This window comes from Tenacibaculum xiamenense, assembly GCF_964513065.1.
Lineage (GTDB): Bacteria > Bacteroidota > Bacteroidia > Flavobacteriales > Flavobacteriaceae > Polaribacter > Polaribacter xiamenense.
In genome coordinates, this window is the sequence record NZ_CAZEQU010000030.1 from 173,015 (window position 1) to 226,076 (window position 53,062).

The 53,062-nt window shown below is 33.0% G+C and carries 49 protein-coding genes and 9 tRNA genes (2 of these 58 cut by a window edge); 26 read left to right on the plus strand and 32 right to left on the minus strand.

The window, feature by feature from the left end; all coding sequences use genetic code 11:
• Nucleotides 1–125: 125 nt before the first annotated feature.
• The 16 genes from ACKTTV_RS10855 to ACKTTV_RS10930 all read right to left on the minus strand — a co-directional run bounded on the left by ACKTTV_RS10855 (nt 126) and on the right by ACKTTV_RS10930 (nt 8,664).
• Nucleotides 126–208 (minus strand) — tRNA-Tyr (locus tag ACKTTV_RS10855).
• Nucleotides 209–331: 123 nt separating this feature from the next.
• Nucleotides 332–405: transfer RNA gene (locus tag ACKTTV_RS10860), tRNA-Leu, on the minus strand.
• A 7-nt stretch (nt 406–412) separates the two neighbouring features.
• Nucleotides 413–484 (minus strand) — tRNA-Gly (locus tag ACKTTV_RS10865).
• Between the two features lie 7 nt (nt 485–491).
• Nucleotides 492–628, minus strand: a tRNA-OTHER gene (locus ACKTTV_RS10870).
• A 7-nt stretch (nt 629–635) separates the two neighbouring features.
• Nucleotides 636–708: transfer RNA gene (locus ACKTTV_RS10875), tRNA-Lys, on the minus strand.
• Nucleotides 709–713: 5 nt separating this feature from the next.
• Nucleotides 714–785, minus strand: a tRNA-Glu gene (locus ACKTTV_RS10880).
• Nucleotides 786–836: 51 nt separating this feature from the next.
• Nucleotides 837–909 (minus strand) — tRNA-Cys (locus ACKTTV_RS10885).
• Between the two features lie 674 nt (nt 910–1,583).
• A complete protein-coding gene (locus ACKTTV_RS10890; protein WP_408030862.1) occupies nt 1,584–2,138 on the minus strand; it encodes an exonuclease domain-containing protein in 555 nt (184 codons plus the stop codon).
• Nucleotides 2,139–2,144: 6 nt separating this feature from the next.
• Nucleotides 2,145–3,941 carry a hypothetical protein gene (locus tag ACKTTV_RS10895; RefSeq protein ID WP_408030863.1) on the minus strand — a complete coding sequence of 599 codons (1,797 nt, stop codon included), beginning with the start codon at nt 3,939–3,941 and terminating at the stop codon, nt 2,145–2,147.
• Between the two features lie 201 nt (nt 3,942–4,142).
• Nucleotides 4,143–4,262, minus strand: a tRNA-Lys gene (locus ACKTTV_RS10900).
• A 68-nt stretch (nt 4,263–4,330) separates the two neighbouring features.
• A tRNA-OTHER gene (locus ACKTTV_RS10905) sits at nt 4,331–4,445 on the minus strand.
• Nucleotides 4,446–4,569: 124 nt separating this feature from the next.
• Nucleotides 4,570–5,097, minus strand: a complete 528-nt coding sequence (locus ACKTTV_RS10910; protein ID WP_408030864.1) for a tetratricopeptide repeat protein — start codon at nt 5,095–5,097, stop codon at nt 4,570–4,572.
• 156 nt (nt 5,098–5,253) lie between these two features.
• Nucleotides 5,254–5,946: a peptide chain release factor H gene (gene prfH / locus ACKTTV_RS10915; RefSeq protein WP_408030865.1), complete on the minus strand. Its 693-nt coding sequence runs from the start codon at nt 5,944–5,946 to the stop codon at nt 5,254–5,256.
• 20 nt (nt 5,947–5,966) lie between these two features.
• Nucleotides 5,967–6,509: a hypothetical protein gene (locus ACKTTV_RS10920; protein ID WP_408030866.1), complete on the minus strand. Its 543-nt coding sequence runs from the start codon at nt 6,507–6,509 to the stop codon at nt 5,967–5,969.
• 83 nt (nt 6,510–6,592) lie between these two features.
• A complete protein-coding gene (locus ACKTTV_RS10925; RefSeq protein ID WP_408030867.1) occupies nt 6,593–7,984 on the minus strand; it encodes an RtcB family protein in 1,392 nt (463 codons plus the stop codon).
• Nucleotides 7,969–8,664, minus strand: coding sequence for a hypothetical protein (locus ACKTTV_RS10930; protein ID WP_408030868.1), 696 nt, complete (start codon nt 8,662–8,664; stop codon nt 7,969–7,971). The genes ACKTTV_RS10925 and ACKTTV_RS10930 overlap by 16 nt, the downstream gene beginning before the upstream one ends.
• A gap of 743 nt (nt 8,665–9,407) precedes the next feature.
• On the opposite strand from ACKTTV_RS10930, the gene ACKTTV_RS10935 reads away from it, so the two are divergent.
• Complete coding sequence (locus tag ACKTTV_RS10935) at nt 9,408–9,965, plus strand: hypothetical protein (protein WP_408030869.1); 558 nt, start codon at nt 9,408–9,410, stop codon at nt 9,963–9,965.
• A 16-nt stretch (nt 9,966–9,981) separates the two neighbouring features.
• Nucleotides 9,982–11,475 (plus strand): hypothetical protein, encoded by a 1,494-nt coding sequence (locus ACKTTV_RS10940; RefSeq protein WP_408030870.1) that lies wholly within the window; start codon nt 9,982–9,984, stop codon nt 11,473–11,475.
• Between the two features lie 35 nt (nt 11,476–11,510).
• On the opposite strand, the gene ACKTTV_RS10945 is transcribed toward ACKTTV_RS10940, so the two are convergent.
• The 9 genes from ACKTTV_RS10945 to ACKTTV_RS10985 form a co-directional block, all read right to left on the minus strand.
• Nucleotides 11,511–12,044 (minus strand): hypothetical protein, encoded by a 534-nt coding sequence (locus ACKTTV_RS10945; protein WP_408030871.1) that lies wholly within the window; start codon nt 12,042–12,044, stop codon nt 11,511–11,513.
• Nucleotides 12,045–12,190: 146 nt separating this feature from the next.
• The gene (locus tag ACKTTV_RS10950; RefSeq protein WP_408030872.1) at nt 12,191–12,874 is read right to left on the minus strand and encodes a hypothetical protein; all 684 of its coding nucleotides are present in this window, start codon (nt 12,872–12,874) and stop codon (nt 12,191–12,193) included.
• Between the two features lie 10 nt (nt 12,875–12,884).
• A complete protein-coding gene (locus ACKTTV_RS10955) occupies nt 12,885–13,589 on the minus strand; it encodes a DUF434 domain-containing protein (RefSeq protein WP_408030873.1) in 705 nt (234 codons plus the stop codon).
• The gene (locus ACKTTV_RS10960) at nt 13,576–14,643 is read right to left on the minus strand and encodes a nucleotidyltransferase domain-containing protein (protein WP_408030874.1); all 1,068 of its coding nucleotides are present in this window, start codon (nt 14,641–14,643) and stop codon (nt 13,576–13,578) included. Before ACKTTV_RS10960 ends, ACKTTV_RS10955 begins: the two co-directional genes overlap by 14 nt.
• Nucleotides 14,621–15,385, minus strand: coding sequence for a nucleotidyltransferase domain-containing protein (locus ACKTTV_RS10965; RefSeq protein WP_408030875.1), 765 nt, complete (start codon nt 15,383–15,385; stop codon nt 14,621–14,623). Before ACKTTV_RS10965 ends, ACKTTV_RS10960 begins: the two co-directional genes overlap by 23 nt.
• A complete protein-coding gene (locus ACKTTV_RS10970) occupies nt 15,367–15,588 on the minus strand; it encodes a phosphate ABC transporter substrate-binding protein (RefSeq protein WP_408030876.1) in 222 nt (73 codons plus the stop codon). The genes ACKTTV_RS10965 and ACKTTV_RS10970 overlap by 19 nt, the downstream gene beginning before the upstream one ends.
• Before the next feature lie 95 nt (nt 15,589–15,683).
• Nucleotides 15,684–16,142, minus strand: coding sequence for a phosphatase domain-containing protein (locus ACKTTV_RS10975; protein WP_408030877.1), 459 nt, complete (start codon nt 16,140–16,142; stop codon nt 15,684–15,686).
• A 194-nt stretch (nt 16,143–16,336) separates the two neighbouring features.
• Nucleotides 16,337–16,633 (minus strand): hypothetical protein, encoded by a 297-nt coding sequence (locus ACKTTV_RS10980; protein WP_408030878.1) that lies wholly within the window; start codon nt 16,631–16,633, stop codon nt 16,337–16,339.
• A gap of 129 nt (nt 16,634–16,762) precedes the next feature.
• Nucleotides 16,763–17,683 carry a sterol desaturase family protein gene (locus tag ACKTTV_RS10985; protein WP_408030879.1) on the minus strand — a complete coding sequence of 307 codons (921 nt, stop codon included), beginning with the start codon at nt 17,681–17,683 and terminating at the stop codon, nt 16,763–16,765.
• 96 nt (nt 17,684–17,779) lie between these two features.
• Here ACKTTV_RS10985 and ACKTTV_RS10990 point away from each other — a divergent pair, with 96 nt between their 5' ends.
• Both ACKTTV_RS10990 and ACKTTV_RS10995 read left to right on the plus strand, forming a co-directional pair.
• On the plus strand, nt 17,780–18,394 hold the full coding sequence (locus tag ACKTTV_RS10990; protein WP_408030880.1) for an HD domain-containing protein: 615 nt from the start codon (nt 17,780–17,782) through the stop codon (nt 18,392–18,394).
• Nucleotide 18,395: 1 nt separating this feature from the next.
• Nucleotides 18,396–19,427 (plus strand): helix-turn-helix transcriptional regulator, encoded by a 1,032-nt coding sequence (locus tag ACKTTV_RS10995; RefSeq protein WP_408030881.1) that lies wholly within the window; start codon nt 18,396–18,398, stop codon nt 19,425–19,427.
• On the opposite strand, the gene ACKTTV_RS11000 is transcribed toward ACKTTV_RS10995, so the two are convergent.
• A complete protein-coding gene (locus ACKTTV_RS11000) occupies nt 19,428–20,660 on the minus strand; it encodes a hypothetical protein (RefSeq protein ID WP_408030882.1) in 1,233 nt (410 codons plus the stop codon).
• A 114-nt stretch (nt 20,661–20,774) separates the two neighbouring features.
• On the opposite strand from ACKTTV_RS11000, the gene ACKTTV_RS11005 reads away from it, so the two are divergent.
• The 19 genes from ACKTTV_RS11005 to ACKTTV_RS11095 all read left to right on the plus strand — a co-directional run bounded on the left by ACKTTV_RS11005 (nt 20,775) and on the right by ACKTTV_RS11095 (nt 43,959).
• On the plus strand, nt 20,775–23,123 hold the full coding sequence (locus ACKTTV_RS11005; protein ID WP_408030883.1) for a TonB-dependent receptor: 2,349 nt from the start codon (nt 20,775–20,777) through the stop codon (nt 23,121–23,123).
• A 107-nt stretch (nt 23,124–23,230) separates the two neighbouring features.
• Nucleotides 23,231–25,297: a hydantoinase/oxoprolinase family protein gene (locus tag ACKTTV_RS11010; protein ID WP_408030884.1), complete on the plus strand. Its 2,067-nt coding sequence runs from the start codon at nt 23,231–23,233 to the stop codon at nt 25,295–25,297.
• On the plus strand, nt 25,297–26,967 hold the full coding sequence (locus ACKTTV_RS11015; protein WP_408030885.1) for a hydantoinase B/oxoprolinase family protein: 1,671 nt from the start codon (nt 25,297–25,299) through the stop codon (nt 26,965–26,967). The genes ACKTTV_RS11010 and ACKTTV_RS11015 overlap by 1 nt, the downstream gene beginning before the upstream one ends.
• 11 nt (nt 26,968–26,978) lie before the next feature.
• Entirely contained in the window at nt 26,979–28,049 is a 1,071-nt protein-coding gene (locus ACKTTV_RS11020; protein ID WP_408030886.1) for a branched-chain amino acid aminotransferase, read from the plus strand.
• A gap of 6 nt (nt 28,050–28,055) precedes the next feature.
• Nucleotides 28,056–28,958 carry a DMT family transporter gene (locus ACKTTV_RS11025; RefSeq protein ID WP_408030887.1) on the plus strand — a complete coding sequence of 301 codons (903 nt, stop codon included), beginning with the start codon at nt 28,056–28,058 and terminating at the stop codon, nt 28,956–28,958.
• A complete protein-coding gene (locus tag ACKTTV_RS11030; protein WP_408030888.1) occupies nt 28,948–29,307 on the plus strand; it encodes a cupin domain-containing protein in 360 nt (119 codons plus the stop codon). Before ACKTTV_RS11025 ends, ACKTTV_RS11030 begins: the two co-directional genes overlap by 11 nt.
• 1 nt (nt 29,308) lies before the next feature.
• The gene (locus ACKTTV_RS11035; protein ID WP_408030889.1) at nt 29,309–30,070 is read left to right on the plus strand and encodes an SDR family oxidoreductase; all 762 of its coding nucleotides are present in this window, start codon (nt 29,309–29,311) and stop codon (nt 30,068–30,070) included.
• 10 nt (nt 30,071–30,080) lie between these two features.
• Nucleotides 30,081–30,881: an aspartate/glutamate racemase family protein gene (locus tag ACKTTV_RS11040; protein ID WP_408030890.1), complete on the plus strand. Its 801-nt coding sequence runs from the start codon at nt 30,081–30,083 to the stop codon at nt 30,879–30,881.
• Complete coding sequence (locus ACKTTV_RS11045) at nt 30,881–31,210, plus strand: hypothetical protein (protein WP_408030891.1); 330 nt, start codon at nt 30,881–30,883, stop codon at nt 31,208–31,210. The genes ACKTTV_RS11040 and ACKTTV_RS11045 overlap by 1 nt, the downstream gene beginning before the upstream one ends.
• A 3-nt stretch (nt 31,211–31,213) precedes the next feature.
• The gene (locus ACKTTV_RS11050; protein WP_408030892.1) at nt 31,214–32,200 is read left to right on the plus strand and encodes a zinc-dependent alcohol dehydrogenase family protein; all 987 of its coding nucleotides are present in this window, start codon (nt 31,214–31,216) and stop codon (nt 32,198–32,200) included.
• Between the two features lie 249 nt (nt 32,201–32,449).
• Nucleotides 32,450–33,451: a zinc-dependent alcohol dehydrogenase family protein gene (locus ACKTTV_RS11055; RefSeq protein WP_408030893.1), complete on the plus strand. Its 1,002-nt coding sequence runs from the start codon at nt 32,450–32,452 to the stop codon at nt 33,449–33,451.
• A 2-nt stretch (nt 33,452–33,453) separates the two neighbouring features.
• Nucleotides 33,454–34,410: a hypothetical protein gene (locus tag ACKTTV_RS11060; protein WP_408030894.1), complete on the plus strand. Its 957-nt coding sequence runs from the start codon at nt 33,454–33,456 to the stop codon at nt 34,408–34,410.
• Nucleotides 34,391–36,421, plus strand: coding sequence for a hydantoinase/oxoprolinase family protein (locus ACKTTV_RS11065; RefSeq protein ID WP_408030895.1), 2,031 nt, complete (start codon nt 34,391–34,393; stop codon nt 36,419–36,421). Before ACKTTV_RS11060 ends, ACKTTV_RS11065 begins: the two co-directional genes overlap by 20 nt.
• Before the next feature lies 1 nt (nt 36,422).
• Entirely contained in the window at nt 36,423–38,138 is a 1,716-nt protein-coding gene (locus ACKTTV_RS11070) for a hydantoinase B/oxoprolinase family protein (protein ID WP_408030896.1), read from the plus strand.
• Nucleotides 38,139–38,142: 4 nt separating this feature from the next.
• Nucleotides 38,143–39,381: a metal-dependent hydrolase family protein gene (locus tag ACKTTV_RS11075; RefSeq protein WP_408030897.1), complete on the plus strand. Its 1,239-nt coding sequence runs from the start codon at nt 38,143–38,145 to the stop codon at nt 39,379–39,381.
• Complete coding sequence (locus ACKTTV_RS11080) at nt 39,374–40,576, plus strand: cytosine permease (RefSeq protein WP_408030898.1); 1,203 nt, start codon at nt 39,374–39,376, stop codon at nt 40,574–40,576. Before ACKTTV_RS11075 ends, ACKTTV_RS11080 begins: the two co-directional genes overlap by 8 nt.
• Entirely contained in the window at nt 40,573–41,658 is a 1,086-nt protein-coding gene (locus tag ACKTTV_RS11085; RefSeq protein ID WP_408030899.1) for a DUF917 domain-containing protein, read from the plus strand. The genes ACKTTV_RS11080 and ACKTTV_RS11085 overlap by 4 nt, the downstream gene beginning before the upstream one ends.
• A gap of 1 nt (nt 41,659) precedes the next feature.
• On the plus strand, nt 41,660–43,243 hold the full coding sequence (locus ACKTTV_RS11090) for a hydantoinase/oxoprolinase N-terminal domain-containing protein (protein ID WP_408030900.1): 1,584 nt from the start codon (nt 41,660–41,662) through the stop codon (nt 43,241–43,243).
• 347 nt (nt 43,244–43,590) lie between these two features.
• Entirely contained in the window at nt 43,591–43,959 is a 369-nt protein-coding gene (locus tag ACKTTV_RS11095; protein ID WP_408030901.1) for a hypothetical protein, read from the plus strand.
• Nucleotides 43,960–43,992: 33 nt separating this feature from the next.
• On the opposite strand, the gene ACKTTV_RS11100 is transcribed toward ACKTTV_RS11095, so the two are convergent.
• The 3 genes from ACKTTV_RS11100 to ACKTTV_RS11110 form a co-directional block, all read right to left on the minus strand.
• Nucleotides 43,993–45,768: a ribonucleoside-diphosphate reductase subunit alpha gene (locus ACKTTV_RS11100; protein WP_408030902.1), complete on the minus strand. Its 1,776-nt coding sequence runs from the start codon at nt 45,766–45,768 to the stop codon at nt 43,993–43,995.
• Between the two features lie 2 nt (nt 45,769–45,770).
• Nucleotides 45,771–47,045, minus strand: a complete 1,275-nt coding sequence (locus tag ACKTTV_RS11105) for a ribonucleotide-diphosphate reductase subunit beta (protein WP_408030903.1) — start codon at nt 47,043–47,045, stop codon at nt 45,771–45,773.
• A gap of 167 nt (nt 47,046–47,212) precedes the next feature.
• Nucleotides 47,213–47,548: a single-stranded DNA-binding protein gene (locus ACKTTV_RS11110; RefSeq protein ID WP_408030904.1), complete on the minus strand. Its 336-nt coding sequence runs from the start codon at nt 47,546–47,548 to the stop codon at nt 47,213–47,215.
• A gap of 171 nt (nt 47,549–47,719) precedes the next feature.
• Here ACKTTV_RS11110 and ACKTTV_RS11115 point away from each other — a divergent pair, with 171 nt between their 5' ends.
• A complete protein-coding gene (locus ACKTTV_RS11115; protein WP_408030905.1) occupies nt 47,720–48,262 on the plus strand; it encodes a GNAT family N-acetyltransferase in 543 nt (180 codons plus the stop codon).
• On the plus strand, nt 48,252–48,602 hold the full coding sequence (locus ACKTTV_RS11120) for a hypothetical protein (RefSeq protein WP_408030906.1): 351 nt from the start codon (nt 48,252–48,254) through the stop codon (nt 48,600–48,602). Before ACKTTV_RS11115 ends, ACKTTV_RS11120 begins: the two co-directional genes overlap by 11 nt.
• 31 nt (nt 48,603–48,633) lie before the next feature.
• Here ACKTTV_RS11120 and ACKTTV_RS11125 read toward each other — a convergent pair whose 3' ends face one another.
• A complete protein-coding gene (locus ACKTTV_RS11125) occupies nt 48,634–49,101 on the minus strand; it encodes a CBS domain-containing protein (protein WP_408030907.1) in 468 nt (155 codons plus the stop codon).
• Nucleotides 49,102–49,210: 109 nt separating this feature from the next.
• On the opposite strand from ACKTTV_RS11125, the gene ACKTTV_RS11130 reads away from it, so the two are divergent.
• Nucleotides 49,211–51,511 carry a M28 family peptidase gene (locus tag ACKTTV_RS11130; RefSeq protein WP_408030908.1) on the plus strand — a complete coding sequence of 767 codons (2,301 nt, stop codon included), beginning with the start codon at nt 49,211–49,213 and terminating at the stop codon, nt 51,509–51,511.
• A gap of 75 nt (nt 51,512–51,586) precedes the next feature.
• Here ACKTTV_RS11130 and ACKTTV_RS11135 read toward each other — a convergent pair whose 3' ends face one another.
• Nucleotides 51,587–53,062, minus strand: partial view of an Ig-like domain-containing protein gene (locus ACKTTV_RS11135; protein ID WP_456243524.1) — the 3' portion only. It continues 78 nt past the right edge of the window; only the last 1,476 of its 1,554 coding nucleotides appear in the window; its start codon lies off the right edge, out of view; the stop codon is at nt 51,587–51,589.
• Nucleotides 53,022–53,062, minus strand: the 3' portion of a protein-coding gene (locus ACKTTV_RS11140; RefSeq protein WP_456243525.1) for a DUF4347 domain-containing protein. 4,435 nt of this gene lie beyond the right edge of the window; the window shows 41 of its 4,476 coding nt (coding positions 4,436–4,476); its start codon lies beyond the right edge, outside the window — the gene reads right to left on this strand; its stop codon occupies nt 53,022–53,024. The genes ACKTTV_RS11135 and ACKTTV_RS11140 overlap by 119 nt, the downstream gene beginning before the upstream one ends.

Below are 53,062 nucleotides of genomic sequence, written 5' to 3' on the forward strand. Positions count from 1 at the left end.
CTACTAAGAATCGAACTTAGACCTAGAGGGTCGAAATGCATGCATTCACGAACCCCTAACGGTATAATGAATAAATACGTGAGCTAAATCTCTTGTGCTATCCGTTACACCATAGATGTATATTGTGGAAGTGGTAGGACTCGAACCTACATGCTTCGAAAAGACCAGAGTTACAGTCTGGCGAGCCAACCATTTGCTCAACACTTCCTTATTTGTTAGCCCGATGGGACTTGAACCCACAACCTCGACGTTAAAAGCGCCTTGCTCTGCCAATTGAGCTACGGAACGTTTCAATTTTTCAATGATCAATGATCACTGATCATTGATTTTGTACTCCACCTTGGATTCGAACCAAGACTTAACGCGGCTTAAACGCGATGCCTCTGCCAATTGGGCTAGTGGAGCATTTTTGAGCATCTGTCGAGACTCGAACTCGAAACTGAAGATTGGAAGTCTACCATGTTACCAATTACACTACAGATGCTTTTTTGTGGAAGTGGTAGGACTCGAATCTACATGCTTCGAAAAGACCAGATTTTAACTCAATAAAATCGCTTTTACAAATAGGTTTCGTTGAATTCATAAATTCATTTCAGTCTGGCGAGCCAACCATTTGCTCAACACTTCCTTGCTTGTTGACCCGATGGGACTTGAACCCACAACCTCGACGTTAAAAGCGCCTTGCTCTACCAATTGAGCTACAAATCAGTTTGTACTCCGTAAGAGGATCGAACTCTTAATTTCACATAGAAAGTGTGACGTCTTAGCCATTTGACCAACGGAGCATTTCAATTATCAGTTATCAGTGTTCATTGATAATTGAATAATGATTATTGAGACAAGGATGAGGATCGAACTCATAAAAAACGGAGTTGCAGTCCGCTGCCTTAACCATTCAGCCACCTTGTCCTTTTTGTTCGTAAAAGAATCATCTCTTACAATTACGATTTAAATCAAGTGAGTTAGCAATCTTCCCAAAATGCTCTTAACTCATAGCATAAAAAAAGCATCTCTTGTAAGGAGATGCTTTGTATCTTTCATAAGAATATATATTAACTTATATTCTCATTATCTATCTCCTTTTTATTAATGAATTGCATACAATCTCCACAGAAAAGCAGCTCCTCTTTCGGCGAACGAAATTCTAAATGATATGCTATACTATGTTGTTTATACGATTTCATCATTTTACTATTTTAATAATTCTTTGTTTCTTTTTGACGATGCAAATATGAAACGTATTTTTTAATCACACAAGAAAAACTTTAATTTATTTTATTTATTATCAGTTAGTTAGTTTAAATATTAGGCAATAAACCCCCTGTCCGATATCTCACGGATTTAGTTCCTATTTACAAAAGTCTGTCTCTCAATTGCTTTCAGTTTTTATTGTTTTATTTCTAATTAACCTATACTAACATTTTTCTATTTTATTTAACTATCTCGATGTACGTATACCAACGAGTTATATCTTTTGAACAATCGCCGAGATTCATTATCTGGCCATCATTTTGCTATAAAAAAAGCGTCCTAAACAATTAGGACGCTCGTATTACTATCATTCATTTGATTATTTACATACGTTAGGCTTCCTTTTTATTTTTGAGGCTCCAATCTAAAATTTTCGCAATATTCCTTGCATCATCTATCCCACGATGGTGAGTTCCTTCTAATTCAAAATTTAGAATATGTAATGCTCCATTCATTCCTACTTTCCTAGAAAGTCCTTTTACTTCGGAAAAGAGTACTTTAACATTGATATGTTCTTGAGACATGGGATACTCAACATTCCTGATTTTACATTGCTTCTTTAGCATATTCAAGTCATAATACCCATAACTAGCCCATACATATTCCTTTGGATTATATTCATTTCTCAATTGATTACATGCTTCTAAAAAAGAAACTCCTTCTTTATCTAAAAGCTCGGGTGTTATTGTAGTAAGTTCTGTACAAAATGGACTTACTTCAGATCGTTCTGGTTTGATTAATATTCCTTTATTTTTAGATATTTCACCAGATTCCGTATTTAACACACAAATACCAATTTCTATGATTTCATTTACCTGTCCGGATGGAATTTTTCCATCCCAACAAGTAGCTTCTAAGTCTATAATTATTATTTTATTCTTATTCATTTTTTTCTATTCAAAAAGTTTAATAAAACTATCTTTTTCAAGTACATCTAAAGAAAAATCATGAGTAGCTTCTTCTTTATTTGTTACAATTTCAGCTCCCAGCATTTCAGTTATCATTTTAAATGATAATGGATTTTTCCATTGTTGATATAATGCTTTAGTAGCTAAATTTGACACCTCTGAATTTCCTGAAACTCGTGCATGTCCAGCTCCAAAATTCAACAATACAAACGATTGTTTTTCTTCTCCTTTCATTGAAATACCAAAAACCTTTTGTCGTTTGCTTTCTGGTAATAGCATTCCCAAAATAGTTTGATGCTGCACAGAACTACATTTTATTTCAGCAAATAACTCATTAGGATCCATCATGTAATTTTTATTGATGTTACTTCCTTTACCAATTACAATTTTATATTCACAATCTACCTTTCCTGAAAATACATTGTTATTCACAAGTGTTGGAGCGTTTAAACCATTGGCTGCATATAAATATTCCACTGCTCCTTTTGGTGCAGATGTGATATCACCAGAATATAATAGACTTCCATTATTTTGCTTGTAACTTGCATTCCAACCAACTTTTCCTCCAATGTTTAAACCAGATAAATCCAAATCGTTCGCTCCCCATTCGTTTTTCCAATAAATACCTACAGCTAACTTCTCTCCGAAAAACTTTGTTCCCGTTGGAATGTTTCCAACATACATTTTCTCAGAGGTAGGTAACGCGTACTCAACATCCGCTGGTATGTAAATCTTAGTATCCTCCAAATTGAATCTTGTTTTCATATAGCTCAAGATAAAATCGTAATTCATCTCACTTGCATACGAAATAACACCTGGCTTAACCCACGATTTTCCGTTTCTTACTCTATACAAAAAGGTATCTTGTCCATTCTTTCTAATATAGCAAGCACTCAACGCTTTGAATAAAGCAAAAGGAGTTGCGTTATTTAACCAATGAACATCATTTTCAGTCAATAAAGAAAATGTTACTTCATTTAATGGATTTGAAACCATTGGCTTATGAAACTTTTTCGACAGCTTACTAATTTTATTAACTGTTTTTGGTGCTCTATTTTTATAAGCTAAAAACAAAGGCTTAAATCGATTGAAAATTTCAGCTAGCTTTTCTAATCCATATTTATTGAATGCCATTGAAGGATTATACGAGCTATTTTTTATCGCTTCAATTAACTCTTCATTTTTAATAAGCAACGTTGAATCGGTTGTTCTATAAATAATGTATCGGAAAAACTCCACAACATTTTCTGGATATACATGATATAAGTCCGCTATTTTAACAACAGCTTCTTTATTTCTAATGTTTTCTTTACCCGTAAACTCATACTCCAATTCATCTACCAATATTGATAATAAATCATTTATTGTTTCTTCTTTTAAAGCAATTCCCGATTGAAGTAATGACATACATTTTTGAGTCATCTCTTCTTTGGTATATGCTTTAACAACTTTGTATACTAACTTTACTTCTGGAATATCAACAACTTCTGAAGGAATGTAAATTTCGCTTGTAAAATTACTTCCGTAAGTTGATATATAATGTTGAATTTGATCAACATACAATTCTACTCTAGAACTAGACTTAATTTTATTCCATGATTTATGGAAGGTTTTGTTTAAATCGTTTCCAGTTAATCGCTCTTTTTCGTAAAATGCTGTAATATTATCTTTAGCCCATAAAGCATTCTTTTCGATAATAAATCCATCTGTTGACAAATAAGGATTTTCATTTGATACTGTTTCTTTTGCTATTACCGCATTAAACAATTTTAATGTTCTCATTTTTCATATTTTTTAATAAGTGAGGCGTATTTTTTAATTATATAGGAACACCTTTTACCTATTTTTTTTTAAAAAAGACGAAGAGTAATAAACCAATTGTGATGGAATCGAACCATTATAGGAACTCTTTTTGTCTTTTCCTGACGGAAAGTAATTTCTGTGAATGAATTATAGGAACTTTCTTTGTCAGTATTTTTTTTGCGACTCAGACAGGACTCGAACCTGTAACCTCCGGATTAAAAATCTCTTTATAGGAACTATTGTTGCCTTTTCATAGCGAATAGTAGATAACGGCGCTCTATCCATTTGAGCTACTGAGTCTGGTTAAACCAATGGAAAGTATTTTAGTTAAAAGCTAATGGTTATAGGAACTTTCTTTATTGGTTTAGAAGTTCGGGCAGGAATCGAACCTGCGACACACAGTTTTAATTTTCATAGGAACTATTGTTGCTTTTTCATAGCGAATAGTGTTGTCTGATGCTCTACCCACTGAGCTACCGAACTTTTGAATTTCAATGAACTTTTTTAAGTGCCTCACCACAATCTTTGTTATGATGAGGCCTTCTTTTTCAATTACAATGCAAATATTTCATACTATTACGCAATCTTTTTGCGCAAATAAAAATATTTACTTCTTTTTTTTCTTTTTACACTTTTTTGACTTTTCTTTTTTCTTTTTCGGAATCTTCCCCTTTATACGTTCTTCCTCTCTTTCAATACAATACAAATAATCATTATTATAGGTATGTATTCTAGCCTTTTTCAATATTGCCAGCGCTTTCTTGTACTTTTTCTTTTGCTCAAATAGATTTGCTTTGGCTACATATAAAACAGCCTTATCAGATCCTTTTACTGTTAATGCAAAATCAATTAAGCGTTTCGCTTCTTCCAAATCTTCATTACACAATAATGTATGTATGTAATGTGGATAAATTTCAATGGCATTCACATTTTCAGCCAATGCCTCTTGATAAATACTTTTCGCTTTTTCATAGTCTTTAAGTATTTCTGCTTGAATTCGTCCTGAAAGTAATAAAGCCATGCTATTCTTATCGTCATAAGACAATGCATAGTTTAATGCTTCAACTGTTTCTTCTAAATCATATGGATATGCATCCAATGCCTTGAAAATATAATTGTTTACTAATGTTGCCATTGTTCTTTTCTTTTGTTATTGAACTTACTTTTTTGGAGACCTCACAGGTTTTAAAAACCTGCGAGGTTTGGAAAAGACCGTTCTTATTTTTTAGACAGTTCTCGATACAATTTTTCTTCGCTTCTCTGTGAAAAATCACTCGAACTGACAATTCTTTTACTGTAGCTCTCTTCGTAAATCATTCTTTAACTGATTTCGTTTCGAACTATACTTTTTTGATTCTTTTTGTTTTTTAAAATCTGTTCCAATAAAAACCTTTACGGGATTTCCTCTTTCCAAAGTCAAATGATTTCCCCATTGCTGTTTATCACTTTCTTTTAGTTTTTCAGAATAACATTCATTCACTTTGGCTTTTAATCGCTCAATAGCTATTTTTTTGTTTTGATGTTGCGAACGACTATCCGAAACTAGTACCTGAACTCCTGTAGGTTTATGCTTTGCTCGTATTGCAGAGCTTACTTTATTTACATGTTGTCCTCCAGGTCCAGAACTTCGAATCGCTTGAAATTCAATATCTGTATAATCAAAGGATTCACTTTGTATTCCAGATAATTCAAAACAACCAATAAACCAATTCTTTCGCTTATGATGTTTTCGGAATTGAGAAACCCCTATCCATTGGATGGTGCCTAACCAGCTTTTTACATATTGATTAAAATCTTTGCCTTTTAACTGTATAACAACCGATTGCACGGTTCCATTTTCGACACCATTCTCTTTATGAATGATTTCATATGTTATGTTTTTACTTTGTATTTCTTTTAAAAATATCTTTAACACTTTCGCGACTACCCAAGTGCATTCGGCAGGACCTTTCGCTGCTGTGATTTGTATAATTTTTGTTTGCATGTTATCTATAAGGAATATCCTTATGGGATTTTAGACAACAATGGATTTCCGATTAAATTTTTACCATTTACTAGTAACTCAAACGCTTTTTTTACTGCCCAGCAATTACCACTTGCGTGAATATTACTGTAAAAACCTAAGAGTGTTTTTGGAGCTACCAAAGTCCAATTATTGACCTTAATAGTTTCTATGTTCTTCGCTTCAAAAAAATCTATGGTTACTCTATATTGTTTGCCATTGGGTAACCAATCTATTTTTTCATAACGTCTGAAATTCTCATTACTTGGTATATGATCGTATCTTGTCCATACTTTCTCAAAATCATTTTCTTGTAATAATAGCATTACTTGAGCTACATTTTCAGGATGAACGAAAATATCAATGTCTTTGTGGTCATGAGCATGTTTATATTCTATGTGGTTTTCTTCCGACATAAAATGCCATGCCCAACCTCCTGAGACAATAATCCATTGTTGTAATATTTTTAATATTTCTAGGCCTTTGTCTATTTTATATTGCGGCCATATTTCTCCGTATCTTTTTGTATTGTGTTCTCTTTTCATTTTTTTATGTTTTTATAATGAACTCGTTTAAACTTTTTCTATTCTTTGTTGATATCCCCAAGGGGTTTAAACCCCTTGACAAACTAACGATCCATTCGGACAATTTTCGGAGTAAAGGTTCCTAATACTTCTACTAACTCTTGTTGGTTGGCCATTACTTTTTTAATGTTTTTATAAGCCATAGGTGCTTCATCTACACCTCCACCAATAAGTGTTACTCCGTTCATCTTCAACTGATGTTTGATATCACTTTTGGTAAACTTCTCTTTACACTTTCTTCGAGAATGCTTTCTTCCTGCTCCATGCGATGCCGAAAACAAACTATCTTCATTTCCCAATCCTCTAACAATAAAGCCTGGAGCAACCATAGATCCTGGAATAATTCCTAAGGCTCCTTTTCCTGCTGGAGTTGCTCCCTTGCGATGAACAATATGCTCTTCGTCATTAATGGTTTCTTTCCAAGCGAAATTGTGATGATTTTCAATGGTCGCAATTGATTTACTTCCTAATAGTTTGCCTATTCTTTTATGAATATTATCATGACATGCCTTTGCATAATCTCCAGCCAAATTCATGGCTAGCCAATATTCTTGTCCATCATGCGTATTTAAATCCAACCAAGCCAAGTGCTGTACATTCTTTGGAAGTGGACACTGCTTACTAGCCAGATAACTGTAATGCTTTGCTATGTTCGCTCCTAAGGCTCTACTTCCACTATGGGTTAATAATCCAACATACTGTCCAACGGGTGCATTAAATTCATTATTCACATCTGTTATATCAACAACTCCAAACTCTACAAAGTGATTACCACTTCCCGATGTTCCTAACTGACTATAAGCCTTCATTTTTAACTTTTTCAACAGAGGGATTTCGTTAAATTCCTCCCTTTCGAAAATCTCATGATCGTGCTTTTGACGATGGGTTTCATACATTCCAAATTTGGTATGCTCCTTCAAGATATTTTCTAGTTGATGCTGTTTTCCTTGTAAATAACTTGCCTTCATTGGATAAATACTCAAACTCATTCGACAACCAATATCCAATCCAACTCCGTAAGGAATCACTGCATTTTCAGTAGCTAAAACACCTCCAATAGGTAATCCATATCCAGAATGCGCATCTGGCATTAACGCTCCTGCTTTTGCTATTGGCAATTTTAATGCATCGTACAATTGAAACTTCGCTTGCTCATCAATTTCATTTTCTCCGTAAATACTGAATGGAGCACGTGTATTTCTTAATTTGTGCATTTGGACCTCAACAGGTTTCACCAATCCTTCAACAACTTTTCCCCAAATAGCATTTCCTTGAAACTTCTCAGGATTCAACAATACCTCCTTTGCTTCTTCTAAAATGCGATCTTTCTTTTCTTTTTTTCTATATCTATGTATTTGCCCTAAAGCGATATTTATACTATTGTTTTGTGGAAATCCTAATTTGATTAGGTCTTTTCCTTTTAACTTCTTTCCCATGATATTTTCTCCTTTAGAATCTCTTTTATTTTATACTTTCTTAAAGCCTCTAACTCTCTTTTAACTTTAAGTTTATCTTTCTTAAAATCACTTGTAATCCAAAAATTCTTACTCTTAAAATCACAAAGTTTTATAGAGGCTTCATAGTACCCTTTCTTCAACAACTTATTAGCTAGTAAAGCTTCTTCACTTTCTAATATCGGGTCAATTCTTTTAGAGTGAGTCACATAAGCTCTTGTATATTTGATACGATAGGCTCCTTTAGGAATTCGGATATAAAATCTCTTCTTGAGTTTTTTATCCTCTGTTCTATATGAATACACTGTGCACATTTTTTGTGCTTTATAACTTAACCGATTAAATTGACGCTTACTAATTGTTGGAAAATCTTTATAGATCAAGTGTTCTGAAATTTGACTAAACCATTTTTTATCTGCTTCATCTTTAGTCCTACCCCAAAATCTCTTTTCTATAACTTCATATAATTCAAGAATATATTCTCTGTTATTATATCGATCTATATTTTGAGTTATAATAATTTCCTTAAACCAACCATGTCTAACTGGCTTTTTAAGTTTTATATAACCTAAATCGTTTTGTTGCTTCCAAATTTCACGTTGTCTTTTACGGATACCACGAACTTCCCTAAGTCTTGCTGACTTTTTATGTTCTGGTTTCAAAAAATACTTGCTTTACGATTTATTCCTGTTTCGGAATTTTAATCAATAACTTGGTGGAGTTACAGCAAAAAAAATCCGAAACTTTTAGGGCTTCGGATTACTTTGCATATATACTATATAGTTATTTATAAGAAAAGTAATCACGAAGCGTCTGTTTTATTGATCCTAGATCGGTATAACAGCTCTGTTCTTTTATATTAATTACAAACATTGTTACTTCGTTTTTTAAATTATTTTGTTGCGTTATTGCGATGCAAATATGTACACTTTTTTCTTAACCCACAAATAAAAATTCAAATTATTTAATTGAAAATCAAATACTTATACATAGATAAGGATAATAGATTTCCACCCCGCTTTGTGCAGATTTATTAACATCCTGATTTTTTGATATGTATACTTTTCAATTACACTTGTCAATGTGGGTTTCAGGTTTTAATTTTTTTTCATAAAAAAAGCGTCCAAATTTAAATTTGGACGCTTTTTTACTTTTTATATTGTGAATTACTACCTAAAACATACTCCACAAAGTCGCAATTGAGCGTCCTGATATGTTTGTTTTAGCATTGTCATAGGTATAATTTTAGTTTTTTTAATTCTAATAAGTGGCAAATATGAGTAATTTTCTTAAAGATTCCCAAATATTTTATAGAATTTTATAATTAAACAGGTTCATAAAATGAATTATACAACCATTATATACAGGAAGTAATTATATTTGCACAAAAAATAGCTACATTAAAATGACAAAAGAAAATTTGCTAGAGTCGAAATTAAAAAGACTAAAAATTTCCTATTCCAGAGAGAACAATAAAATTGTAATTGGCAAAGCTAAAATGGATTATCCTGTATTTTTCGGGTTAATTGTACTTCCTTCTGTTATAGGTATAGCTTTACTAGTATTCTTGTTATCCGATTCTTCTATTTCTTATAGAATTTCCAATGGAAAAGTAATTGGTGCTTTAATTTTACTTTTTGGAACTGCCTTCTTCAATATTTCAAGAATGCGAGCAAAATCGCAATCCAATCAAAATTTAAAAATATTATTGAATAACTCAATTCAAATAAAAAGCAGTACTACACAAGTGAGATTAGATAGTACCAATTCCAAACGATTTGAACCACGAATTAAAGAAGTTCAAGATGACGTTTTAGAGGGAACCCTAGTCTTAATCGATAAATCCAATAACGAACATCAAATTTTAGGTTTTGATTCTGAAAATGAACAATATTTAGAGGATGATCTAAAGTGGTTCACAAATTATTTCACTGAATATTTAGAACTCAATAAAAACAATTAAATCAATTTAAATTACTATGAAAACATTTTACATGCTTTGTCTATTACTACTTTCTCTTCAGGTAGCAGGACAATCAACATCACTCAAAGCAACAGAAACAAAGCCATTTAAGGATAAAGTAAAAGCCTATGAAATTACCTCTATTTTTACTTCAGAATCAGGTGAAACAATTATTGCTAGAAATGGAAGGAAAAAGTTCTTATTTGATGTCTTCAATACTAATTCTGATAAGATATTTTCTGAAGTTGTTAAAAGTAGTAGAAAGGAAAAACATGTTGGAGAACTATTCTACAACAACAAACTTAACTTCTTTACAGTTTATGCTCCTAAAAAAGACGAACGAATTCTATTTTGCCATACCATAGATTTGAACAAAAAATCGTATTCTAAAAAAACTATATTCGAAACAACTGTCGAGAAAAAACAGAGCTTATTTGGTTCAAGAAAAAATCATAATACGAGTTTTGCTTTATCTCCAAATGGTAATTTCTTTGCAATTGCAACAGATAATATTAGAAAGAACAAGAATTCCTATACTATTAGGGTTTACAATGTAACATCTAATAAATTAGTTTACAAAACTGCGTATCAAGAAAGTAGTGACAGATCATTTACCCACAACGATTTATATATTGATGATAACGCAAACGTTTATTCCTTGGGGAAACTTTATGTTAAGAATCATAAATCAAAAAAACATCAAAAGAAAACCAACTATCAATTCGTACTAAATAAAATTACTAAAGAAGGAAACACTGAATTATTAATCGATTTAGATACAGAACATATTAGGTCTTTAAGAATTATTCCTAACGAAAATAGCATTCAGCTGACCGGATTTTATTCTGAAATAAATGAGAACAGAATTAAAGGAGCCTGTAATTTTATGGTGAATACTAACGAGTTTAAATTAGACAATAAGAAAGCTCAAGTTTTACCAAAACAAGTTTATGACGATTTATATAACTATAGGGCAGCAAAAAGAAAAAAGAAGAAAAACAAAGAGCTAAGTAATTTCGAAATAGACCACGTTTTAACTGATAGTAAGGGGAATACTTATTTAATTGCTGAAGAGTTTTACATAACACAAGCATATGTTAATAATGGTAACATGGGCGGTTATTGGGTAACTACTTATCATTATGATGATATCTTAATTCTGAAAAACACAAAAGATGGTAATTTAGAATGGGGAAGAAGTATTTTTAAAAGAGCCACATCTCCTTCTTATAATGCTTTTATAAAAAATGACAAACTTCATGTTATCCTTAATTCAGGAAAACATTTATTAAAGAAGAAAGATGGGAGAACCAAAGTATCCAGAGGATGGTTCGAATCTACCTCTCTCTACGATATTGAATATTCAGAAAATGGAGATGTTTCCTACAATAAGATACAAGATAATAAATCAAAGACTTACTATTCACCATACTTCGGAGCTTATGATATGGAAAAATTCATTATGATAAGCACTAAAGGGACTAAGAAAAGGTTTATGACCTTGGAGTAAATACCGTTTAAGATAATTTCTATTTCCTGCGAAAGCTACCTTGGTCCAACAGCTATAAACGAGAACCAAGAGTCTTCTCTCGTATTCTCTCCAGAGTTATCCATGGTAACTACGATTACTCTGGAGTTAGAAATAGAAATTACATTTATAATATTATCTTCATAGGTATTTCCTGCAAAAGCTGCGGTATCTCCTATTCCAAATGTTATTGATGGTACTCCTGTAAAAGGATTCGAAAAATCAATTTGATACCTCGAACTTGTTAATTTCGTAACAGTAAAACCTGTTCCTTGAGCAATGGTACCATTGGCATTTACATTACCTCTTATTAACTTCAGATCTTCACTAATAAAACTTCCTAAACCAATAGGAAGCCATTCAGTTCCGGTATATTTATATAGTTTATTGTCTGTAGAGTTGTAAATAAGACTTCCTTGATTTGGACTTACTACACTGTTCATTTCTGTATTACTTAGAACAGGGATGGCCATAATTGAGTTTGCATCTATTTGAGCTGTACTTAGCCATGCGCAACAAAGGAGAAAACACAGGAGGAATTTTCTAATCATATAATTATTTAAGTATAGATTATCTAATAATTTAACTGTGTAGTAGCTAGACGTAGTATTGGTATTACAAATATACCACAAATTGAATAACTCTAGTTATTTCTATTAGCGAATTCTCATTAATCAGTGGTATTTTTGAAGATTATCTAATAGAATTCTTTAACTTCAAAAGGTTCGACGAAACCAATAAATTCAAGATTGGAACATTTCCAACGAACTCCATGCCCACTAGGAATACGAACCTCATAAACCAGCTCATGTTTATAATGATAATAAATATTCCACCAAGTTTTATTTAAAAGTAAGTTCTTTACTACTTCTCGTGCTCTTTCCTCTTTTTGTTTTGGATTTCCTTCGATTTTTCCCCAGAAAGAGTTTTCTGTTCTTTCTGAATGTTTTTCAAATGCTCTCAATCCTTTTGACAGATGTTTATTATAAGGTTTAAACGTCTTCTTAAAAACTTCGTCATCAATTGGAGGAATTCCTTGTTCATTTTTAACAGAAGCTGTTGTAATTCGCTGTCCAAGAACTACAAGAACTTCATTAATTGGTATAAGCTTTAGTTTCTCAAGGATTAAATCGATATCCTTTTCCCCTTCGAGAAAATTAAATTTCTCAAAAATCTCATTACGATCAACTTTTACTTCTTCAGAAAAGCTTGGCTCCTTAAATTTCTCAATTGATAAATCGTCTTGTTGATATGACTTAACGTTTTGTGCTAAAATTGTTAAGTGTTCTTCTTTTAATTGAAGAAAATAATGATTCATTTCCAACTCCAGAATTCGTTTTTGAACTTCAACGAGCTTATTAAAAATTTTATTCTTTTTCATCAGTGTATTTTTATTCGCAAGTAACTAAAAAAGGATAATTCTTAGGAATTAAAACTTCAATTAAGTTATACCATGAATTTGCTCTATCTAATATCCAGGCGTCACTGGTAAGCGCTATATTCTTACTCTCAGCAATAACTTTGTCTGGATTGTTTTCAAGTAGTATCTCCCAATTCAAACCATTTTCTTCAGCATAGGTATTTAATAAGGTTTTCATTCGACCGCTATTCGATACGGGTTTATCAAAAACCCATAGTACTTTAATTATACTATTCTCGCGACAAAAGTCTTTCACTAAGTCAATTGCTTCTAACGTTTGATTTACTTTTTTATAAGTACCATGTAACGTAGATAAATCTCTATACGCTCCGTCCTTTCCTTGAAACAAATACGCTTCAGACAACATACTTTCTAATAAAATCAATTGATTAAAGCCGTCAATAATAAGTGCTTGATTCTTTATTTCCTGTATTGATCTTTGTCTCGATTTTCTATTTTGAACGGCAGATTCACCAGCCGACATTCCTTTGATTGCCTGTTGTTGACGTTTGTTTAATTTGTAACGATTCCCAACCAATTCACAAGATGAAGCCTCTCCATAACCTCTTTCTAGCAAGAAAGACATATCATAAACAGCTTCTTTTATTTTTCGCTTCATAAACGACTCTCCAAACAAGTAATCGTCTCGGCCTTCTTTTCCTCTATTTTTTGGCATAATCTTGATAGAATTCAGTTCTAATTGATAATAACAACTTATTTACTACAGTTAAATTTGGTTTTTCAGGAAGTTCCGAGTCTTGATATAAAGCTTCAAGTTTATTTTTAATACTTTCAGCTCTGTCTACCAAAAAGTCGTAATCAAATTTCCCTTGCTTTATTGACAACAGATAATCTCTATCATTTCTTCGTACTTTTATTTCACCTTCTCTACCAATTTCTTCTGCCATATACAACAACCTTATCGTATGCATCATGTTCTTGGAATCATAATTTTTTGCATGTGATATGTTATTCTGATAACGATCTTCATTTCTATTTTTAACCCATTGCCAATATTCTTTATACTTTTTACAGTAGGAAGAATATCCTTCCAAGTTAAAATATAAAAGTCCAATCGGTTGTTCTTCTTTAGGAATATTACTTACAGAAACCTCATTTGCTTGTTCTCTTGCAATTCCTCTATAACCAAGACTTTCATTATAAAATAGATTGTAACAATTTTTCATATTTGGAATTTTTGCCAAACCACAATACTCACTATTTAAATCATGATTTTGGAGGTAGTCTTTTAAATGAACAGACTCTTTTTTACCTCGAACCATACAAAAATCCAACACTGTCTTCCTTTCTTTTTCCATTGGGTTCATTATCTTTTTATTCAATCCTCTTGCCTTTTTTATTTGCGTAAAAGCATAATTCGCAAATGTATTCTTACAGAGTTTAGATAAAAAATACCTTTGTTTTATTTCATCATACAAAGGGTGTTTATACAAAATACAATCCTTAGGAGTATTTAACATCTCCAATATGTTTGGATTATTTTTCGCACACAATTCGATAAACTTTCTGAGTTCATAGTACACAATATCGTTCGTTTCATTATTTACCTGACCAACATATTCTAAAGAATAAAATTGATCTTTAGGTAAAATAAAGACTCCTTTTATATCAGTATCGGAAGTAGGTGTTTGTAATCCATACGCCCTACTTCCGCTAATACATTCGAAAATTATACTCCCTGATTCTTTAAGTTCCTTTATTGTCATCATTTACAATTTTTAAAAATAATTGATTAAACAACTCTTTATTAGGCTTGATATTTTCTAAGCCCTCTTTTAATGAATTGTTCTCTATTGTAATATCCTTTACCAATTCCAATAAATGGATATCAACTTTCACATTACTCTTCTCCTCGCTGGAACTCTTCAGTAAAATCAATTCGTCTAATTTTTCCTGATATTCGACCTCAATTAATGGATAAAGCTCCTTGAATTCAACTGGAGGAATTGTTCTTTTTTTAACAATCCAGTTTGCGCACAGCGCAGTACGAATCGCATAGAAATAACTCTTGATGGTCATTTCATTTGTTCCAAGCTTTTCTTCAAAGCCCTTGTTCATACTATGATAATGATAAAATCCTGATACTGGATTAAAACTAGTATGAGCAAGTGTTTGAATTTCCTTTAAAAGCTTATCATTTGCATAATAGACCACTGGAGAAAACAACCACCCTAAAAAAGAAGCGTTTGATTTAGCTAATAATTGCAATGCTTTTTTTAGATCCCAACCAGAACCATCCAAATCATCTTCTGTCATAAATTCAATTGTATCTTTTTGTTCCCACAGGTTGAGATACCAATCTTTTTTATGCTTGTAAACAAAACGTATGTCGTAATCGGAATCAGGAGAAGCAAAGCCCCAAGCCCTGCTTCCTGATTCTACTGCAAACAGTATTTCAATATTTTTTTCTTTTTCTATTTGCCTTAATTTTTCTAATATTTTTCCTTCCATTTTAATTTCCTTTGAGTTTTCCAATTTCTCTGAGGTTTAGTGTAGTTGATAGTTTCAAACCCATGTGGAAAACACCTACTACAGCCAGACTCTTCACCTAACTTTATTCTGGAAATTTTTATTCCTGATATTTTCACTGGAAAATCTATCAAACCAAACTCGTTTAAACCAAAAGCATCTTTAAATCGTTTAAACTTCTTCATTTGTATTAAGTTTTTAATTATAAACTCAATACATCGCTCCCTTTTTTATTTGCATAATTTCACTTTCTATTAATATAACTTGCTTTTAACTCAATTTAAAAATCTCCATAAAAAACTTGAAAACAAGGTAATTTTAATTTTAACCTCCATAAGTCGACTACCTGATTTCTATCATCTAAAACAAATTCTATAAAATACTTCTCTTCAATTTCCCTTCTAAAGATTTCTTCCTTTATAATAGCATCTTTTCTATTATCCTTAGGTTTACGCATCCAAAGTTCATCATAATGAATATTATGTGCATCCAACCATAGTTCTGTTTCTGGCTGATACCTTCCATCTCTTCCTGATAATAGTAAAACCTTATATCCAAGCTCTTTGTAATTCTTAACCAAGTTAACTACCGGTACATTGGGCAAATCTTGCTCACATTTACTTCCATCAAAAGGATTTCTATTATTTATCAATGAAAGTGTTCCATCTAAATCACAAATAATTGCTCTTGGTAGCATTTCATCTTGCAATCTTATTGTATTTTTTAACTTGTTTGCCATTTCTTTTCTTTTAGTTATTAATTCCTTTTTACTTTTCTTTTTATAACATTTTCCCCACTTGGACGACATGATATTTAACAATCACATTGCAAATGTTAGATGTAATTACGCAATGATTTTGCGTATTAAATGTTTTTTTAGTTAATTTTATTTTTTCAGGAAAGTTTATTGCATAAAAAAAGTGCTTAACAGCACTACTTACAAGGTAAAATTTCAATTACTTTACCATATACATTCTTCGTCCATCCGTTTAGATGTCCACGATTATTGCCTATGAGCAATCCCCGTTTTTCATTTTTGCCTTTTACTAAATGAGTAAAACAATTTCCTCTAACCTTACAAAAAACAATATCACCTGTTTCACAATCTTGCCAAGTTACTGGTTTCAACTTTACAGGTTGTTTGGATTTTAATATAGGCAACATTGAGTTACCTGGTTCTTTAGAGATAATAGTTTCTCCATTTAATAGCTTTTGAATTTTCCAATTCATAATCATAGTATTTAAATTAAACATAAATTCAAAGACTATTCAATATGTATTGAGTAAAAGACCGTATACAAATATATACTTAAAATTAATATTGACCTAATCGCATAAAAAAAGAGCATAATGCTCTTTTTATTTGGTTAGTTGTAATTTTCTTTCTTTCAAAGCTTCCTCTCGGTAAGATTCGGCTAATTTTCCTCCATCGATATGATTCCAACCTGGAGGTTTAAAAATATATTTCAATTTATCCATAAAAGTTGGCGCGTTAACAACATCTTCCCATAGTTGCTTCCATAAAATTGTTTGTACCTGCCAGAAGTTTTCACCATCAATAGTATCATCCATAATACCATATTCCATTTTCTTATCGGTGAATTCAGATTGAAAAGTTCCAAAAAGGTGATCCCAAATAGAAAATGTTTCCCCATAGTTTCGATCTAGATATTCATGATCACTAGAATGATGAGCTCTATGTACAGAAGGAGTTATTAAAAGCCATTCAAGCCAGCGCTGTTTTCCTACAAAGTTTTCATTGACATGCTCGTATACTCCATAAAACCTCCCAAAAGTATGTACAATAAATACCATGAACGGATCAAATCCCAGTAGCGGTAGCCATATAAAATTAAGTGGAGTCCAAAGAATACCTAAAAAAGACCCTCTTACGGCAACGGTTAGTTTCATTTCTTTAGCTGTATGATGTACGCCATGTATACACCAAAATAGCCGTACGCGATGTCCTAGGTAATGAAATACATAAAACATTAAATCATACAATAAGAAACATGCTATCCATATGTACCATTCGTACCCTACAGTAAATAGTTTATATTCATAACACCATACCATGGTTCCGAAAATGAAAATTCTTCCTAAAAAGAAATATGGAATAGAATCAATAATAAAGGAAAGTAGGTTTACAAAACCCTCTTTATTACTTTCGAGTTTTTGAATTATAATCAAGGCAATCCATTCAATAATGACCATGATTATTAATAGTATTCCTAAAGATCCCTCCAGATCTTGGTATACTTTAAGCAGTAGTTCGTTCATTTTTATTTTTATTAAGATTGGTTAAGAACAAAGCTAATCCTATTATTTCAATTTCTTCTACAATTTCATTATTTTCGACATTAAAATTTGTTTAGTTTGAACCTACAGGAACGTTTTCAGTCATTAATGACAAGCTATGAGACCTCAGAAGATATTATTGAAGATCTGTGGAGCAAAATACATCAGTTTTATAGTAAAAAAGAGAGAGCATATCATAACTTAAATCACCTCCAGGAGCTATTTAAATATCATGATTTGTACAAGGAACAACTAAGTTCACCTGACATAGTTTCCTTTTCTATATTTTATCATGATATTATTTATGATATTTGGAAAAAGGATAACGAAGAAAAAAGCGCCGAAGTTGCTTTAATAGAATTGCAAAAAATTGATTTGCCCTATCTTTTTTATAAGGAAATTGAAAATCAAATTTTAGCGACAAAAACACATCAAGCGGCATCTTTAGATGGTAAATTTATGGTTGACTTTGATCTTTCTATATTAGGTCAATCAAATAAAATTTACACTGATTACACCCAAAAAATCAGAAAGGAGTATCGACTTATTCCTTCTATACTTTATAAAAAAGGAAGAAAAAAAGTTTTGGAGCATTTCTTAGCTAAAGAAAACATATACAGTACCGTTCCTTTTAAAAACCTCTATGAAAAACAGGCTAGAGAAAATCTTGCCAATGAATTAAAAACTTTATAACATGGCTTCAAATAAAAACGCTCTTATTCGTTATAAAACCATTGATCAATGTTTACGAAATACCATGCGTCGATGGACTTTAGATGATTTAATTGATGCTTGTTCTGATGCTTTGTACGAATATGAAGGAAAAGATGTATATGTTAGTAAACGTACGGTACAACTTGATATTCAACATATGCGTAGTGATAAATTAGGGTACAATGCTCCTATTGAAGTTTATGAACGTAAATTTTATCGCTATTCCGAGGAGAACTATAGTATTAAAAACATTCCTGTTACCGAAACTGATGTAAAAGTAATGAACGAAGCTATTGCTGTTTTAAGGCAGTTCAAAGATTTTTCTCTATTCAAGGAAATGGACGGTGTTTTACAACGTTTGGAAGATTCAGTATACGCTTCTCAGGAGACAAAACGAGCTATTATTCATTTAGATAAAAATGAAAATTTAAAAGGTTTAGAGTTTATCGATCCTATTTATGAGGCCATCCAACAAAAAAAGGTAATTACAATTATTTACAAGTCTTTCAAAGCGAGAGAAGCTTCTGAAATGATTATTCATCCTCAACTTTTAAAAGAGTTTAATAATAGATGGTTTGTTCTTGGCTTCATAAAAGACAAAGCTATCACGCTCGCCCTAGATAGGATTCAAAATATTATTACCAAAGATGAAATTATATATAAAGATTATAATATTAATGGTGATGAATACTACAAAAACATTGTTGGAGTAAGTGTTTCCAATTCAAGACCTCAACGTGTTCAGTTTTGGGTGGATCGAGAAAACACTCCTTATGTTATCACTAAACCTTTTCATAATTCTCAAAGATTAATTAAAAGAACAGAAAACGGTGCTATTTTCAATATTTTGGTACAACCTAACTATGAATTAGAACGCTTAATTCTTGGTTTCGGTGATTCTATAGAAGTTCAAAAACCAGAAAGATTGAGAAGAAGAATACAACAGAAACTTAATAGAGCAATGACACGTTATCAAGCGAAAAATGATGAAATCGATGATTCTTTAGAATAATTAAGACAATACACTTAATTGAACATCTCCTGAAACAATATTGTTATTAATATCTACCCCTGTAAATCGACCAATAACCTCTCCTGTTTGAAATAAATTATACACTTTTAAGTATAGAGATACCTTTTGAATAAAAAAGATTCCCACTAAGGAAAAATGTAACTCTAAAATCTGCCCTTTATTTTCCAACGACAGACGATCATTTTCTACAACCACATTTTCTGTTCGGCTTCGAATATTATAGTGAAACTCTTCAACAAAGAAATTCAATTCATGGTTTTCATTATCGATACTGAATATTGCTTTATAGTTGTTCGGAATCTTTCCGAATATGCTCGCATATGGGCTTTTTGACGACAATCGAGAAAGTTGTTTTGGAACGTGACTCAAAGCCACATAACGTTCCTTAACCAGTTCTTGTGAAAACACTGGGTCAAAATAAAAAGAATTAGCCTCCTCTTCCATCGCCTCTCTACTATCCTTTCGAACCATAATCATATTTCCGGCCACACTATGATCATATTTATCAAATGAAGAATAGGTTCCTATCAAAATAGGTCGCTCATTTACATTCGATTTTCCAACATAAAAAATAAAATTGGCACCTTCTATTTTTCCTCTCTTTGTAAAAAACTTGGCATCAAAATGTGTAAAGCTACTTTCCTGTTTTATATTTCCGAATAGATTATAATAGATAGGAAGGCCTTTTTTGTTTTGATACACAAAAATGAGTTCGAATGTTTTCCAATTATTGTAAATAATAATTTGACCCTTGGTCATTTTTTTATCTTCTCCATAATAATAGCACACATAATAGTAGTCTTCATTGGAAACAGAACTGTGTAAAAGTTGCAATTGCTTTTCTCTTTCATCATGTAACTTAATTCGCTTTTCTAAAAACTCAAATACATCTTTACAGTCTAAATAATTAAAAAACAAAAACTTGTACTCCCTACTTATTTTAACCACTGGCTTCCCCGTAGAAACCTCTCTGGATTTATTATACAAATACTTACCATTAACATAGCCTTTTAATAACAGTTCCAATTCACTTTTAATACTTGGCAAATTCGAATTGTAATTCCCGAATCCATAAAGCTGAGAATCTTTGTAAGTATCCTGAACCTTATGATCCTCCTTAAACTTGTCAATAACCTGATTTAGTAACTCAGTAAATACATACTTTGTTAGTACTAACGTTTCATTTGAATCAGTATTTGAATATTTTTCCATCTTCTTCCAAAATTTAAAACTGGAATTACTAATATAATAATAAATATTTGGAATAAATTATTAGGAAAACGAAATCCTATACTTTTATTATCGAAATCACTAAAACAAATAACGATGAAAAGATTCCTAATCCTATTAGCGTTCTTCATTCCTTTAACCATTGTTGCTCAAAACATTACCATTACAGGAAATGTAAGCTCAGATATTGAGTCTTTACCTAGTGTTAATATTATTGAGAAAGGAACCACCAACGGAGTTGTTTCCGATTTTAATGGAAATTACACCATTACAGTCAAACAAAATGCCACCTTGGTTTTCTCCTTTTTAGGGTATGAAACAAAAGAAATTGCCGTTCAAGGAAAGAAAAAAATTAATGTTATACTAAAAGAAGATAATTCCTTTTTAAATGAAATAGTCGTTGAAGGTTTTGCTGGCGTTGTTGGACAAGCTCGACGTAGAGCTGAATCCATTCAAAGCATTCCTGAATCTGTAGTTACCATGACTGCTACAGAAATTGAAAATGCGGGTATTACAAATCTACAATCATTCTCAGCTCAGGTTCCAAATGTTAATTTCAATACTTCTCAAAATGTCGGAGTCAACTTTGTTACCGTAAGAGGTATTCCACAAATTAGAAACGGAGAAGCTCCTATTTCATTTGTGATTGACGGAGTAACTGTACCCGATTCAAACTTACTAAATCAAGAGCTATTCGACTTAGCCATGGTTGAAGTTGTAAAAGGTCCTCAAGGAGCCTTATACGGAAAAAATGCCATTGCTGGAGCTATTAACATTGTAACGAAAAAGCCCACAAACTCTTTTAGAAACAAAGTGAATATTGGATATGCTTCTGGAAACACCATTAAAGGTCAGGGTGCTTTTTCTGGTCCTATTGTAAAAGATAAAGTGTACTATAGAGTATCAGGAAGCTACAGAAAATCTGACGGACTTTTCTACAACATTACCAACGAAACTCCTCCTGATTACTTCGATGATTACAGTGCAAGAGGACAACTATTTTTTAATGTAACTGACGATTTTAAAATTACACTTAGCGGACAATATAATAATATAAATGGAGGGGGATTATACTATCATATTCCAGCGAATGGAGCATCAACTGTCGACCCTAACGAAATCGACGATGTAGTTGCTACATCCGATGTTTTAGGTAAGGCTTTCTTAAAAAACCTATTTGCTTTTGCCAAGTTGGAATATGATTTTGAAAACATGAAACTTCAATCTGTAACCTCATATAATAAAGCAGAAAGAAACGGAACAGGTGATTTAGATCATTCTGCCGCTCCAATCTTATTACAAGATCAAGATAGTAACTCGGAAGTATTTAATCAAGAATTTAGATTAAGTTCAAAAGATACTAGTTCTAAAATCTCATGGGATTTAGGAGCCTTTTATCAAAGAAACGAACGATATTTAAGAACTCTTGCTCAAGCAGATTTCGGGTTCTTTGCGCCTCCATTTGCTCCAACAGGAACATTCAGTGATTTAGGTGTTTCTGATTTTACAAATACCTATAACACAATTGCCTTATTCGGATTCTTAGACTACAAGCTTTCAGATAAAGTAACACTTTCATTTGGTCTTCGTTACGATAATGATCAAATAGAACAGGTGAATCCTGCACTGAACTCTGAAGATTCGAAAAACGATAGTGAAATACAACCTAAATTCTCTATTTCATACGCTCCTTATAAGGATGTATTATTATTTGCCAATTACGGACGAGGGTATCGTGTTGGAGGGTTCAATGCTCAAAAAACAACTATTTTCGATAGAGAATATCAAGCTGAAACAAGTGATAACTACGAGCTTGGATTCAAAAGTAGCTGGTGGAACAATCGTTTTATCTTAAACATAGCTGCTTTTTATACCAACTTAAACAACCAGCAACAGTACGGACTTCAGTTAACTCCTCCAAACATTATACTTGGAAACTATAACTACGATCGTAGTAGTATAAAAGGGTTTGAAGTAGACATGAAATTAAGAGTATCAAAATATTTAGATATTATTGCAAGTTACGGAGCTGTAGATGCTAGTATTAAGGAAGCTGGTAGAGCCGGTGATACAGATAGAACTCCTTTCAATGGAGTAAGAACACCATTTGTTCCACAAGACAGTTTTAATGTTTCATTACAATCAAATGTACCCGTTTCAGAATCAGTTAGCCTAAGAGGTATTCTTAATTTAAAAGGAACAGGAGAAATTCTTTGGCATGAGGAATTGCCAGATTTAAAGAGTCCTCGCTATAATTTATTAGACCTAAGATTTGGAGCTAACTTCAACAAAAAGTTAGACATTACTCTATGGGGAGCTAATATCCTCGATGAAAAATATGCACAAGAATTTTACTCTAGTCAATCCATCGGAGGGCCTGGACAAGACCTTATATGGTTGGGTAATCCAGCAACCTATGGCGTAGAGTTATCTTATAAATTTTAACCGTTTTCATTTCTAATCATTTGAATTAAACCATAAGTTTAGTCAGAAGGCCAAGCCACTAAACATTCTTTAGTGGCTTTTTTATCAATCACATAAAATATAACATCATGAGAGTCGCAACAGATATTGGAGGGACTTTTACAGACCTTGTATGTCTTGAATTTGACGAAAATACAGGGAAGCCAAAGGGCGTAAAAGTTGCAAAATCAGATACTACTCCATCGAATTTTGAACAAGGAATTCTCGATACTATACGTAAAGGAAATATTGATTTAACAGCAGTAAATTTCTTTGCTCATGGAACCACCGTAGTTATTAACGCACTTACCGAAAAAAAAGGTGTAAAAACTGCATTAATTACAACGAAAGGTTTCAGAGATGTATTGGAAATAGCAAGATGTAATCGCCCAGATTTATTCAATTTTAACTTTGTTAAACAACCTCCTTTCGTTCCAAGATATTTGCGATTTGAAGTGGAAGAAAGAATGAATTATAAAGGGGAAGTCGATACTAAATTAAACACTCAAAACCTTCAAGACATAGTTCGCTTTTGTCAGAAAGAAAACGTAAAAGCTATTGCAATATGCTTACTTCATGCTTATAAAAATCCGGCGCATGAAATACAGCTATTAAAAGAACTTGAAGCCTTAGATTCTTCAATTGAAATTATCGCTTCTCATGAAGTAACCAGAGAATGGAGAGAATATGAACGAACGAGCTCTACAGTATTATCAGGATACGTATTACCGATTGCAAAAACCTACTTAAATAACCTTGAAGACAAACTCAAAACTCAAGGTTTAAAAGATGCTCCATACATCATGCAATCAAATGGAGGAATTACCACCATTAATGATGTAAAGTCAAACCCAATTACCATGGTAGAATCTGGTCCTGCAAGCGGAATTTTCGGTGCCATTGCCTTAGGAAAAGTAATTAATAAAAAAGACCTCATCGTTTTAGATATCGGTGGAACAACAGCTAAATGTGCCTTGGTAGAAAATGGGCAAGTAAAAATAACCACCAACTATAAAATAGAACATTCTCGCACGGAAGCGGGATACCCTATTCAAACTCCTGTTATTGATATTGTAGAAATTGGAAATGGAGGTGGAAGTATTGCTTGGGTTGATAAAGGAGGTAAAATGCATGTAGGTCCAAAAAGTGCTGGAGCAATGCCTGGACCTGCCGCCTATGGAAGAGGTGGAACGCAATTGACAACTACGGATGCCAATATTATCACAGGAAGAATTCATCCAGACTATTTCCTAGGAGGAGAAATGAAACCAGATTATGGAAGTATTGAGAAAGCTGCTAACGAATTATCGGAATCATTGAACGGAACGGCTTCTGATATAGCGAAGGGAATTATTCGAGTTGCAAACGCAAACATGGTAAATGCACTAAAGCTTATTTCCGTTAATAAAGGTTACGATCCAAGAGATTTTTCTTTAATGGTTATCGGTGGTGGTGGTGCTATGCATGGCGCTGATCTAGCAAGGGAACTTCAAATTTCAGAAGTTATAGTTCCAAATAATGCCGGAGTTTTCTCAGCCTTTGGAATGCTTATGTCTGATATCAGAAGAGATTATATCCGAACGAATGTTTTGACCGTATCTGAAATGCAAAAACCTCTTATTATGAGTGTGTTTTCAGAAATGAAAAATGAAGCAATTGAAAACTTTAAAAATGATAACTATAAAGCTGAGGAAGTAAAGTTTACGCACTATGTAGATTTAAGATATGCGGGTCAGGAACACTACGTAAAAGTGCTCTTAAACAACTTCAATACTGAAACTCCTTTAAAAGTTATTATAGAGAACTTTCACAAAGAACATAAAAAACATTACTCGTTTGAATTAGATACAACAGTAGAATTGGTAAACTTTCATTTGGTAGCTGAAGTTGAAGTTGAAAAACCAGATTTTCCAAAGAAACAGATTACAAATAAGAAACTTGAAAATGCCGTTTTTGATACACGCGAGGTAGATTTCGATGATCTGGGCAAGCATCAAACACCTTTTTATCACAGAGACTTACTAGAACCTGAAATGACCATCATAGGCCCCGCCATCATTGCTGAAAAAGCAACTACGACAGTAGTGTCACCTTTATATGATGTTTCAATAGACATTTATGGAAACCTAATGTTAACGCTAAAAAACAAAGCCTAATGGAAAAATTTACCTTAGAAATTATTCAAGATACGCTCGTTGCTGCTGGTGATGAAATGTTTAAAACATTAGAACGAACTAGTATGAGCCCCATTATTTACGAATCTTTAGATTATGCAGTGGGAATTACTGATGCCAAAGGCGAATTGTTAGCTCAAGGAAATGGTGTTACTGCTTTTTTAGCTGCCCTTGATTCGGTAGTAAAGGCCACTTTAGAAAAATTTAAAGGAGATAATAGTTTAGAAGAAGGAGATGTCATTATTGCTAACACTCCTTATGCTGGTGGAGGTACACATTTATCTGATGTATCGGTAGTGTATCCTGTTTTTTACAATAGCGAACTCGTGGCATTCACTGTAAATAAAGCGCACTGGACGGAGCTTGGAGGAACTTTTCCAGGTTCTGTATCAACTGTAGCTACAGAAATTTATCAAGAAGGATTGCATTTTCCTTTTATAAAAATAAAATCGAAAGGAATACTTAACGAAGCAATTATCGATTTAATCAAAGCCAATGTTCGACTTCCAGACAGTACTTTAGGAGATTTGTTTGCTGGTATTGCAGCTGCAGAAGTTGGGGCTAAAAGAGTACTTTCAATCATTGAAAAATATGGTTTTGAAACCTTCTTAAAAGCAAAAGAGGACTTTTTAGACTATGGGGAACGTATGTGTATCGAAGCTTTGAAAGAAATTCCGAATGGAGTTTATGAAGGGACTGCTGATATTGAAGATAATGGTTTTGGTGAAGGTCCTTTTCCAATAAGAGCAAAAATTACCGTTACCGACACTGAATTTATAGCTGACTTCAATGGTTCACATCCTCAGGTAAAAGGAGCTACAAATTTAGCTTATAGCGGTTTAGTCACTGGATGTAGAAGTTTATTTAAAGCAATTACCACTCCAAGAATGGATGCGAATGGCGGTGCTTTTCGTCCAATGAAAGTTCTTTGCGAACCTGGTACTATTGTAAGTGCCGAAGCTCCTTCCGCAGTTTCGGTATACTATGAAGTTTTAATAACTGCCATAGATTTAGTCTGGAAAATACTAGCACCTTTGATTCCTAATAAACTTCCTGCAGGTCATTTACGATCAGTATGTGCCACATTTATTTCAGGAATTCACCCAGACACCAAAGACTTTTTTATTCAAGCCGAGCCTTTGGCTGGCGGATGGGGAGCCTCTGCTACACATGATGGTAATCGTGGTCAATTGTCTTGTGGAAGTGGTGAATCGTACAACATTCCTATTGAAATCAGGGAAATGCGCTATGGAATTCAAGTTGAACAATATGCCTTCCATAATGAAGGTGGTGGTTATGGTGAGTTTCAAGGTGGTAATGGTCAGTATATAGATTATAAAATCACAGCTGATGAAGCTCATGTCACTGGAGCATTCCATGGAGAAAAAACCAAAACATGGGGAATGAATTCTGGTGAAGACGGTTCTTACAATTACTTTATGATTATACGCAAAGATGGTACTCAAGAACGCTATAGCCTTGGTACAAACATCAAATTAGAAAAAGGAGATATTGTTAGATGCACCACGGCTACTGGTGGAGGCTATGGAGATCCTAAAAAGCGATCAGTTGACCAAGTTTTATTAGATATTAAAAATGGGTATATCACAGAAGAACAGGCTAATGAACATTACAACATTGGTATCGTATAAAAGAGAAAATTATGCAAATACATATTCAAAAGACACAACGATCTAAGCTTGCCGATTTTGATTTTAACAACATCCCTTTTGGCACCTATGTTACTGATCATATGTTGGTTGCCGAATACGAAAACGGAGTTTGGCATGATTGGAAAATTATTCCTTACCAAGGGTTCAATATGGATCCATTATGCAACACTATCCAGTATTCTCAAAGCATTTTTGAAGGAATGAAAGCGACAATACTAACAGATGGAACACCTGTTCTCATGCGACCTGATTTGAACATCACCAGATTTAATAAATCGGCTGAACGAATGTGCATGCCTACCATACCTCAAAAGTTGTTCTTACAAGCTTTAAAAGCAATTGTTGATTGCGAAAAAAAATGGATACCAAAAGGTAAAGGGAAATCGTTATACATAAGACCTACCCTATATGCAACAGGAAACTATCTAGGAGTTAAACCTTCAGATACCTATCGATTCGTCATTTTTACAATGCCTTCTGATCTTTATTTCACAAAACCAGTAAAATTAACTACAGAGAAAAAATATGTGAGAGCATTTCCTGGTGGCATTGGTGAAGCAAAAACAGGGGGAAATTATGCAGCGTCCCTTTATCCAGCTCAACTAGCAAATAAAAAAGGATACGATCAAATTATTTGGCTCGAAGCTCCTCGTTTTCAAAAAATCCAAGAGGTAGGTGCTATGAATTTGTTTTTTGTCATTAACAACAAAGTTATCACCCCCTCACTATCAGGAGCTATTTTACGAGGAACTACCAGACAAAGCTGTATTGAAATACTTAATGAAAAAGGTATTCCTATTGAAGTTAGAGATATTTTCATTGAAGAAGTTATTGAAGCTCATAAAAACAATTCTCTTCAGGAAGCCTTTGGTGTGGGAACCGCAGCTGTAGTGTCTGAAATAATAGAAATAAATCACGGTGTAATTAACATTACTCTTCCGAAAATTGAAGATCGAAAAATAAGCAAGCTCTTATATCAAGAAATAGAAGGGCTTCGTTCTGGTGAAATTGAAGATACTCGAAATTGGATGGTTCCTGTAACTGTAAATGACCACGAATAAACATAAATGTTTAGTAGTAATATACATAAGGCTTTTTTTGTTTCTGGGTTAACCGCTTTAACCTATGGTGCTACATACCCAATTGCCAAATTAATAATGCCAGAGTATATTAAACCTTTAGGGCTTACATTACTTCGAGTAATAGGAGCAACAATATTGTTCTGGCTTGCAGGACTAACAATAAAAAATGAACAAATACAGAGAAAAGATTTTGTATTGTTATTCCTAACTGGATTATTCGGTGCTTCCTTAAATATGATTTTTCTGTTTAAAGGACTTACTTATACCAGCGCCATTAATGCCGCAATAATTGTTTTACTGGCTCCATTATTTGTAGTATTGAATTCCCATTTTCTTTTAAAAGAGGTTATAGGAATACAAAAAATTATTGGGATAATCGTTGGATTACTTGGTGCTGTCATAATTATTTTAAAAGGATTTTCTTTCGAAGCAATCGACGCCTCTTTCGTAGGAAATTTATTGATTCTTGGTAGTCCTTTTTTCTATTCTTTCTACTTAATTATCATGAAAAACTTAGTACGTAAATATCATGTATTTACTATTACTAAATGGTCGCTATTATTTGGATTAATTGTTGTACTTCCTTTCGGGTATTCTGAGTTAAACCAAGTTCAGTTTAATCTCTTTTCTATTTCACAAATAACTTCGGTGTTATTCATAATTATAGGAACTTCTTTTTTAGTGGTTTTATTCACCCTGTATGCTCTAAAGCACTTAAAAGCCAGCACCTTTAGTTCTTTTATGTATTTACAACCCGTATTTACAATAAGTATCGTAGCTCTCATCGGAAATGATACAATTACCCTTATTCAAATCATGGGGATGTTCTTAGTAGTTATAGGCTGTTATTTGGTTAGTAATAAAAATGAAAAAAAATATGATCACTAAAATTAAATGGGAAAATGTACCTGTTGAACAGGTAACCCCAATGATGCAAAGACAAATTGTTCATGGAGAAAAGGTTATGATTGCTAAAATGAAGTTTAAAAATGGCTTTAGAGTTCCACTACACAGTCATGAAAATGAACAAGTAACAGAGGTTCAAAAAGGAACCATCCGTTTCTGGTTTGGTAAGAATAAAGAACAACAACTTGATATCCATGAAGGAGAAACGGTTGTTATTCCGGGAAATCTTCCTCACGAAGCCCTTATGATTGGTAATGTTGAAGAAACAGATACTTGGGCTCCTCCAAGGAAAGATTGGTTGGATGGTACAGATGATTATTTAAAAAAATAACATGGATTTAGGACTAACAAATAAAGTAGCGCTCGTTTTGGCATCGTCAAAAGGATTGGGGAAAAGCGTGGCTCTTGAATTGGCAAAAGAGGGGGCTCATGTTGCCATTTGTGGCACAGATAAAGAAGCTTTAAAAAACGCGGAACAAGAAATTAAACAAGAATCAAGTAAAAAAGTTATTTCGTTACAGTGTGATTTAACAAATGAGTTGCAACGTAAAAACCTCATCAAAACAGTCAATCAAAAACTTGGAACCATTGATATTTTAATTACGAATATTGGAGGACCTCCACCAGGTTCTTTTGAGTCCTATGATTTAGACGGTTGGAAAAACCTTTTCAATTTTATTTTTCTCAGTACTGTTGATGTTATCAGACAAGTTATTCCCAAAATGAAAGCGCAAAATTTTGGTAGAATCATCCTCATCACATCCATTGCTTCAAAACAGCCCGTTGATAACTTGATTTCTTCAAATTCAATGCGATCAGGTTTGGTGGGTTTTATGAAAAGCTTATCCAATGAATATGCTCCTTACGGAATAACAGTAAATAATGTAATGCCAGGATTTACACTTACTGAACGCTTGGATTTTTTAATGAAACAAAGTCCAAATCTAAAAAACTCCAAAGATTCAATTCCAATGAAACGCTTTGCCTCTCCAGAGGAATTTGCACACGCAGTAACATTTTTAGCAAGCATGAATGCCAGTTACATCACAGGAATATCACTTCCTGTAGATGGTGGATGGATTAAAGGAATTTAAAAAGTAAACCATGAACAAAACAACTCAAAAAATAATGTATTTAAACCCTGTTGGGTTTGATGCCTATGACTCTTTTTTCGCCAGCATGGTAAAGGAAAATAAAAATGAAAACACTGAGGTGCATATAACTTCCCTTCCATCTCATGTGGGAAAAATGGATAACCTTGAGTATCGAACGTATAATGCGCTTATAGCACCCGATGTAATTCGTGCAACGCAAAAAGCATCACAAGAAGGGTTTGACGCTTTAATTATCGGGTGCTTTTATGATCCGTTTCTACTTGACGCCAGAGAAATTTCTGGTGATATGGTCGTTGTTGCTCCTTGTCATTCTTCTATAGAAATAGCCCTAAAAGTTTCTAATAAATTCTCCGTAATTATTGGACAAAAAAAATGGGAGCATGAAATGCACCATACTATTCGGTCATATGGTTATGAGCATCAATTGGCCTCGTTTAGGGATGTTAATATGAATGTTCGAGAATTTCAACAAGATCATAACATTACGGGTTCTAAATTAATGGAAGCCTCAGAAAAAGCAATCTTTGAAGATTTTGCCGAGTCCATAATACTTGGATGTACCTTAGAGTTTGGTTTCTATAAAGAAATACAATCAAAACTAAATGTTCCTGTGATTGATCCATCCATTGCTGCCTTAAAACAAGCTGAGCAAATGGCTTATTTAAAAAACACCTATAACTGGAAACCATCAAGAAAGTGGAGTTCTCAAGCTCCTCCAAAAGATGATATACTTCAGTTCGGTTTATTTAATCATGAATATGAATTTGGTAACAGAATTATAGTGAGCTAATGGAAATTAAGAAAATTACATACCCAACCTCTAAAGAACATTATAGTAAGGAACTACTGTCCGAAGTGAATGAAGGTATAAAAACAACATTAGGGACTGTGTTTCTAAGAAAAGGAACACGAATTCCTTCTGAAGGTTTTTCTAAGCATCCTTTCAATGAAATTTCGATTATTACGAAAGGTTGTATTGAAATGCTAAATGAGGATGAAAGTATAAAAGGATATTTGAAATCTGGAAATGCCGTATATATCAATGCACTTGAAGCACAAGCAGGGAATGTATTAGAGGATACTACTTTAATTTATGTATTAAATGAAAAAGCAAATTAACTTATGAAAATTATACGATTTCATAAAATAGGAGGGCCGGAAGTGTTACAGTTTGATCGAGTAGACATAACTATGCCTAAGGATACTGAAGTACTTTTTAAAGTAAAGGCATTCGCCCTAAATCAAGCAGATATATTGTTTATAAACGGTATGCATTATACCCAACCTAAATTTCCTTCAAGAATTGGTTCTGAAGCAACTGGAGAGGTGATAAGTGTTGGTGAGAAAGTTACAAAATTTAAAAAAGGGGATATCATAACTACGATTCCTTTTTTTACAAACACGTATGGAGTTCAAGGAGAATATGCCACCGTTCCAGAACAATATGTAACCAAAGTTCCTAAAGGATATAGCTTTGAAGAAGCCACCTCCTTTTGGATGCAATATTTAACCGCCTATTACGCTCTGTTTCATCTAGGAAAAGTAAAACAAGGAGATTATGTATTTATTCCCGCCACATCTGGGACAGCAGGTCAAGGAGCATTAAAATTGGCAAAAGAAATTGGTGCTGTTGTTATTGGATCTACAAGAACATCTGATAAAAAAGAATTCATAAAAGAACTAGGTGCTGATTATGTAATTGTTACTAATGAGGAAAACACTCTCGATCAACTCACCAAAATTTCAGGTAGTAAGGGAATAAAATTTGTTTTTGATCCTGTTGGAAATACATCTTTCAATCAACAATATATGAATGCTCTTTCTTATGGAGGATCCGCTGCAATCTATGGTTTATTGGGAGGGACTTTTCCAGAGTTTCCAATTCTTGATTTAGTCCGAAAGAACACCACTTTGCATGCATATTCAATGTTCAATTTTGTTTGTAATAATGAATTATTAGAAGAAGGGAAAAAATATGTTCTCAATTTAATTGAAAGAAAAGGAATAAAACCAAGAGTTGATAAAGTATTTGATTTTAAGGATACGATTGGGGCTTATAAATATATGTTATCAAATAAGCAAAAAGGGAAAATAGTAGTAACCATTTAATCTAAAAAATTTATGATACAAATGAAATTTATATAGTTACGATTCATTTAGTATATAAAGTATTGGATAAGGATGTTAACGGAAATCTATATACTGTAAAACTACTAACCAAAGATGTTATTAAGAATTTAATAGACAACGGTGAATATATAAGTGTTTAGCTTGGAATTGCAAAAATTTTGCATACTCATATCAATTAAACCCCTCCTGTAAAAGAAATAAAGAACATTAAAATTTTGTTTAAATATTATGAATGATAGTATTAAAATTATAAGATTTCACGAGTTATCAGGAATTGAAGCTTTACAAATAGATGAAGTAAAAAAACCTATTCCAGAACATACAGAAATATTAATGAAGGTAGATGCCTTTGCTTTAAATCAGGCGGATATTTTAACTACTTTAGGGTACCATTATATTCAGCCATCACTCCCATCGAGTTTGGGTTCAGAAGCTTCAGGTACAGTTGTGGGTATTGGGCCTGGTGTTACTAAATTTAAAATTGGGGATCGAGTTACTTGTGTACCCCATTATAATGAAAAGTTCTACCCTGTCCAAGGAGATCACTGTCTCATGCTAGAGCAATATCTAACCCATACCCCTGATGAGTTTACAAACGAGGAAGCTACTTCTTTTTGGATGCAATTCCTTACAGCCTATTTTGCCTTGTTTGATATGGGAAATGTTAAAAAAGGAGATTACATACTTATACCAGCAGCATCAAGTTCAGCAGGTCAAGGAGGAGTAAAGCTTGCTAAAGACATTGGAGCCATTGTGATTGGGACAACTACATCCGAAGATAAAAGACAATTTTTATTAGACATTGGAGTCGACTTTGTTATTAATACAAAAACAGAAGATATTGTCCGAAAAATTCTAGAATACACCAATGATAAAGGAATAAATTTTTCTTACGATCCAATAGGAGGAGAATTTACAGCTTCTTATTTAGATGCTTTAGGATGGGGAGCTACTATTGTTATATATGGTTTATTAGATGGCTCTACTACCGAATTAGACATACTACGTTTATTAAGAAAAAATAGTCAAATGCTTTGCTATTCACTTATAAATTATGCCAACGACCCAGTAAAATTAGAGAAAGGGCAGAAGTATATTTTAGAAAGAATAAAAAATGGTAAACTACGACCTATAGTAGATAAGGTATTTTCCTTCGAGCAAACTGTTGACGCATATCGATATATGCAAAGCGCAAAACAAAAAGGAAAAATAGTAGTAAAAATAGAATAACAATGATTTGGATAGATGAAAATTTTATTACTGAGCATGTTTCTTTTAATGAATTGATTCAAGAGTTAAAACTTGCTTTTCGAGAAAACAAAATACAAAGTCCATCGAAACAAGTATACAACTATAGCGGCTCCAAAAATGCTGAAAAAAACACCTTTCTTTTCATGCCTTCTTGGGATAATAAAACTTTTTTTGGAACAAAATTAGTTACAATTACTTCAAGTAATAAGAAAAAGCAACTTCCCTATATTCAAGGAATATATGTGCTATTTGACGCGAAAAACGGGAGTCCTTTAATTGGAATGGATGCTAAAGTCATGACCAATATTCGTACCGCAGCTACTTCTGCATTAGCTGCTTCTTTTTTAATTACAGAAAAAGCAAGCTCATTATTGATAATAGGAAATGGAAATTTATCCCCATATTTTATCAAAGCTCACAACTCAGTTAGACGATATAAAAAGAATTACCTCTGGGGAAGAAACAAAGCATCATCTGAAATAATAAAAAAACAACTGGCGAAGGAGTCTATAGAAGTTGCTATCGTAGATGATTTTAAGGAAGTGAGTCCAATTGTAGATGTCATTTCTTGCTTAACATCCGCGAAGGCTCCAATATTGACACAAGCTTATTTAGGAAGAGGTCAACATATAGACTTAGTAGGGTCTTTCTCCCCTGAAATGCATGAAGTAACTACAGAAGTAATAAAAAACTCTAGTGTATATTCTGATAATTTAAACACAACCCCACTTCATGCTGGTGAACTTGTTAAGGCTATCTCAGAAAATGTTCTATCTCTAAAAACAATACAAGGAGATCTAGTTTCATTGTGCAAAACTGATCACTCCAAAAGGAAAAATGATTTAGAGAATACGTTATTTAAAAGTACGGGAATGGCATTCCAAGATTTAGTTATCGCCCAATTAATATTTAAAAAACATGAACAAACAAGAAAGTAGAATAGGGATAGATATTGGAGGTACCTTCACTGATTTGATATATCAGGATGAGTTTGGTAATACCAAAGCGGTAAAAGTTCCGACGACTCCGTTAAACCCAGATCAAGGATGTATCAATGCTGTTAAGCAAGCAAAAATAGATGACATTGGAAAGGTTTCTTACTTTCTTCATGCTACCACTGTTGGTTTAAATGCTTTATTAGAAAGAAAGGGAGCAGTCGTTGGAGTCTTAACTACAATGGGGTTTAGAGATACTCTCGAAATCGGAAGAGGAGATCGCATGGAGATGTATAATTTAAAGTGGGTTCCACCAAAACCTCTGGTTCCAAGAAAATTAAGACAGGGAATAAAAGAACGTATACTTCATGATGGTACTGTAAAAACCCCTTTAGAACGAAAGTATATAACAGAAGCACTAAAGGTATTTAAAAAAAATAAGGTGAATGCCATAGCGGTTATTTATCTACATTCTTATACTAACCCTGTTCACGAGATAGAGACTTTAAGAATCCTTAGAGAAGAAGGTTTTACTGGAAAAGTATCCTTATCGCATCAAGTCACTGGAGAATATAGAGAATATGAACGAACAACAACCACTGTAATCGATGCTTTTGTAAGTGGTCGAATGGGAGATTACTTAGATCGAATAAAAAACAAACTACATCAAATTGGATTTAAAGGAACTTCATTAATTACGAAATCAGGGGGTGGTTCTATGACCTTTAAAGATGCTAATGGAACCTTGGTGCAAACCATTATGTCGGGGCCAGTAGCTGGAGCAGAAGGAGCAGCTGAGTTAAGTAGAACATTAAACTTAGGAGACTTAATAACAGTAGATGTGGGAGGTACCAGTTTCGACACTTGCCTCATTTTAAATGGTCAACCTAAGCTAATGCATCAAGGAGAAATTATAGGAATGCCAGTACAAATGCCTTGGGTAGATGTACGATCTATTGGTGCTGGTGGTGGGTCTATTGCCTATGTTGATGAAGGGGGGCTTTTAAAAGTTGGTCCTCATAGTGCTGGGGCCATGCCAGGTCCTGCTTGTTATGGTAAGGGAGGCACATTACCTACTATTACTGATGCCGCTTGTATTTTAGGAATGCTAGGTAAGGGGGAATTAGCATCTGGTTTACATTTAGATAAAAAAAAGTCGATTAGTTCAATTCAACCATTAGCTGACCAATTAACTCTTTCTGTTCCTGAAGTGGCACAAGGAATTATAAGGATAGCGGTTTCAAGTATGGCTAATACCATTCGTGAAATTACCATAGAAAATGGAATAGACCCAAGAGAAATGAAGCTAATAGCCTACGGAGGAGCGGGGTCTCTCTTTACAGATTCTTTGCTTGAAGAACTTCAAATGACTGATACTGTTTTACCTCCATTTGCAGGTAATTTTTCTGCATGGGGTTTATTAGGAACGGATATTTTGTATGCAAAATCATTGACTAAAAAAATTCTATTATCAGATGATTATTCGAATATCCTTAATACTGTTTTAAACACAATGTTTAGTGATTTAAAATCTAGGTTAGAAGAAGAAACTTCAATTCAATACGAAACCTCTTTAGATATTAGATACAAAGGGCAAGAACATGCACTTACTTTAAAAATAGAGAATGATAGAGGTAAGATTGGTTTATCACCAAAAGAAATAAGAACCAAATTCGAAAAAGAATACCGTAAAATTTATAGTACCAATTTAAGCAATCCATTAGAAATTGTTTCTATTCGAGTTGCGTTGAGAAAATCATTATCTAAAAGACTCTTAAAATCTAGTCGTACTATTAAATCTCTACAAAAAAAAGAGACTATCGAAGCCTATTCATTTAACAAAAACAAATTCATGGCATTTAGCATTTTAAAAAGAAGTGAGCTAGAAATTGGAAAAAAGGTAAAAGGTCCTGTTATACTAACAGAAGCAACCACTACCACATACATAGACGCAAACACTTCATTTGTTTTAAACGAATCTGGATGTGTTTTCATCGCTAAAAACTATAAGTAAAATGAAACAAGAAATCCATACTTATACTGCCGTTGCAAAAAAAACTAATATAAAGTTAGATAATATTGACCCTATAAAAACCGAAATTATACGAAATGCATTGAACTCTGCAGCGAATCAAATGAAGCAAGCCTTATGTAGAACGGCGTTTTCTCCAATTATTTACGAAGTACTAGATTTTGCTTCAGCAATATATGACAAAGATATTCGCCTTTTATCTCAGGCTCCAAGTTTACCTTTATTTATGGGAACCTTAAATTTCTGCGTGGAAGAAGCTGTAAAAGGAATTGGAGGTGTAGATAATTTATTCGAGGGAGATATTATTATTTATAACAATCCTTATGGTACTGGAGCCCATCAACCAGATGTAGCCTTGGTAATGCCTGTGTTTTGTAATGATCAACTCATAGGGTATACAGCAATAAAAGCGCATTGGCTGGATATAGGTGCAAAAGATCCTTATTGTTCTGACACAGTAGACTATTTTCAAGAAGGTCTAATATTTCCTGGGGTAAAATTATTCGAAAAAGGAAAACCTGTTGATAGTATCCATAGAATAATCGCAGCAAATTCTAGATTACCAGAATCTGTTAGTGGTGATATGCGCGCACAATGTGTCGGGTTAAATTCTGGAGCCAAAGCATTTAAAGCCATCGTAGATAAATATGGTATTAAAGACTTTTTCGACTGTGTAGAAATCATATTCAATCATGGAGAATCTGTTGTAAAAAACTATTTTAAGAATATTCCAAATGGTAAATATACTGCTCAAGGTATGATGGATAACGATGGAATTACCAATGACAGTATTCCATTCAATATCTCTATTGAAGTTAAAAATGATGAAATCATTATTGATTATTCCGATGTAGCAAATCAGCAGCAAGGTCCTGTAAATTGTCCTTTACCTTCTACAGTTTCTGCGGCCCGAATAGCCATTAGCATGTTAGCCGGTGGAGGCGAGTCTCCAACCGAAGGTCATTTTAGACCTATTAAAGTAATCACGAAAAAAAACACCATATTTAACCCATCTCCTCCTGCTCCATGCTTTTTATATGGCTGGCCAGCAATGCAATCAATAGAAGTTATTTACAAAGCCATAGGAAAAGTATTTCCAAAATTAGTTCCAGCAGACTCTTCAGGAGACATTTGTTCTATGGTTTTTTGGGGAGAAAACAGTAAAACTAATGAGCCATGGGCAGATGGATCACCTTATCCTTCTGGTCAAGGGGGGTCAGATATTGGAGATGGCTCAACAGTATTACATATTGCTGAGTCAGCAACCCGATTTTCTTCTACTGAAGTCAGAGAAACAATGTATCCATATATTTTAAATAAGGTCGAATTTGCTCAAGATTCTTGCGGAGCCGGTAAACATAGAGGAGGTATGGGTATTGATTTTTACTTTGAGTTTTTAGATGATACTTACTTAACTGCCACTTTAGAAAAAACGAAAACAAATCCACAGGGGCTTCTCGATGGAAAAGAAGGTGCTGCCAATAAGTGTTTTGCTGTATTCCCAAATGGAAGTGAAAATACAATAGGAAAAGTTACACGTCTTTTCTTACCTAAAGGTACAAATCTTAAGCTAAAAACTGGAGGTGGTGGTGGCTATGGACACTCTGAACACAGGACTATCCAATTAATTCATGACGATATTCAAAACGAACTTATATCCGAAGAGTTTTCGAAAAAATATTACCCACAATACCACTAAAAAAATGAGAACCGATCAAAGCTTAATTATTAAAAACGCAACCATTATTGATGGTATTGGTGAGCAACCATACATAGGGTCAGTATTCATAAATAATAAAAGGATTGAGAAAATTAATTCTGAGAAAATCAATATACCAGTTGATAAAGTAATTGATGCTTCAGGAATGTTTTTGCTACCTGGTATAATTGATTGTCATGTTCATGTCATGATGAATCAATATAACTTAATGGATCACATAAACACTCCTTTTTCCTTAAACTTTTACAACTCTATTCATAATTTAGAAACACTACTCTTAACAGGAATCACAAGTGCTAGAGATGCTGGAGGAGCTGATTTAGGTGTAAAAAGAGCTCTTGAAAACAAGCTCTTAAAAGGTCCTAAGTTAAAAATAAGTATCACTCCTTTAAGTATTACAGGAGGTCATTTAGATGCTTGGATGCCTTCTGGAATTAAATTACATCTTTTAAACCCTCCCTACCCAGGTAACCCTGAGGGGATTTGTGATGGTTTACCCGAGGTCAGAAAAAAAGTAAGACAGATACTACGTGCTGGTGCAGATGTAATTAAAACCTGTAGTACAGGAGGAGTATTAAGTCCAACGGACCACCCTGAATTCACACAGTTTAGTATGGAAGAGTTAAAAATTATGGTAGCAGAAGGAGCTATGAGAAAAGGTATTAAAGTAATGGCTCATGCTCAAGGCTTAGAAGGAATAAAGAATGCAATTAAAGCTGGTGTTCATTCAATAGAACACGGTGTTATGCTAGATAATGAAGCTATTGATCTAATGCTTGAAAACAATGTTTTTCTCGTACCTACACTATTGGCCATTAACTCTGTTATTCACGGTGACTATTCGGAAAAAACAAAAAACAAGGCAAAAGCCATTTTTGAAACACATCAGGAAAGTATTGCTAAAGCATATAAATCAGGGGTAAAAATTGCTATGGGAACAGATTCTGGAGTTATGGAACATGGTAGAAATTTAGAGGAGCTAGAATTAATGTGTAACGTTGGGCTGTCTCCTATGGAATCAATTATGTCTGCCACGTCAATAGCTTCTCAATGTCTTGAAATCAATAAAGAAACAGGAAACATCGAAGAAGGCAAAATTGCAGATTTATTACTAGTAAAAGAAAACCCTCTAACTAATATTTCTTCCTTGGCCAACAAGGATAACATAAAGGTAATTCTCCAGGAGGGAGAGGAAATAAAAAATACAATACAATATGGATAATAATAAAAATGTAACAAAATGGTATAGCTTAGCAGGAGTTTGGTTCGGAGGAATAGTGAGTGTCCCAGCACTGTTAGTTGGAAGTACACTTATCAATTCCCTTTCTTTCGGGAATTCGTTACTAGCTGGATTAATAGGATTTAGCTTCGTTGTACTCTTTATGTCCTTACTCAGTATTGCTGCCGTTGTACAGAGAAAACCAACCGTAAAACTCGCTGCCAGTAGTTTTGGTGAAGATGGTGCCAAAGTTATTGTTGGTTTAGTTATTGGTTTGTCAACACTCGGTTGGTTTGGTATTCAAAGTAATATTGCTGGGGCATCATTTTCAAAGATTTTATTTGAAGTTTATCATATAGATTTACCTATATGGCTATCCTCAATTTTTTGGGGAATCATAATGGTTATTACGGCTGTTTTTGGTTTTAAATACTTAAAATGGTTGAACTATATAGCAGTACCTGCAATTATCATTCTTCTCATTTACGGATTGATAATCACATTTCAAAATCATGATTGGAACGAAATTATTGCTTTCAAACCTACACAAAACATGTCATTACTTCAAGCCATTGGATTTACTATTGGGTTTATTTCTGTGGGTGGTGTTATTTCTCCAGATTACAATAGGTTTGCAGCCTCTAAAAAAGATGCCGTCTTAGGATCAATAGTTGGAATCGTTCCTTCAGCTATGTGCCTTTTGGCTATTGGAGCTATTCTTGCCATTACGCAAGGAACCTATGACATTGTAGAAATATTCTCTTCATTAGGATTTCCTTTTTTCGCTATGTCTATACTAATTCTGGCTACCTGGACTTCCAATGTTATGAATATGTATTCTTCAGGTTTAGCATTTAACAACTTATTAAAACTACCAGATACTTCACGTTCTAAAACAACTTTATTTGTTGGTCTTGTAGGAATACTGCTAGCTAGTTTAGGAATTCTATCTCATTTTATGAGTTTTATTTCCATCCTAACCATTACAATAACTCCTATTGCGGGAGTGGTTATTTCAGATTATTACATTACAAAATCCTATTCTGAAAAAACACTACCTATTAATTGGAAAGGAATCATTTCTTGGGGAATTGGAGTGTTAATTATGCTCTTAATGGATTCTCAAATAAAAAATATCTTGGGAATAGCGGCTTCAATGACCTTTTACTATTTACTTCAAAAATTTTTAAAAATATGAGACACATAAGCGAAAATGATATAGATGCCATTGCTTTGGGATCAACCGTCCTGGGTACTGGTGGTGGTGGAGATCCATATATTGGGAAACTACTGGCCAAAGAAGCTATTAAAAAAAATGGTAATGTTACTTTAATATCTCCAAACGAACTATCAGATGATGCGTTAGTGGTTCCTATTGCAGCTTTTGGTGCTCCTATGATTTTAGTCGAGAAGCTATTCTCTGGAAAAGAATTCTTAGAAGCATTCAAAATGATGGAAAACTATTTAGGTAAGAAAATTGACGCTGTAATGCCTGCAGAAGCTGGAGGATTAAACGGGGTTATCCCCTTCTCAATCGCTGCTGAACATCAAATTCCATTAGTAGACGCCGATGGAATGGGACGTGCTTTCCCTCGACTAGAAATGACAACCTTCACCTTACATAACATTCCTGTTTCTCCAATTACACAAGCCGATGAAAAAGGCAACAAAAATGTATACCATACCATCAACAATACTTGGGGAGAAACTTTAGTTGGTGCTACAACCATTCAAATGGGAGGAAGTTGTGCTATCGGTTGTTATCCTATGACTGGAAAACAAGTGAAACAGGCCGCCGTTCATGGTATCGTTTCTTATGCTCAAAAACTAGGAAATTCTATTATCAATGCCAAAAATGATAAGCTAAATCCTTTAGAATCTTTAATAAAAGCAGCGGACGCTATTCCACTTTTTTCAGGTAAGATCAGTAATATTTCTATTAAAACAGAAGGACGCTGGAATAAAGGAATTTGTGAAATTACAGGACTTAAAAGTGACCATGGTTCAACAATGATTCTTGAATTTCAAAATGAGTTTTTAATTGCGAAAAAAGACAATAAGCCAGTAGCTATTACACCCGATTTAATTGTGCTTATTGATGCCGAAAATGCGCATCCTATTACTGCAGAAACCATTCAATACGGAACTAGAGTTGCAGTCATTGGAATGAAAGCAGATTCACAATGGAGAACTCCTGAAGGAATTATTCTGGGAGGGCCTCAAAAATTTGGATATGAAGAAAAATTCATTCCTATTGAAATTTTAAATAAAATAGATTAAGATGTATTACAAAATAGGTGTAGATGTAGGTGGAACAAACACGGATGCTGTTTTAGTTTCACATGAAAACGAAATTATTGCCAAAACTAAACAAACTACCTCGTTAGATATAAGTTCTGGAATTGAAAACGCAATAAAAAATGTGCTTTCTCAAGTAACTATTTTAAAGGAAGACATTAAATATATTATGCTTGGAACAACACATTGTACCAATGCCTTAGTAGAAAGAAAAGAACTGAATAAAATAGGTGTTATCCGATTAGCTTTACCTGCGAGTGGTGCCATACCAACTATGACAGATTTTCCTAGTGATTTAAAATCTTTATTAGATAAACATGTATATATGGTTCATGGCGGATATGAGTTTGATGGTCGATTAATAAGTCCTTTAATTGAAAATGAAGTAAAATCTTGTCTTGAAAAAATGAAAGGCGAAGTAGAATCTGTTGCTATTACTGGTGTTTTCTCAAAAACAATTCCTGATCAGGAACTTCAAGTTGCACAATGGTCAAAAGAAATCCTCGGAGATTATGTTAAGGTTACCTGTTCTCACGAAATTGGAGGTTTGGGATTATTAGAACGTGAAAACGCAGCTATTTTAAATGCCTCCCTACAAGGTGTTGCTTTAAAAATGGTGAATGCTTTCAAAGAAACAGCGACCAATTTAGGTCTTACCTCTGAATTATTCATTGGACAAAACGACGGTACATTATTATCTCTTGACGAGGTACAAGATTATCCTGTACTTACCATTTCTTCTGGGCCAACCAATAGTATTCGAGGAGCAGGAGCTTTATCGAAAGTTGAAAGTGGAATTGTGATTGATGTTGGAGGAACAACTTCCGATGGAGGTGTACTTGTTAATCATTTCCCTAGAGAAAGTACTCAAGCCGCCCAAATTGGAGGTGTTTTAACTAACTTTAGAATGCCTGATGTTGTTGCTGTTGGTGTTGGAGGTGGAACTATTGTAAGAATGGTTAATGATCAATGTGTTTTGGGGCCTGATTCTGTTGGTTATAAATTGAAGGAAAAAGCGATTGCTTTTGGAGGAAATACATTAACATTATCTGATTTTTTCTTAGCGCAAGAAAGATTAGTAATTGAAGGTTCTTTAAAAACAAATCTCTTGAAACAGAAGCTAGAGGAACTCACTAACTATTCTTACCCAAGTTTGCTCAATAAAGTAACCGAAGCGATTCAAGTTAAAATAGAAAATCTTGTAGATAAGTTAAAAACGGATTCGAAAGACATTCCTGTGATTGCATGTGGTGGTGGTGCTTTCTTGTTGCCTAATAAGATCAAAGGAGCTTCAGAGGTTTTATTTCCAAAACATATGGAAGTGGCTAATGCTTTTGGAGCTTGTATTTCTCAAATTAGCAGTGAAAAAGAGATTGTAATTAACACTATGCAAAAAAATGAAAAGGAAGAATTAGATATTCTTTTATCTGAAAGTAAAAAAGACCTCATCAAAAAAGGAGCTTCTAATACGAGTATTCATGTAATAACCAAAGAATCCATACCGTTAGCATATTTACCTGGGGCAACCAAATTAAAAGTAAAATTATGTGGTGATTTAATTCAGTAAAGCCATTTGTGTGTTATTAGGTTTTTAGTATTTACAAAAGTTAAATTCACTACAGAGTACATAAAGCTGCGATTTTTTGCAGCTTTATATTTTATATACAGTTATTGGGTTTTCTATTCTTAAATAATATCATCTCACATATGAAATAACTTAATCAAAACTTGAATTAAATTTTCTTATAAGTTCCTTTGAAATCTCTTCAAAAATTAAAAAAACTACCGTATTTGGATTATGAACGATAAAACCAAATGTTTTTAAGTTAAAATTCACATTAATTTTATTTAGAATAATTATAAATAGTTAAATTTACATCTGATTCAACCTGATTACAATCTAACTATTACAAAATGAAAATTAATTTAGACAAAGTACACAAACTACATGCTAATAAGATGGGCGTTACTTTTTTAGATAAAGATGAAGAAGATATTGACTACATTGAAAAACAAATAAACCTTTTGTTTCATAACACCATCTTAATTTTTAATAATTTCGAATTAAATCTATTTCTTGATGAAGTAGAGGATCTGATTGTAAATAATACTGCTGGAATAAATAAATATTCACAGTACTATAAATCTATTATTTTAGAAACTCCAATTTATCAGTTAAGATATGTGGTAAGTTATAACGATTTATTGTTAATTGAGGATTTAATAAAAGGTACTATTTTCCAAATAGAGTTATCAGGATTTCTTAAAGAAATTTTACAATAAACTCTTTAAGAAACCCCAAACCTCTGCTTTTAATTACCCTTCACAACTTTGACAATCTTTCTTTTGCTTAAACTTTTGTGCTGCATTCATACTATGTTGGTAGTAGAGTGATTTTAAGCCAAGTTTCCATGCTGTTATATGAATGTTATTTATTTCCTTTATTGGCATATCAGGATGTACGATAATATTCAATGACTGTCCTTGATCAATATGATTTTGTCTATTTGCGGCTTGATAAATAATATTTATTTGATCGATTTCTGAGTATGTTTTAAAAACATCTTTTTCGTCTTCCGTCAAAAAGCTTAAATGTTGAACCGAACCATCTCTATCACGAATATCTCTCCAAACCTCCGAAGTATTCATTCCTTTAACTTCAAGAAGCTTTTCAAGAAACGGGTTTTTAATTGTAGTCTTTATTTTCGCAATATCTTTAACATATATATTTGACCAAATAGGTTCAATTCCCTGAGACACTTGACCAAGTATAAATGCTGAAGAAGTTGTTGGAGCTATCGCATTTAACGTTGTATTTCTTCTACCATATCCCTTCAATACTTCTGGCTCGCCGAACTTTTCAGCTAATTTTTCTGAAGCTTTGTAAGAACGTTCTTTTATAAATTTAAATATTTCACTATTTAAACTGAAAGCTTCTTGACTTTCAAAGGATAACATTTTAGATTGAAGTAAAGAGTGCCAGCCTAAAGTTCCTAGACCTAATGCCCTATTCTCTTTTGCAAAATTGTAAGCTCTTTCCATAAATAAAAATGTTTGCTGATCATCCTTATTTGAAGAGTCTCTATATCGTTCCAGCTTTTCTAAAAACTCACTAATTACGGCATCAAGAAAATACACCAAAGTTTCAACTGCGTCAGTATCTTTCCATTTATCGTAGTTTAAAAGATTTATACTTGATAAAACACAAACAAAAGACCACTGATCATTTGAAGGCAGCATTATCTCCGTACATAAATTACTTGCATAAATAGGCAACTTTTTATCTTGATACACATCTGCTGCATTGTTATTGGCATTGTCAGTAAAGAAAACATACGGATACCCCATTTCTCCCCTACTCTGCAATACCTTTGCCCAAATCGTTCTTTTTTCAACATCTCCGTCTATCATTGACTGCATCCAATCATTGGTAACCGTAACACCATGTGTTAATTCTTGAATAGGATTTCCTTCAGTTCCTATTTCTAAAAATTCCATAATATCAGGATGATCAATAGGAAGATATGGAGAAAAACGTCCTCGCCTAACAGATCCTTGGCTTACAACATCGACCATAGACTCAAAAAGTCTCATAATGTGTACGGCTCCGGAAGCTTGTCCATTATTTTTAATGGACGCTCCTCTATGTCGAAGCTTGCCAAAATATCCTGAAGTTCCTCCACCCAATTTTGACATCATTCCTACTTCAGATTGAGTATAAAGAATGTTCCCTATGTCGTCATCAACATGTGATCCAAAACAACTAATAGGTAAACCACGTTCTTTTCCAAAATTTGACCAAACTGGAGAAGCTAATGAATAAAATCCTTCCGACATATAATAATAGAACTTACTTGCAAACCCAGGCATTTCTAATATTGATTCTGCTCTCTCTGCAATTTCAGAAATACGTATTTCTGGTGTTTCTCCATTACTTAAATACCCTAATTCTAAAAACTTTCTACTATTTTCATTTAACCATTGAAATGGTTGTTCTGAAACTCGATTCATCTTGTTTTTAGACTTTTCTCGAGTTTCTATTAATTTTTCGTAGCTATTTATTTTCTCTTCTGTTTTTGTTTTTTTCTGCATAATTAAAAAAGGTCGTCACTTGTTATACTTTGGGTTCTTTTGCTATAGTTAATAGATCGTTTTACAAAAAAATCTCCATGTTTAGTTCCAATAATTTCATCATCAAACCACTCTGTTTCCGCGAGTAAGTTTTTATCAACATCAAATACTTCTTTAATACCAATACTGTTTAGCGATTTATTAAAACGATTTTTGATAAATTCGTTGATTACATTTTTAGGAAGAAAATCGACTTCTCCATCTTCAAAAATCCAATCAACAATACCTCGTTCTGCTTCAAAAGCGCTTTTACACATTTCTTGAATTGTTACATGATATTCTGGCGTAAACCAATCGGGATTCTCTTTTTGAAGAATTTTGATTAAATCTATTCCAAAATCACCATGTATTTGCTCCTCTTTCGAAGTTGCTTCAACAACATTAGAAATTCCTTTCAACATATTCTTGTACTTATTGAAAGCCATAATAATTAAGAATTGAGAAAACAATGATACATGCTCAATGAAGAGTGAAAAAAGTAAAATGGACTCAGCATATTCCCTATTGCTTTCGCTTTTTGCATTTTTCAACGCTGTTTCTAAGTAATAAACTCTTTTCATCACAGCCGGTTTCTTCTTTAAGGTTTTAAATTCCTCATTTAGTCCAAGTATTTCCAGTAGGTGAGAATAGGCATCATGATGTCTAACTTCACTTTCCGCGAAAGTAGCTCCAACCGAACCTATTTCTGGTTTGGGCATACGATGATACAGATCACCCCAAAAAGTTTTTACGGCTACCTCAATTTGAGAAATGGCCAACATTGTATTTTTGATAACACTTTGTTCAACACTTGATAAACCCGATTTAAAATCCTGAATATCACTGGTAAAATTAAATTCAGTATGAATCCAATACGAATGACGAATTGCGGGTACATATTCGTACAAATGAGGATATTCATAAGGCTTTAAATTAATCCGCTTCTCAAAAACATCTGTTTCTCTTTCTTTAGTTCGTCTATTCCTGTATAGAATGTATGCTTTCGCTACTTGAGGGAATTTACTTTCCATCAAACTTAACTCAACAATATCTTGAACCTCTTCAATTGTCGGCGTGTATTCTACATCCAATTCTTTCCTTTTCTTTAAAACTTCATGAACCTTTAAGGCAATTTCTTCGGCATTTTCCTTAGTTCCACTTCCTACAGCATTCATCGCTTTGTAAATAGCAATTGCTATTTTATTTTCATGGAATTCCTTGGTACTGAAGTCTCTTTTAATAATGTGTGTAATCCCCATTTTATAAATTAGATTTAGTCTAAATAAAATATAAATATCTAATTTATTCTGATTATTTTCATCCTACATCTTAAAAGTTTCTGAACAATTTATTAACATAAAAAAAGTGCCCTCAAGGCACTTTATTCTTTTTCAATTTCAATATGTGGTTATAGCAATTTTCCCACTTATTTATTTCCTAGCATTAATAGCTCATTACAAACTACCTCAGTAACATATCGTTTTTTACCTTCTTTATCTTCAAACGATCTTGAAGTAAGCTTTCCTTCAATCATAACCTCACTTCCTTTTTGTAAAAATTGCTCAATAATTTCTGCCGTTTTATTCCAAGCAACTATATAGTGCCATTGTGTATCAGTTACTTTTTGCCCTGATGAGTTTTTGTACGTTTCATTTGTTGCTAATGAAAATTTAGCTAGTTTTTTACCACTCTCAAGAGTAATAATTTCCGGTGTTGTTCCTAAGTTTCCAATCAACTGTACTTTGTTTTTAAGTGCATTCATAATTATTATTTTTTCGTTAAACAGTTAAGATATTGTCATTTAAATATTTATGACGATACAAAGATGAAACGCGATCAAAATGATAGTCGGTAGTTAAACATTTGTTTTCGTTTGTAATTGAATGTAATCGTTTAATTTTATTTTAATACCTTTGTTTTCAAATGATTAATTATGGAATTTTATCTGGAAACAGAAAATCTAATTTTAAGACAATTTCAAGAAACTGATGTATCTCATATTTTTGAATTAGACTCTAATCCTGAAGTTCATAAATATCTTGGTAATAAACCAATTTCAACCTACAAACAAGCCGAAGAAATCATTTCATTTTTTTTAGAGCAATACGAGCAAAGAAAAATAGGAAGGTTCGCCACATTTGAAAAATCTTCCGGTGATTTTATAGGTTGGTCAGGACTAAAATTAAACTCTGGAAACAAAGAGGAATTAAACGGATTTACTAAGTTTATTGACATTGGATATCGTCTAATCCCTAAATTTTGGGGCAAAGGTTATGCCACAGAATCTGCAACCAAATGCCTTGACTTTGGTTTCCGTGCCATGAATTATGATATTATTTATGGTGCAGCTGAAACAGCAAACAATGGTTCGAATAAAATTCTTCAAAAAATAGGGTTAAAGTTTGTTAACGACTTCATTTTCGAAGGTTCAGAAGCAAAGTGGTATGAGTTAAGAAAATCAGACTATGGACAATAGAAAGTGTTTAGAGTGTGGCGAAAAAGTAATTGGTCGTATTGATAAAAAGTTTTGTTCCGATTATTGCCGAAATTCTTACAATAATAAAGTAGATAAAGCGAGTAAAAACTTAATTCGTAATACAAATAACCGATTAAGAAAAAACTATAAAATACTATCGGCACTCAATACTTTAGGGAAAACAAAAGTAACTAGAAGGAAACTTTTTGATAAGGGTTTCGATTTTAAATTTATCACAGCAACATACACCACAAAAACAGGTAACACCTATTTTTATGTGTATGATCAAGGATATTTAGAATTAGAAAATGAATGGTTTCTATTGGTTAAGCAAGAGTAATACAATTAAAAAAATGGATTACGTATTATTTCTATTTCCAGGTATTTCCTTTAAGTTTCATTGCCGCTTTTAAGACATCTTTTTGACTTATCTGTCCAACCAACTTTCCATTTTCTACAATTGGAAACCTTCTTCGTTTAGACTCTAAAAATTTATTAGCGGCGTCAAAAATATTCATATTACCGTCTATAGTTTCGACCTCTCTAACCATGGACTTTCCAACCGTATTGTTTTTGTCAATAGGTAAGTTATAATATCTACTTTCTGATATCTGTTTCATACAATCTCCTTCCGATATAATACCAATAAGCTCATTCTTTTCATTAACAACTGGTCCTCCTGAAATCCTGTTATTAATCAACGTTTCTATAACTTCTTCTATAGGTTGTTCTTCTTTAAAAGAAACTACCTTTTTCGTCATATAATCAGACACCAAAATCGGTTCTGAATTACTCTTCTGAACTGCCGTTCTTTTCCCTTGAAAGTTAATAATTCCCATGTTAAATCGTTTTAAATTAAGCTGTTAAATATACTGATTTTTAACGAGTTATAAATAATTTAATTTTTACATTATAATTTGATACTTTTATATAGTCAAAAACTATTTAATGAAAAAATCAAATAATCTCCCTGCAATTCTCATTATTATTCTTTCAATTTTTTTGAGTTTTAATGATAGTTCTCCTGATGTTGCCTATGAGAAAAAATTAAAAACAGAGACTAATTTTTCTATTGACAATGCTTTATTTCATCTAAAGAATATTTCCCAAAAACCTCATTTTACAGGAAGTAATGAACATAAAGAGGTTCAAAAATATATTACAACTGCACTTGAAAAACTCGGGTTAAAGCCAGAAATACAACGTCAAGTTGCTTTTAACAAAAAATGGAAGGCTGCCACTACAGTAGAAAATATTGTTGCAAAAATAAAGGGTTCTTCAGGGAACAATGCGCTATTAGTACTAACTCATTACGATTCAAATCCCCATTCTTCACTTGGTGCTAGTGATGCTGGATCTGGAGTTGTTACCATCTTAGAAGGTATTAGAGCCTTTTTAGCTAACAATGAGCAACCAATTAATGATGTTATTATCGTTTTTTCTGATGCTGAAGAAATTGGTCTTTTAGGTGCTCAAGCCTTTGTGGATCATCATCCATGGGCCAAAGACATTAAACTTGTTTTGAATTTTGAAGCAAGAGGAAGTGGAGGACCTAGCTTAATGCTAATGGAAACTAATGGTAAAAATAAAAGACTTCTTCAAGAGTTTGCCAAATCAAATTCATCTTATCCAATATCTAACTCTTTATTATATAGTATCTATAAAATTCTACCTAACGACACTGATTTAACTGTTTTCAGGGAAAATGGAAACATTAACGGGTTTAACTTTGCCTTTATAGATGATCATTTCGATTATCATACGGAACAGGATTCTTATGAACGACTGGATAGAAATTCATTGATTCACCAGGCTGATTATTTGATGAACTCACTTGATTATTTTGCTAATTCGGATATTACTAATTTAAATAGTGAAGATGATTTAGTATTTGTTAATTTTCCTTTGGTAAAAATGATATCGTATCCTTTCGATTGGATTATGCCTATGCTAATTCTTGCGGTTGTCTGTTTTTTGATTATATATTTCGCAGGAGCTCGAAATCAAAAAATTACAATTATTGGTAGCTTTACTGGTTTTGCTCCTTTTTTATTGGCCTTATTAATATCGGGTGGAGTTAGTTTTCTTTTATGGAAAATAATTCTTTTTATTCATCCTGGCTATGTCGATATTCTTCATGGGTTTACATACAATGGCTATTTATATATAAGCGCTTTTACTGCTCTAACTGTTTGGATTTTATTTAAAGTTTATAGTTATTTCCGTTCAATAAAATCGGCTGATCTATTTATTGCTCCAATTGTATTCGGAATAATGCTAAACTTTGTAATTGCAAACTACTTACCTGGAGCAGCTTTCCTAATTATACCTGTTTTCATTACTATTTTAATCTTAGCTATAATTGTCTTTACTAACCTCAAAAAAACTTCTAGTTTAATACTTTTTGCTATTTTATCAATTCCTTCAGTTTATATTTTAGCTCCACTTATAAAACTATTTCCAGTAGGATTAGGGTTGAAAATTTTATTTGTTTCTTCTACTTTCACTACTCTACTCTTCGGATGGTTAATTCCAATTTTACTTAAACAAGGTAAAAAAAGTCATTGGCAAATTATTACTGGGCTTGCATCTATAATTTTATTCGCTATGACCACCTTTTCAAGTGGTTTTAACGTAGATAATAAAAAGCCAAATAGTCTAGTTTTCATTGAGAATATTGATACAAATTCTTCTTACTGGGCAACCTATAATAACACCATAGATAGTTATACTAAACAAATTTTCAATGAGAATTATTCGGAGGGAAATATTCCTGAATCTTCCGGCAAAAGTAAATACAACACTAAATTTAAGTACCATAAATTAGCCAAATTTCAGAACATTCCTAACTCTAAAATTTCAATGATTTTAGATACCATTATTGAAAACAACAGGGAAGTTAACTTTTCAATTATTCCTCAGAGAAAAATCAATAAATATGAAATGTATACTTCTACTCCTATGGAAATAAGGGGGATTTGCTTAAATGGTGAATCATATGATTACGAAACTCCTTTAAAAATAAAATCTGGAACAGTTTTAACATATCAAATGGCTAATTTTGATACTGAAATAAGTATTCTTTTAAAACTCCCTAAAGAATCAAAACTAGAACTAACGCTAAATGAAATATCTTATGATTTATTAACCAATCCGGTATTTAGTTTACAACCCAGAAATGAAACTATGATGCCAATGCCTTTTGTTACAAACGATGCAATAATTACTTCAAAAAAGCTTGAATTCTAATTATAAAAATTGACCATAAAAAGAAAGGTTATCCAATATTGGATAACCTTTCTTTCTAAATATATTTACTAAGGTTTAATTTGCACTATTATTATACTGAATAATGTCTTCGTCATTATCATTATTCGTATTGGTTTGACCTCCTGAATCCGACTTTATTGTCACTTTTAAAGGTCGTTGCCCTCTTGAGTTTGCAGGAGAAATAAATACGGCTTTAACACCAATTTTAGAAAGTGTATTTCCCAAAAATTCACCTCCGTTACCGATAAATCTGAACTTATGAAGTCCCCCTTCAAAAACATAACTCCAATCAGAATTATCAACTGTCATACCATTTAAAGTAGTTAAACCGCTTTCAAAAGTGAAATTGAAATTAGCACTTCCTGAAATCCTTAATTCAACAGGGTTAATTCCGTTAGAATTTTGAAAATTAGATTCCGCTACTGCTACCACAAAATCAATATCTCCACTACTTCCGTTCACTACAGTTTGCCTTGTAAATAATGTAGGCGAATAGTCAGGTGGAAGGAATTTCCTCACCATAATACGAACAGTTGCTCGATCACAAGCCTGCGAAGTCGCATTATCACAAGTTTCATATATAAAGGAATCTTGCCCCCAAAAACCAGCATTCGGTTGGTATGTAAAGGTTCCGTTTGTATTCAATGTTAATGTTCCATTACTTACATTAGCTATAGGAGTTGCGTTAACAGCTTGCGTATTTCCTTCTGGATCAGAATCATTATCTTTTACATTTCCATTCACAGCATTCGAAGCCACATCTGCCATAGTATAATAAGCATCATCATTTGCAATTGTAGTATTTCCTGTATTAGGCAATACTTGTATTTCCGCAGTAGCTGTATCACATAAAGGCGTTGGTGAGGTTGCGTCGCAAATTTGGTACACAAAACTATCCTCACCTATAAAATCTGTATTCGGAGTATAGGTATAACTACCATCAGCATTTAACGTTAAGCTTCCATTACTCACATTTGTAACAGGTGTTGTATTTATTGTAATTACATCTCCATCAGGATCATAATCATTAACAGTTACATTTCCTGTTAAATCTGTATTTACCAAAGTTACACCAGTATCTGCATTGGCAATTGGAGCTTCATTTTGTGAACTTACGTCTGGTAGTACCTCAATAAAAACAATAGCGGTACTGCATTCTTGAATTACGCTATCATCACATACTTCATACGTAAAACTATCTTGTCCTGTAAATCCAGGGTTCGGTTGATAAGTAAACACACCATTCGAACTAAGGCTCACTGTTCCGTTTGTTGGACTGCTAGTAGGAGTTGTATTTACCGTTTGAACATCCCCTTGAATATCGAAATCATTCGTTAGAACATTCCCTTGCACTGATTGCCCTTTATTTGTATTAATAAAGTCGTTAATAGCATTTGTACTATTGAAACATATTGAAATGCAAAAATCTTTATCTGTTACTTTAGCCACATCTCCTGTATCGTAAGAAGCCGCAATTACCTTACCCATACTATTTATAGTACCAGCCGTTACTGTCAGTGGCTCGGCAGC

Excerpts from the sequence above, each read along its gene's own strand:
- ACKTTV_RS10925 (WP_408030867.1), bottom strand. The coding sequence starts at position 7,984 with ATGGGAAAGAAGTTAAAAGGAAAAGACCTAATCAAATTAGGATTTCCA.
- ACKTTV_RS10955 (WP_408030873.1), bottom strand. The coding sequence starts at position 13,589 with ATGCCAAAAAATAGAGGAAAAGAAGGCCGAGACGATTACTTGTTTGGA.
- ACKTTV_RS11095 (WP_408030901.1), top strand. The coding sequence starts at position 43,591 with ATGAAAATTAATTTAGACAAAGTACACAAACTACATGCTAATAAGATG.
- ACKTTV_RS11105 (WP_408030903.1), bottom strand. The coding sequence starts at position 47,045 with ATGGGGATTACACACATTATTAAAAGAGACTTCAGTACCAAGGAATTC.
- ACKTTV_RS10985 (WP_408030879.1), bottom strand. The coding sequence starts at position 17,683 with ATGAACGAACTACTGCTTAAAGTATACCAAGATCTGGAGGGATCTTTA.
- ACKTTV_RS10995 (WP_408030881.1), top strand. The coding sequence starts at position 18,396 with ATGGCTTCAAATAAAAACGCTCTTATTCGTTATAAAACCATTGATCAA.
- ACKTTV_RS11000 (WP_408030882.1), bottom strand. The coding sequence starts at position 20,660 with ATGGAAAAATATTCAAATACTGATTCAAATGAAACGTTAGTACTAACA.
- ACKTTV_RS10945 (WP_408030871.1), bottom strand. The coding sequence starts at position 12,044 with ATGATTAGAAAATTCCTCCTGTGTTTTCTCCTTTGTTGCGCATGGCTA.
- ACKTTV_RS11045 (WP_408030891.1), top strand. The coding sequence starts at position 30,881 with ATGGAAATTAAGAAAATTACATACCCAACCTCTAAAGAACATTATAGT.
- ACKTTV_RS10910 (WP_408030864.1), bottom strand. The coding sequence starts at position 5,097 with ATGGCAACATTAGTAAACAATTATATTTTCAAGGCATTGGATGCATAT.
- ACKTTV_RS11075 (WP_408030897.1), top strand. The coding sequence starts at position 38,143 with ATGAGAACCGATCAAAGCTTAATTATTAAAAACGCAACCATTATTGAT.
- ACKTTV_RS10920 (WP_408030866.1), bottom strand. The coding sequence starts at position 6,509 with ATGAAAAGAGAACACAATACAAAAAGATACGGAGAAATATGGCCGCAA.
- ACKTTV_RS10890 (WP_408030862.1), bottom strand. The coding sequence starts at position 2,138 with ATGAATAAGAATAAAATAATAATTATAGACTTAGAAGCTACTTGTTGG.
- ACKTTV_RS11055 (WP_408030893.1), top strand. The coding sequence starts at position 32,450 with ATGAATGATAGTATTAAAATTATAAGATTTCACGAGTTATCAGGAATT.
- ACKTTV_RS11040 (WP_408030890.1), top strand. The coding sequence starts at position 30,081 with ATGAACAAAACAACTCAAAAAATAATGTATTTAAACCCTGTTGGGTTT.
- ACKTTV_RS11065 (WP_408030895.1), top strand. The coding sequence starts at position 34,391 with ATGAACAAACAAGAAAGTAGAATAGGGATAGATATTGGAGGTACCTTC.
- ACKTTV_RS10975 (WP_408030877.1), bottom strand. The coding sequence starts at position 16,142 with ATGGCAAACAAGTTAAAAAATACAATAAGATTGCAAGATGAAATGCTA.
- ACKTTV_RS11120 (WP_408030906.1), top strand. The coding sequence starts at position 48,252 with ATGGACAATAGAAAGTGTTTAGAGTGTGGCGAAAAAGTAATTGGTCGT.
- ACKTTV_RS11020 (WP_408030886.1), top strand. The coding sequence starts at position 26,979 with ATGCAAATACATATTCAAAAGACACAACGATCTAAGCTTGCCGATTTT.
- ACKTTV_RS11130 (WP_408030908.1), top strand. The coding sequence starts at position 49,211 with ATGAAAAAATCAAATAATCTCCCTGCAATTCTCATTATTATTCTTTCA.
- ACKTTV_RS11100 (WP_408030902.1), bottom strand. The coding sequence starts at position 45,768 with ATGCAGAAAAAAACAAAAACAGAAGAGAAAATAAATAGCTACGAAAAA.
- ACKTTV_RS10935 (WP_408030869.1), top strand. The coding sequence starts at position 9,408 with ATGACAAAAGAAAATTTGCTAGAGTCGAAATTAAAAAGACTAAAAATT.
- ACKTTV_RS10970 (WP_408030876.1), bottom strand. The coding sequence starts at position 15,588 with ATGAAGAAGTTTAAACGATTTAAAGATGCTTTTGGTTTAAACGAGTTT.
- ACKTTV_RS11080 (WP_408030898.1), top strand. The coding sequence starts at position 39,374 with ATGGATAATAATAAAAATGTAACAAAATGGTATAGCTTAGCAGGAGTT.
- ACKTTV_RS10960 (WP_408030874.1), bottom strand. The coding sequence starts at position 14,643 with ATGATGACAATAAAGGAACTTAAAGAATCAGGGAGTATAATTTTCGAA.
- ACKTTV_RS10980 (WP_408030878.1), bottom strand. The coding sequence starts at position 16,633 with ATGAATTGGAAAATTCAAAAGCTATTAAATGGAGAAACTATTATCTCT.
- ACKTTV_RS11110 (WP_408030904.1), bottom strand. The coding sequence starts at position 47,548 with ATGAATGCACTTAAAAACAAAGTACAGTTGATTGGAAACTTAGGAACA.
- ACKTTV_RS11005 (WP_408030883.1), top strand. The coding sequence starts at position 20,775 with ATGAAAAGATTCCTAATCCTATTAGCGTTCTTCATTCCTTTAACCATT.
- ACKTTV_RS11090 (WP_408030900.1), top strand. The coding sequence starts at position 41,660 with ATGTATTACAAAATAGGTGTAGATGTAGGTGGAACAAACACGGATGCT.
- ACKTTV_RS10895 (WP_408030863.1), bottom strand. The coding sequence starts at position 3,941 with ATGAGAACATTAAAATTGTTTAATGCGGTAATAGCAAAAGAAACAGTA.
- ACKTTV_RS11015 (WP_408030885.1), top strand. The coding sequence starts at position 25,297 with ATGGAAAAATTTACCTTAGAAATTATTCAAGATACGCTCGTTGCTGCT.
- ACKTTV_RS11035 (WP_408030889.1), top strand. The coding sequence starts at position 29,309 with ATGGATTTAGGACTAACAAATAAAGTAGCGCTCGTTTTGGCATCGTCA.
- ACKTTV_RS10940 (WP_408030870.1), top strand. The coding sequence starts at position 9,982 with ATGAAAACATTTTACATGCTTTGTCTATTACTACTTTCTCTTCAGGTA.
- ACKTTV_RS11060 (WP_408030894.1), top strand. The coding sequence starts at position 33,454 with ATGATTTGGATAGATGAAAATTTTATTACTGAGCATGTTTCTTTTAAT.
- ACKTTV_RS11070 (WP_408030896.1), top strand. The coding sequence starts at position 36,423 with ATGAAACAAGAAATCCATACTTATACTGCCGTTGCAAAAAAAACTAAT.
- prfH (WP_408030865.1), bottom strand. The coding sequence starts at position 5,946 with ATGCAAACAAAAATTATACAAATCACAGCAGCGAAAGGTCCTGCCGAA.
- ACKTTV_RS10950 (WP_408030872.1), bottom strand. The coding sequence starts at position 12,874 with ATGAAAAAGAATAAAATTTTTAATAAGCTCGTTGAAGTTCAAAAACGA.
- ACKTTV_RS10965 (WP_408030875.1), bottom strand. The coding sequence starts at position 15,385 with ATGGAAGGAAAAATATTAGAAAAATTAAGGCAAATAGAAAAAGAAAAA.
- ACKTTV_RS11085 (WP_408030899.1), top strand. The coding sequence starts at position 40,573 with ATGAGACACATAAGCGAAAATGATATAGATGCCATTGCTTTGGGATCA.
- ACKTTV_RS11050 (WP_408030892.1), top strand. The coding sequence starts at position 31,214 with ATGAAAATTATACGATTTCATAAAATAGGAGGGCCGGAAGTGTTACAG.
- ACKTTV_RS11125 (WP_408030907.1), bottom strand. The coding sequence starts at position 49,101 with ATGGGAATTATTAACTTTCAAGGGAAAAGAACGGCAGTTCAGAAGAGT.
- ACKTTV_RS11025 (WP_408030887.1), top strand. The coding sequence starts at position 28,056 with ATGTTTAGTAGTAATATACATAAGGCTTTTTTTGTTTCTGGGTTAACC.
- ACKTTV_RS11115 (WP_408030905.1), top strand. The coding sequence starts at position 47,720 with ATGGAATTTTATCTGGAAACAGAAAATCTAATTTTAAGACAATTTCAA.
- ACKTTV_RS11030 (WP_408030888.1), top strand. The coding sequence starts at position 28,948 with ATGATCACTAAAATTAAATGGGAAAATGTACCTGTTGAACAGGTAACC.
- ACKTTV_RS11010 (WP_408030884.1), top strand. The coding sequence starts at position 23,231 with ATGAGAGTCGCAACAGATATTGGAGGGACTTTTACAGACCTTGTATGT.